Source organism: Variovorax sp., from assembly GCF_035634955.1.
Classification (GTDB): Bacteria; Pseudomonadota; Gammaproteobacteria; order Burkholderiales; family Burkholderiaceae_C; genus Variovorax.
In genome coordinates this window covers 1-56,494 of sequence record NZ_DASQBZ010000010.1, presented here as the reverse complement: position 1 = coordinate 56,494, position 56,494 = coordinate 1, and the positions used below count along the sequence as shown (strand labels likewise).

Genomic DNA, 56,494 nt, shown 5'->3' with positions numbered 1-56,494 from the left:
CGGCCCTTCGTAGTGAGACGCATCGCAAGCTCCTTATGTGCTTACCGTTGAAAACACCAGGACTCGTGACCCCGGTGACCTCGTCTCCGCCCTAACTGGCTGCCGTGGCCCTGGATCTCGTCCAATGGTTTGGAGCCAGCCCTTCATCGCGAAGTTTCTGCTGTTGTTGAGTAATTGAGTCAAGTATACCAGATTCCTGGATGGCGCCCGGGTTAATACCGATCCGGGCGGCTATCGCCCGGGCGAAAGCCCTGGATTGCGCCCGACCTCAGGCTGCCACATGGTCCTCGCCCGACGCGCCGAACGCCTGCTCACGCAGCAAGGCCAGTTGGTCCCGCACCCGGGCGGCCTTCTCGAACTCCAGGTTCCGGGCATGCTCGAGCATCTGCTTTTCGAGGCGCTTGATCTCGCGCGCCACATCCTTTTCGCTCATGTCTTCGACGCGGGCGCGCTCGACCTCGCGCTGGGCCTGCTCCTTGCCGCTCTTTTCGCTGTAGACCCCGTCGATCAGGTCGCGCACCCGCTTGACGATGCTGCGCGGCGTGATCCCGTGCTCCTCGTTGTAGGCGATCTGCCTGGCGCGTCGCCGCTCCGTCTCGCTCATGGCCTTCTTCATCGAGTCCGTGATGCGATCGGCATAGAGGATGGCGGTCCCGTTCAGGTTGCGGGCCGCCCGCCCGATGGTCTGGATCAGGGACCGCTCCGCCCGCAGGAAGCCCTCCTTGTCGGCGTCGAGGATGGCCACCAGGGACACCTCGGGGATGTCCAGGCCTTCACGCAGCAAGTTGATGCCCACCAGCACGTCGAAGGCGCCCAGGCGCAGGTCGCGGATGATCTCCACCCGCTCGACGGTGTCGACGTCGCTGTGCAGGTAGCGCACCTTCACGCCGTTGTCGCTCAGGTAGTCGGTCAGCTGCTCGGCCATGCGCTTGGTCAGCGTCGTGATGAGCACCCGCTCGCCGCGCTCGACGCGCAGGCGGATCTCCTGGAGCACGTCATCCACCTGGTGCGTGGCCGGCCGGACCTCCACCAGCGGATCGATCAGGCCCGTCGGCCGCACCAGTTGCTCCACCACCTGGCCGGCATGCTGCTTCTCATAGTCCGCGGGCGTGGCCGAGACGAAGATGCACTGGCGCATGCGCCGCTCGAATTCCTCGAACTTCAGCGGCCGGTTGTCCAGCGCCGACGGCAGCCGAAATCCGTATTCCACCAGCGTGGTCTTGCGGGCGCGGTCGCCGTTGTACATGGCGTTGAGCTGCCCGATCATCTGGTGGCTTTCGTCCAGGAACATCAAGGCGTCCTTGGGCAGGTAGTCGGTCAGTGTCGCCGGCGGGTCGCCCGGGGCACCACCAGACAAGTGCCGGCTGTAGTTCTCGATGCCCTTGCAATGGCCGATCTCGGCCAGCATTTCGAGGTCGAAGCGCGTGCGCTGTTCCAGGCGCTGGGCTTCCACCAGCTTGCCGCCGGCCAGCAGTTCCTTGAGCCGCTCGGCCAGTTCCAGCTTGATCGTCTCGACGGCGCGCAGCACTTTGTCCCGCGGCGTCACGTAGTGGCTGGATGGGTAGATGGTGAAGCGCGGAATCTTCTGCCGGATGCGCCCGGTGAGCGGGTCGAACAGTTGCAACGACTCGACCTCGTCGTCGAACAGCTCGATGCGGATGGCCAGTTCGCTGTGCTCGGCCGGGAACACGTCGATGGTGTCGCCGCGCACGCGGAACGTGCCCCGCACGAAATCGGATTCGTTGCGGGTGTACTGCATGCGGATCAACCGGCCGATCACGTCGCGCTGATCGATCTTGTCGCCCGTGCGCAGGATGAAACGCATCTGCGTGTAGTCCTCCGGGGCGCCGATGCCGTAGATGGCGCTCACGGTGGCGACGATCACCGTGTCGCGCCGCTCCAGCACGCTCTTGGTGGCCGACAAGCGCATCTGCTCGATGTGCTCGTTGATCGAGCTGTCCTTCTCAATGAACAGATCGCGCTGGGGCACGTAGGCCTCCGGCTGGTAGTAGTCGTAGTAGCTGACGAAGTACTCCACGGCGTTCTTGGGGAAGAACTCGCGGAACTCGCTGTACAGCTGCGCCGCCAGGGTCTTGTTCGGCGCGAAGACGATGGCCGGGCGCCCTGTCCGGGCGATCACGTTGGCCATGGTGAAGGTCTTGCCGGAGCCGGTCACGCCCAGCAGGGTCTGGTAGACCTCGCCGTCGCGCACCCCATCGACCAGCTGGGCGATGGCGGTCGGCTGGTCGCCGGCCGGCGGATAGGGCTGGAACAACTGGAACGGCGAATCCGGGAACGAGATGAATTCACCGGTGTCGCTGGGCGTGTCGGCGCCGGCCTCGGCCAGGGGAGAAACGGTTTCGGGAGATGCAGACATAGGGTGTACCCCGATCAGGTGCGTCGCAAACGCTAAAATTCAAGCGAACTGGATAGGTTAAACCCTGGCGCCAGTTCGTGAAAAAGCCCGACCTTCCTGCCAACGGGCGAACCGACCGACTTCTAAGGACGCTTCCAACATGTCTATCTTCACCGCCGTCGAGATGGCGCCGCGCGACCCGATCCTGGGCCTGAACGAGCAGTACGCTGCCGACACCAACCCGAACAAGGTCAACCTGGGCGTGGGCGTCTACTACGACGACAACGGCAAGCTGCCGCTGCTCGAGTGCGTCAAGGCAGCCGAGGCGGACATGATGAAGGCCCCCACCGCACGCGGCTATCTGCCCATTGACGGCATCGCCGCCTACGACAAGGCCGTCAAGGGCCTCGTCTTCGGCGCGGAAAGCGAGCCGGTGCAGTCCGGCCGGGTGGCGACCATCCAGGCGATCGGCGGCACCGGCGGCCTCAAGGTGGGCGCCGATTTCCTCAAGAAGATCAACCCGGACGCGAAGGTCCTGATCAGCGATCCGAGCTGGGAAAACCACCGCGCCCTGTTCACCAACGCGGGCTTCCCCGTCGAAACCTATGCCTACTACGACGCCGAAAAGCGGGGCGTGAACTTCGACGGGATGCTCGAAGCCCTGGGCTCGGCGCCCGCCGGCACCATCGTGGTACTGCATGCCTGCTGCCACAACCCCACCGGCTACGACCTGACGACCGACCAATGGGATCAGGTCATCGGCGTGGTCCGCGCCAAGCACCTGGTGCCATTCCTGGACATGGCTTACCAGGGCTTCGGTTACGGCATTGCCGAGGACGGCGCAGTGATCGGCAAGTTCGTCGCCGCCGGCCTGAGCTTCTTCGTCTCTACCTCCTTCTCGAAGAGCTTCAGCCTGTACGGCGAGCGGGTCGGTGCGCTGTCGGTGCTGTGCGCCACCAAGGAAGAAGCCGATCGCGTGCTGTCGCAGCTCAAGATCGCCATTCGCACCAACTACAGCAATCCGCCCATCCATGGCGGCGCCGTGGTGGCCGCCGTGCTCGGCGACCCGCAGCGACGCGCGGTGTGGGAAAAGGAACTGGCGGAAATGCGTGACCGCATCAAGGCCATGCGCCACAAGCTGGTGGACGGCCTCAAGGCCGCGGGCGTCAAGCGCGACATGTCGTTCATCACCCAGCAGATCGGCATGTTCAGCTACTCGGGCCTGACCAAGGACCAGATGGTCACCCTGCGCAACGAGTACGGCGTCTACGGCACCGATACCGGCCGCATGTGCGTCGCCGCGCTCAACAGCAAGAACATCGGATACGTCTGCCAGAGCATCGCCAAAGTATTGAGCTGATTCGTGACAAAAGTGGGCGCTCAGGCGCTCCACTGACATGTTGGAGACATTTCTGACGGTCGTGTAGGGATTCGACGCCTGCCGGGCGACGTATCCCGCTGCTATATTGCACTGCAACACAAAAGACTACAGAAAGCTTCCGCGATGCTCTACCAACTCTACGAAGCGCAGCGCTCTCTCATGGAGCCGTTCGCCGACTTCGCCCAGGCAGCCTCCAAGCTGTTTGGCAGCGGCACGGGCTTCAGCCAGTTGCCCATGGCGCAGCGCCTTTCCGCCAGCTACGACCTGCTCTATCGCCTCGGCAAGGACTACGAGAAGCCCGAGTTCAACATCAAGACCGTCTCCGTGGGCGACGCGGAAGTCGTCATCCAGGAGTTCGTCGAGCTCGAAAAGCCATTCTGCGAGTTGCGCCGATTCAAGCGCTACACGGACGATCCGCACACGCTGACGCTGCTCAAGGCGCAACCGGTTGTATTGATCGTGGCTCCCCTGTCCGGGCACTACGCCACCTTGCTGCGCGACACGGTGCGCACCATGCTGCAGGACCACAAGGTCTACATCACCGACTGGAAGAACGCACGTACGGTGCCGTTGTCCGAAGGCGAATTCGGCCTCGACGACTACATCAACAACGTGCAGCAGTTCATCCGCCACCTGCAGCACACCTATGGCCATTGCCACGTCATGAGCGTGTGCCAGCCCACGGTGCCGGTGCTGGCCGCGGTGTCGCTCATGGCCAGCCGTGGTGAGGCGCTACCACTGTCGCTGACGATGATGGGCGGGCCCATCGACGCGCGCAAGTCGCCTACCGCGGTGAACAACCTGGCGATGAACAAGAGCTACGAATGGTTCGAGAACAACGTCATCTACCGGGTGCCGCAGGGTTTCCCCGGCGAGGGGCGGCGGGTGTACCCGGGCTTCCTGCAGCACACCGGCTTCGTGGCCATGAACCCAGACCGGCACGCCAAGAGCCATTACGACTACTTCAAGGATCTGGTCAAGGGCGACGACGCCAGTGCCGAGACGCACCGCAAGTTCTACGACGAGTACAACGCCGTGCTCGACATGGACGCCGACTACTACCTCGACACGATTCGCACGGTGTTCCAGGAATTCCGGCTGGTGCATGGCAACTGGGACGTGCGCAATGAAAAGGGCCAACTCGAGCGCGTGCGCCCGCAGGACATCCGCACCAGCGGCCTTCTGACGATCGAAGGCGAGCTCGACGACATCTCGGGCTCGGGCCAGACCAAGGCTGCGCACGACCTGTGCACCGGCATTGCGCAGGATCACCGGCATCACCTCGAGGTCAAGGGCGCCGGCCACTACGGCATCTTCAGCGGTCGCCGCTGGCGTGACATCGTCTACCCGCAGGTCAAGGCCTTCATTGCCGCGCAGGACCAGCCCCAGACGCACCGCGTCACGCGTGCGCCCGTGAGCTCGGAGGATGCGGTCAGCGCACGCCTCACGCGCGCACGCGCCAGTTCGGGCGCTTCGCAAGATCGAACCGCCGCCAAGGCCGCGCCTGGTCGGAAGACCGCCGGGTTTGCCCGGCGCACGGGCTCGCCAGTCGCGCGCAAGAAGGCCGCCTAGGCCCGTTCCATGATTTCGCTGGCCGCGCGCATCGAGAACGCATTGCCGCAGACGCAGTGCACGCGTTGCGGCTACCCCGATTGCGCCGGCTATGCGCAGGCCATTGCCAGCGGCGACGCCGACGTCCACCAATGCCCGCCAGGCGGCGCCGCGGGCATCGAGGCATTGGCGCGCATCACCGGCCGCCCCGTCCGCCCGCTGGGCGCCGAGTTCGGCATCGAGGGGCCGCGCTCGCTGGCGGTGATCGACGAGCACTGGTGCATCGGCTGCACGCTGTGCCTGGACGCCTGTCCGACGGACGCGATCGTCGGCATCAACAAGCGCATGCACACGGTGATCGAACCCCATTGCACCGGCTGCGAGCGCTGCATCCCGGTGTGCCCGGTCGACTGCATTTCGCTCGAAGTCGTCACGCCGGGACGCAGCGGCTGGCAAGCCTGGTCGGCCACGCAGGCCGACGCGGCGCGCCGGCGCTACGCCGCGCACAAGGAACGACTTGCGCAGGCAGAAGGTTCGGCGTCGGCCACTCTCACGGGTGAGCCGGGCGGCCACGAGCCCGCGACGTCCACCGAAGCCGCACTCGCCGACGACGCCCAGGCACGCAAGCGCGCCTTGATCGAGGCGGCACTTGCCAAGGCACGCGCCCGAAAGCCCGCCGACACGTCCAAGCTGCCCCGATGAAAACCGACACCCTTCTCATCTACACCGCCGCCTCGCTCGTGCTGGCGGCGACCCCCGGCCCGACCATGCTGCTGGCCATGTCCAACGGCATCACCGGCGGGATGCGACGGGCGCGATGGGGCATGGCCGGCGCCATCCTGGGCAGCAGCATCATCATCGCCGTGGTGGCGCTCGGGCTGGGCTCGCTGCTTGCCGCTTCCGAATGGCTGTTCAACGCGCTGCGGGCGGCCGGGGTGGCATACCTGGTCTGGTTGGGCATCCGCCTGTGGCGCAGCCCGGTCGACGACGTGGACGCCATGCTGGCGCGTCCGAACCTCGCGCCGCAAGGCCCCCAGGCGCTGGTCCGCAGCCTGACGGTGGCGCTGTCGAACCCCAAGACCGTGCTCTTCTTCGGCGCATTTCTGCCCCAGTTCATCGACACGGGCGCGCCGCAGGCGCCGCAGTACCTTCTACTGGGCGTCATCTTCATCGCGCTCGACACGGTCATCATGCTGGCGTATGCCGGTGCCGGCACGCAGGCTGTGCGCTGGCTGTCCCGGCGCAACCTGCGGCGGATGAATCGCGGCTGCGCTGCCGGCATGTGGGCGCTGGCAGCCACACTGGCCTTCTGGCGACGGCCGGGCGCCTGACCGGCCCGCGACGAGCGAGGCGCACTGTCAGGCGTCGCGGCTCGCCTTGGCGAAGGCGCTCCGGATCTTGCGTGCCAACTTGTCCTGCGTATATGGCTTGCTGATCAGTTCCACGCCTGCGTCCAGCCGGCCTTCGTGGACGATGGCGTCCTGGGTATAGCCCGAGGTGAAGAGCACCGCGATATTCGGCAGGCGTTCGCGCGCACGGGCGGCAAGTTCGGGGCTGCGCAGCGATCCGGGCATGACCACGTCAGTGAACAGCATGTCCACCTGCACGCCACTGTCGATGATGGCCAGCGCCGACGTGGCGTCGCGTGCCTTCAGCACCCGATAACCCAGTTGGGTGAGCAGTTCGACGACCGTGGCGCGCACGTCATCGTCGTCTTCCGCCACGAGGATGGTCTCGGCGCCGCCGACCATTTCGTCCCCCGCTGGCGCCAGGACCATGTCCTCGTCCGCGGCAACGCGCGGCAGAAGCATGCGAACCGTCGTGCCCTGTCCAGGCCGGCTATGGATCTTCACATGCCCGCCGGACTGCTTGACGAATCCGTAGACCATCGACAGGCCCAGCCCGCTACCCTTGCCATCGACCTTGGTCGAAAAGAACGGCTCGAATACCTTTTCGAGCAGCTCGGGCCCCATGCCGCAGCCGGTATCCGCCACGGCCAGCATCACGTACTCGCCGGCGCTCATGTCGGGGTCGCCGGTGACGCTCGTGTCGTCCGGGTAGATGTTGGCTGTCTCGATCGTCAGCCGGCCGACGCCTTCCATCGCATCGCGTGCATTGATGGCCAGGTTGAGCACAGCGTTCTCGAGCTGCGCAGCGTCGACGAAGCAGTTCCACAGTGCGCCCGAGATCGTTGCTTCGATCTCGATGCCTTCGCCGATCGTGCGGCGCAGCATGTCCTCGATGCCGGGCAGAAGCCTGCCGATGTTGACCACTCTCGGTTCGAGCGGCTGTCGCCTGGCAAAGGCCAGCAACTGGCTGGCCAGCTTGGCGCCGCGCTGAACACTGTTCAGGGCATTGTCGAGATAGCGCTCGGCTCTCTCGTCGACGCCGACGACGCGCGAAAGCAACTGCAGGTTGCCCGAGATGACGTGCAGCAGGTTGTTGAAATCGTGGGCGACCCCGCCCGTGAGCTGGCCGACGCTTTCCATCTTCTGCGCCTGGTGAAGCGCCGCTTCGGTTCGCTTCAAGGCTGCGGCGGCGACACGCTCGTCGGTAACGTCGCGCCCCACCAGAAACAGGAGATCCTCGTCCGGCACGGTGCTCCAGACGAGGGTGCGATGACCGCCGGCTGCCCGCAGGCATCGGCATTCGAGCTGGAAGGACGTGCCCAGCCTCGGCAAGCCGGCCATGAAGTCGCGCGTCTCCTGGCGATCGTCCGGATGCACGTGCTCGACGAAGCTGTGCCCCGGGGGCTCGGCATTGCTGCCGCCGACCAGTGCCGACCAGGCGGGGTTCGTCGACACCAGCGTTGAATCACGACGGCACACGACCATCGGGTCTTGCGCCAGCTGCCAGATCCTGTCGCGGTCCTCCGTGCGCGCACGCACTTCCTGCGCCAGGGACGCCGCTTGTTCGTTCAGGCGCCGCAGGGCATTGAACTTGGCAGTCGTCTCCATGACCGTGTCCATCATGCCGACCACCCGACCGTGCTCGTCGCGCACGGGGCTGTAGCAGAAGGTGAAATAGGCCTGCTCGATGTAGCCGTGCCGATTGATGGCCAGGGGAAAGTCCTCGATGAACGTGGCCTCCCCGGCGAATGCACGCGCGGCGATCGGCCCGATCTGCGGCCAGGCCTCGCTCCAGACCTCCGAAAACGGTCGTCCCAGCGCTTCGGCCTTGTCGCCGAGGATCAGGCGAAACGCGTCGTTGTAGATGGTCGTCAACTCCCTGCCCCAGACCAGGCACTTCGGGAAATAGGACGACAGCACCATGTCCGCGGCGAATCGCAGCGCCAGCGGCCACCCCTGCGGCGGCCCGAGCACGTGATTGGCCCAGTCGAATTCGCGCACCTTGCGGCTCATGATGCTTGACGACGCGGGTGGCCAGGGCGCGCGGTGTTCCGCAGAGATGGGATGCTGGCTCGATGTCATGGATGGCACGTGTGGGCGCGCAGGGCACGCACCTGCGCTTTGGACCGAGCATCGCGTATCGGCCGGCGCAAGGCAATTGGGGCTGGCGCCACCCGGGCGGCGGCGCCGGCCGGCGGCACGGGCGGCGCGGCGCCCGTTCCCGTCAGGCTGCGCCTTGCGCCAGGGCCGCAAAGGCGCCGACCACTTCAGGCGGAGCCTGCACCAGCTCGATCAGCACGCCCTCGCCCGCGATCGGGAACTCGTCGCTTGCCTTCGGGTGCAGAAAGCAGATGTCGAACCCGGCCGCGCCCTTGCGGATGCCCCCGGGCGCAAATCGCACGCCCTGTCCGGCCAGCCATTCCACCGCCGCCGGAAGGTCGTCGATCCACAGGCCGATGTGGTTCAGCGGCGTGGCGTGAACAGCCGGTTTCTTGTCAGGATCGAGCGGCTGCATCAGGTCGACCTCGACCTTGAAAGGGCCATCGCCGATCGCGCAGATGTCCTCGTCGACGTTCTCCCGCTCGCTGCGGAAGGTGCCGGTGACCGTCAGTCCGAGCATCTCCACCCAGAGCTTCTGCAGGCGCAGCTTGTCGGTGCCGCCGATGGCGATCTGCTGGACGCCCAGCACCTTGAAGGGGCGTTGTGTTGCTTGAATCATGATCGGGAAGTGCCTTGACCGGGTTCGGACGAGATGACGGCCGTGGACGGCAGGCCGAGCCGGGAGAGCAGCCTGGCATCCGCCTCCAGGTCCGGGTTGCCGGTCACCAGCAGCTTGTCCCCATAGAAGATCGAATTGGCGCCAGCGAGAAAGCACAGCGCCTGCACCGGCTCGCCCAGTTGCTGCCGGCCGGCCGACAGTCGCACCCGCGCCGTCGGCATGGTGATGCGCGCGACAGCGATCACGCGTACGAAATCCAGCGGATCGATCGGATCGCTGTCGGCCAGCGGCGTGCCGGGCACGCGCACCAGGCTGTTGATGGGCACCGATTCCGGGTACGGATCCATGTTGGCCAGTTGGGCGATCAGGCCGGCACGGTGGACGGGCGCTTCGCCCATGCCCACGATGCCGCCGCAACACACGCTTATGCCGGCGCCGCGCACATGCGCCAGCGTGTCCAGGCGATCCTGGTAGGTGCGGGTGTCGACGATGTCGCCGTAGTACTCGGGCGCCGTGTCCAGGTTGTGGTTGTAGTAGTCCAGGCCCGCGTCCTTGAGCGATCGCGCCTGGTGCGCCTCGAGCATGCCCAGGGTGGCGCAGGTCTGCAGGCCCAGCCCCTTCACGGCGGACACCAGCCGCGCCACTTTCTCGATGTCGCGGTCCTTCGGTGCGCGCCAGGCGGCGCCCATGCAAAAGCGCGACGCGCCGGCGTCCTTGGCGGCCTGGGCGGCGCGCACCACCTCGTCCACCTCCATGAGCTTCTGCGCCTTGACGCCGGTGTCGAACTCCGCCGCCTGCGGGCAATAGCCGCAGTTCTCCGGGCAGCCACCCGTCTTGACCGACAGCAGCGTCGCCAACTCGATGTCCCCGGCGGGCCAGTGCTTCCGATGGACGGTCTGGGCCTGGAACAACAGGTCCATCAACGGCTTGTCGAGCAAGGCCTGGACATCCGGGACGGACCAGCGGGGCGCCGCGGCCGGCGCCGGCGCTGCCGAGCGACGGCGCAACTCGACAGGCGCTTCGTGTACAGGCGCTGCGCTCATGCGAACTCCATGATGACCTGGTCCACCGCCAGCGATTCGCCCTTGCCGGCACGCACCTGCGCGACGACGCCGTCCTGCGATGCGAACAGCACGTTCTCCATCTTCATTGCCTCGATCACGGCCAGCTTCTCGCCCGCGCGCACCTGTTGTCCCGGCTCGACCGCCACCTCGACCAGCAGACCCGGCATCGGCGACATCAGGAACTTGCTCAGGTCCGGCGGCGCCTTGTAGGGCATCAGCTTGAGCAGCCCCGCGCCGCGCGGCGACAGCACCATCGCCTCGATCTGGGCGCCGTCGTGCGAGATGCGCAGCGCCAGTGGGTTCTTGCCGCTGCCGCGCTCGACCTGCGCCGTGAAAGGCTGGCCGTTGACGGTGCCCTGCACGCAGACCGCGCCGAGCGGTGCGCGCGTGACCATCTGGTAGGTCTTGCCTTCGACGGTCACTGCGCTGGCGCCCGTGCTGCCTTCGAAGTCGGTAACCGATACCGCGCTGTGATGCTGCGTGCCGTTGGCCTCCTGAGTGACGACGACGAACTGCTCGCCGATCTTCACGCCGTGGCCTTCGAGCTGGCCGCTGATGCGCGATGCGCGTGCCCGGTAACGGCGATTCATGAACGCCGCCAACGCGATCAGGAAGCCCGGCTCGCGGTGCGGCACGTCTTCGGCGTGGAACCCCTCGGCGTAGTGCTCGGCGATGAAGCCGGTGTTGAAGTCGCCGGCCATGAACTTCGGGTGCGCCAGCAATGCAGCCTGGAACGGTATGTTGCTCGACACACCGCGGATCACGAATCCGTTGAGCGCCTCGCGCATGCGCGCGATGGCATGGGCCCGGTCCCGCCCGTGCACGATCAGCTTGGCGATCATCGAGTCGTAGTACATCGGGATCTCGCCGCCGTCGTACACGCCGGTGTCCACCCGCACGCCGTAGAGATGCTCCGTGTCGGCGGCGAACATGCTTTCCCTGGGCGGCTCGAAGCGCACCAGGCGGCCGGTGGACGGCAGGAAGTTGCGGAACGGGTCTTCCGCGTTGATGCGGCATTCGATTGCCCATCCGTTGCGCTGGACGTCCGCCTGTGCCAGCGGCAGCTGCTCGCCCGCGGCGACGCGGATCATCAGTTCCACCAGGTCCAGGCCGGTGATGCATTCGGTCACCGGGTGCTCCACCTGCAGGCGGGTGTTCATCTCCAGGAAGTAGAAGCTCTGGTCCTTGCCGACCACGAACTCCACCGTGCCCGCGCTCTGGTACTTCACCGCCTTGGCAAGCGCCACCGCCTGCTCGCCCATGGCCCGGCGCGTTTCCTCGCTGATGAAGGGCGACGGCGCCTCCTCGATCACCTTCTGGTGCCGCCGCTGGATCGAGCACTCACGCTCGTTCAGGTAGATCACATTGCCGTGCGCGTCGCCCAGGACCTGGATCTCGATGTGACGCGGCTCTTCGACGAACTTCTCGATGAAGACGCGGTCGTCCCCGAAGGAATTGCGTGCCTCGTTGCGGCACGACGAGAATCCCTCGAACGCCTCCTTGTCGTTGAACGCCACCCGCAGGCCCTTGCCGCCGCCGCCGGCGCTGGCCTTGATCATCACCGGGTAGCCGATGTCCTTGGCAATCTGCACCGCCGCCTCCGGCGTCTCGATCGCGTCGTTCCAGCCGGGTATGGTGTTCACCTTCGCTTCGTTCGCCAGCTTCTTGGACGCGATCTTGTCGCCCATCGCGGCGATCGAATAGTGCTTCGGCCCGATGAAGACGATGCCCTCTTCTTCCACCTTCCTGGCGAAGCCCTCGTTCTCCGACAGGAAGCCGTAGCCCGGATGCACCGCCTCGGCACCAGTCTTCTTGCACGCGGCGATGATGCGGTCCGCCTGCAGGTAGCTCTCGCGCGAGGGCGCCGCGCCGATGTGCACCGCCTCATCAGCCAGTTCGACATGGCGCGACTCCTTGTCCGCATCCGAATACACGGCCACGGTCTGGATGCCCATCTTGCGGGCCGTCGCGATCACCCGGCATGCGATCTCGCCGCGGTTGGCAATCAGGATCTTCTTGAACATTTGCTATTTCTCCGTACCGGACTACTTGAGCCCGAGTTCCTTGCGCATCGCCATGTTGCGCGCTTCGGCGCGCTGGAAGGCCGGACGGGCATCGAGGCGATCGACATAGGCCGAGAACGCCGCTGTCGGCTCGATCTGCTTGAATCCCATCAGGAAGCGCAGCAAGCCGCCGAACACGACGTCCGCCATCGAGAACGTATCGCCCAGCAGGAAGTCCCTGCCGGCAATGGCGGTCTGCGCCGTGGCGAGCATGGCCGCGTAGTTGCCCCAGCCCGCCGCGATCTCCTTGACTTCCCAGCCCGCACCACGCGCCATCACCGCCGGCTCGATCACGCTGGGCGCGAAGAAGGCCCAGCGCAGATAGGTGCCGCGCTCGGGCGCGTCCAGCGCCGGCGCCAGCCGGCCGGCTGCATAGCGGTCCGCCAGGTACAGCGCAATGGCAGCCGACTCCGTGACCACGACGTCGCCATCGACGAGCGTCGGCAGCTTGCCCATCGGATTCTTTGCGACGAGCTCCGACTCCTTCTGCTCCCCTTTCATGATGTCGACGACCTTCAGGTCGTAGGGAACGCCGGCTTCCTCGAGCGCCCAGATCGTGCCGGCGGCGCGCGAGTAGGGGTGGTAATAGAGGCTGATGGACATCGTTGTTCCTTCCTTGGCGACGCTCACAGCGGGATGTTCCCGTGCTTGCGCCACGGGTTGTCGAGCTTCTTGTCGCGCAGCATGACCAGCGAACGGCAGATGCGCTTGCGCGTCTCGCTCGGAAGGATCACGTCGTCGATGTAGCCGCGCGCGCTGGCCACGAAGGGATTGGCGAAGCGCTTCTTGTATTCGGCCTCGCGGGCGGCGAGCTTGGCCGGATCGTTCTTGTCTTCGCGGAAGATGATCTCGACGGCACCCTTGGCACCCATCACAGCGATCTCGGCACGGGGCCACGCAAGGTTGACGTCGCCGCGCAGGTGCTTGGAAGCCATCACGTCGTACGCGCCGCCGTAGGCCTTGCGGGTGATGACGGTGATCTTGGGCACGGTGGCCTCGGCGTATGCATACAGCAGCTTGGCGCCGTGCTTGATGATGCCGCCGTACTCCTGGCTAGTGCCAGGCATGAAGCCGGGCACGTCGACGAAGGTCACCACCGGGATATTGAAGGCATCGCAGAAGCGCACGAAGCGCGCCGCCTTGATGGAACTCTTGATGTCCAGGCAGCCAGCCAGCACCAGCGGCTGGTTGGCGACGATGCCTACCGACTGCCCGTCCATGCGGCCGAAGCCGATCACGATGTTCTTTGCATAGTCGGGCTGCAGTTCGAAGAACTCGCCATCGTCCACCACCTTGCCGATCAGCTCCTTCATGTCGTAGGGCTTGTTCGGGTTCTCCGGCACCAGCGTGTCGAGCGACAGTTCCATGCGATCTGCCGGGTCGCCGCTCGGGCGCACGGGCGGCTTCTCGCGGTTGTTCAGCGGCAGGTAGTTGAACAGGCGGCGCAGCATCATCAGCGCTTCGACGTCGTTCTCGAATGCCATGTCTGCCACGCCGCTCTTGGTGGTGTGGGTGGAAGCTCCGCCCAGTTCCTCGGCCGTGACCTCCTCGTGCGTCACCGTCTTGACCACGTCGGGGCCGGTGACGAACATGTAGGAGCTGTCCTTGACCATGAAGATGAAGTCGGTCATGGCCGGCGAGTACACGGCGCCGCCGGCGCAAGGGCCCATGACCATGCTGATCTGCGGCACCACGCCCGAGGCCATCACATTGCGCTGGAACACTTCGGCGTAGCCGCCGAGCGAGGCCACGCCTTCCTGGATGCGGGCGCCGCCGGAGTCGTTCAGGCCGATCACCGGCGCGCCGACCTTCATGGCCTGGTCCATCACCTTGCAGATCTTCTCGGCATGCGCCTCGGACAGTGCGCCGCCGAACACGGTGAAGTCCTGGCTGAACACGAACACGAGGCGGCCGTTGATCATGCCGTAGCCGGTCACGACGCCGTCGCCGGGGATCCTGGTGTCCTCCATGCCGAAATCGGTGCACCGGTGCTCGACGAACATGTCCCACTCTTCGAAGGTGTTGTCGTCCAGCAGCAGTTCGATGCGCTCGCGGGCAGTGAGCTTGCCCTTCCTGTGCTGGGCCTCGATGCGCTTTTCGCCACCGCCCAGGCGGGCCTGCGCGCGCCGCCTTTCGAGTTCGTCGATGAGATCTTGCATGATGTTCTTTCTTGCGAAGGGAATGTGCTTGGTCGTGCTTTGATTGAATTCAGTCGCCCAGCCCGGCCGCCGTGGCCAGCAGGCGGCGGGCTGCGGCGGACGCTGGCAGTTGCCCGCCGGCCACCTGCTGTGTGATCTGCGGCAGCAGCAGGCGCACCTGCGGATGCTGGCGGAAGGCCTGCTTGAGGCCGGCGTCGATGCGCTCCCACATCCAGGCCAGCGCCTGCTTCTCGCGCCGCGTGGCGATCTTGCCGTTGGCGTCCTGCGTTTCGCGAAACCGCGAGACGGCGGCCCAGAAGCCGTCGATGTTCGTCCCGGCCAGTGCGCTGATCTGCAGCACCTGCGGCACCCATTGCGCCAGCACGGCGCCGTGCGCGTCGCGTGCGGCCGAGGCATGGTCCGGATGACCCTGCTGGCCGAACAGCCGCAGCGCCGAGGTGATCTGGGCCTGGGCACGAGTCGCAGCGTCGCGGTCGATGTCGGCCTTGTTGATCACCACCAGGTCGGCCAGCTCCATCACGCCTTTCTTGATGGCCTGCAGGTCGTCGCCGGCGTTGGGCAGCTGCAGCAGCACGAACATGTCGGTCATGCCGGCGACCGCCGTCTCGGACTGGCCGACGCCGACGGTCTCGACGATGACGATGTCGTAGCCGGCGGCCTCGCACACCAGCATGCTCTCGCGCGTCTTCTCGGCCACGCCGCCCAGCGTGCCGCTCGACGGGCTGGGCCGGATGTACGCGCGCTCGTGCACCGACAGCCTCTCCATGCGCGTCTTGTCGCCCAGGATCGAGCCGCCCGAGACCGTCGACGATGGGTCGATCGTGAGCACCGCCACACGGTGGCCGCGCTCGATCAGGAACAGGCCCAGCGTCTCGATGAACGTCGACTTGCCGACGCCCGGTACCCCGGAGATGCCGAGGCGGAAGGACTGGCCGGTGTGCGGCAACAGGGCGGTGAGCAGTTCGTCCGCCTGCGCACGGTGGTCGGCGCGGGTGGATTCGAGCAGCGTGATCGCCTTGGCGATGGCGCGGCGCTGCACCAGCCCTTCCGCGCCGCACACCGACTCGGCGGTAACCGGAGGTCGCGCCACTTCAGGCTGCCGTCGCGGCCCGGATCTGCTCGAGCACATCCTTCGCGCTGGCCGGGATCGGCGTACCGGGGCCATAGATGCCTTTGACCCCCGCCTCGTACAGGAAGTCGTAGTCCTGGCGCGGAATGACGCCGCCGACGAATACGATGATGTCGTCCGCGCCCTGCTTCTTCAGCTCGGCGATGATCGCCGGCACCAGCGTCTTGTGGCCGGCCGCGAGCGTCGAGACGCCCACGGCATGCACGTCGTTCTCGATGGCCTGGCGGGCGCATTCCTCCGGCGTCTGGAACAGTGGGCCCATGTCGACGTCGAAGCCCAGGTCGGCGAACGCGGTGGCCACCACCTTGGCGCCACGGTCGTGCCCGTCCTGGCCGAGCTTCGAGATCATCACGCGCGGACGGCGCCCTTGCGCCTCGGCGAAGGTGTCGATCTCTTGCTTGAGTTGTTCCCAGCCTTCGGCCGAATCGTAAGCAGCAGCGTACACGCCGGTCACCTTTTGCGTATCGGCCCGATGGCGGCCGAAAACCTTCTCCAGGGCGTCCGAGACCTCGCCCACCGTGGCGCGCAGGCGCACCGCGTCGATGGCGAGGGCCAGCAGGTTGCCCTGTCCGCTCTCGGCGGCCTGGGTCAAGGCCGCCAGCGCCGCCCGCGCCCTGGCATCGTCGCGCGCGGCGCGAACCTTCTCCAGGCGGGCGACCTGCTGGTCGCGCACCTTCATGTTGTCCACCTCGAGCGTGTCGACGGCGTCTTCGCTCTTGAGCTTGTACTTGTTCACGCCGACGATCACGTCCTGGCCGGAGTCGATGCGGGCCTGCTTTTCCGCCGCAGCCGCCTCGATCTTGAGCTTGGCCCAGCCGGAGTCCACGGCTTTCGTCATGCCGCCCATGGCCTCGACTTCCTCGATGATCTCCCAGGCCTTGTCCGCCATGTCCTGGGTGAGCTTTTCCATCATGTAGCTGCCGGCCCAGGGATCGATCACGTTGGTGATGTGGGTCTCTTCCTGGATGATCAGCTGCGTGTTGCGGGCGATGCGGGCCGAGAACTCCGAAGGCAGCGCGATCGCCTCGTCCAGCGCATTGGTGTGCAGGCTCTGCGTGCCGCCGAACACGGCCGCCATCGCCTCGATGGTGGTGCGCACCACGTTGTTGTAGGGATCCTGCTCGGTGAGCGACCAGCCAGACGTCTGGCAGTGCGTGCGCAGCATCAGGCTCTTGGGCTTCTTCGCGTCGAAGCCCTTCATGATCCGGCACCACAGCAGGCGCGCGGCCCGCATCTTGGCCACTTCGAGATAGAAGTTCATGCCGATGGCCCAGAAGAACGACAGCCGCCCGGCGAAATCGTCCACGTCCAGCCCCTTGGCCAACGCGGTCTTGACGTACTCCTTGCCGTCGGCCAGCGTAAAGGCGAGTTCCAGGGCCTGGTTCGCTCCGGCCTCCTGCATGTGGTAGCCGGAGATGGAGATCGAGTTGAACTTCGGCATGTGGCGCGACGTGTACTCGATGATGTCGCCCACGATCCGCATGCTCGGCTCGGGCGGGTAGATGTACGTGTTGCGGACCATGAACTCCTTGAGGATGTCGTTCTGGATGGTCCCGGACAGCTTGTCCTGCGACACGCCCTGCTCCTCGGCGGCCACGACGTAGCCGGCCAGCACGGGCAGCACGGCGCCGTTCATGGTCATGGACACACTCACCTTGTCGAGTGGGATGCCGTCGAACAGGATCTTCATGTCCTCCACGCTGTCGATCGCCACGCCGGCCTTGCCGACGTCGCCGGTCACCCGCGGGTGATCGCTGTCATAGCCGCGGTGCGTCGCCAGGTCGAAGGCGACCGAGACGCCCTGCCCCCCCGCCGCCAGTGCCTGGCGATAGAACGCATTCGATTCCTCGGCCGTCGAGAAGCCGGCGTATTGGCGGATGGTCCAGGGCCGCACCGCGTACATCGTGGCCTGCGGCCCGCGCAGGTAGGGCTCGAAGCCGGGCAAGGTGTCGGCATGCGCCAGCCCTTGCACGTCGGCTGCGGTGTAGAGCGGCTTGACCGCTATGCCGTCCGGCGTCATCCAGTTCAACGCCTCCACGTTGCCGCCCGGCGCGGACTTGGCGGCGGCCTTGGACCAGTCTGCAAGGCTGGCGGATTGGAATTGCGGTTCGGATTTGCTCATGGACGCGGCTCGCTCACAGGCGGCTGACAGTTGGTTCGGGGTTTGCCCGGAGTTTGACGATTCGGACGACGAACGGGAGTTTACTCCAACATAATTATGAATTCATAGTTCCGAATAACGCTACACTCACGCCATGTCCGCCGCCCTGCCCATCGCCCCGCGCGCCCTCTACGAGGAGGTTGCCGAGCTGCTGCGCCAGCGCATCTTCCGGCGCGAACTGGAGCCCGGCAGCTGGATCGACGAACTCAAGCTGGCCGAGGAATACGGCATCAGCCGCACGCCCCTGCGTGAGGCCCTGAAAGTCCTGGCCGCTGAAGGACTCGTCACCATGAAAGTGCGGCGCGGCGCCTATGTCACGGAAGTGTCGGACAAGGACCTGTCGGACGTCTACCACCTGCTCAGCCTGCTCGAAAGCGACGCCGCCGCCGTGGTGGCCGAGCGCGCCGACCCGGGGCAGTTGGCCGAGCTCGAAGGCCTGCATGCCGAGCTGGAGGCGGCAGCACGCCCCGGTCAAGTGGACCGGGACCAGTTCTTCGCCGTCAACGAACGCTTCCATATGAAGCTCCTGGCGCTGGCCGACAACCGCTGGCGCGACCAGATGGTGGCTGACTTGCGCAAGGTCATGAAGCTCAACCGGCACAACTCGCTGCTCAAAAGCGGCCGCATCGAGGAATCGCTGGCCGAGCACCGCGCACTGATGGCCGCGCTCAAGGCACGCGACGCCCAGCGCGCCGCCCGGCAGATGCGCCTGCACTTCGACAACGGGCTCGAAGCGGCAGCCTGACAGCGCTTCGCCCGCCCAGCAGTTGGGGGAAGCGTCAGCCCGCCGGCACGGCCTCGCGCGCGCGCTGCATCACTTCGTGCGCAGGCAACTGCTTGAGGCGGTGGTCGCTCCACACCTGCCGCCAACGGCGCGCGCCGGGCAGGCCGTTGCGCAACCCCAGCATGTGGCGTGCAATCGCATACCAGGGCGTTCCATGTTCCGAAGCCTCGCGCGCCATGTAGTCGCACATGGCCGCCTCCACGTCCTCGCGTGACAGCTCGCGCGGGTCGTCGCCGAAGAACTCGGCGTCCCATTGGGCCAGCCACCAGGGGTTGTGATAGGCCTCGCGCCCCACCATCACGCCGTCGAGCAGGCGCAACTGCGCATGCACGGCCGCGTTGTCGACGAAGCCGCCGTTGATGGAGATGGTGAGCTGCGGAAACTCGTGCTTGAGCCGGTGCACGAGTTCATATCGCAATGGCGGGATCTCGCGGTTTTCCTTGGGCGACAGCCCCTTGAGCCAGGCATTGCGGGCATGCACGATGAAGGTGGCGCAGCCCGCATCGGCCACCCGGGCGACGAAATCGCGCACGAATTCGTAGCGCTCGATCTTGTCGATGCCGATCCGGTGCTTGACGGTGACCGGCAGCGACGTGGCGCCGACCATGGCCCTAACGCAGTCGGCGACGAGTGCGGGCTCGGCCATCAGGCAGGCGCCGAACGCACCTCGCTGCACCCGCTCGCTGGGACAGCCGCAGTTGAGGTTGACCTCGTCGTAGCCCCACTGCTCGGCCAGGCCCGCGCATCGCGCCAGGTCCTGCGGCTCGCTGCCGCCGAGTTGAAGAGCCACCGGGTGCTCCTCGGCGTTGAAGCGCAAATGGCGCGGCACATCGCCATGCAGCAAGGCGCCCGTGGTCACCATCTCGGTGTAGAGCAACGCACGGCGGCTGAGCAGGCGATGGAAATAGCGGCAATGCCTGTCCGTCCAGTCCATCATGGGTGCAACACTCACCCGGGACGGATTCGGCGATTGATTCGGTTGATTGATGTGCAAAGTATCCAGCCAGAAGTCGGCGCGCGCGGCACGGCCGCGCGCGAAGCCCGCATTTTCCCAGGTGGCGGGTCTCGGCGGGCGAGGCAACCGATCCGCGCCGCCGCTGCCCGGCATCCGCGCGTCAGAGCGGGCCGAGCTGGCTGAACGAGGTTCGCAGTCCGCGGTAGTCGGTCGGGCCGTTGGCGTCCGGCGGATTCCCGGTGGCCGACAGCCAGGCAGCGATGTTGGGCAACCGCTTCTCGAAGTAACTCTGCATGTTTCGCCAGTTGCCCTCGGGCGTGTGCGGCAGCGTCAGCTCCAGCGCCTCCACGCCAATGGAGCGCAGGTTGCTCGCCATGGCCAGGGTGCGGCCTTCGAGCAGGGGCAGCGACACTTCTCGGCCCTGGGAAAGGATCTCGTCGAGGATGCGGCGATTGACCACGAAGTCGGTCCAGCTGCGCTTGATGCAGGCGTCGTTGAGTTCGCGAAACACCCAGTGCATGTTGCTCGCGAACACGACCGCCACGCGCTCGGCCTGACGCGCGCCGTGGCCCGCGTGCACGCCCTGTAGCCGCACCGACCAGCCGATGGCCAGCAGTACACCGACCACCTGGACCCACGCCGCCCACACTTCGATCTCTCTCGGGTCGACGAACCAGAGCACGACGCCGAGCACCAGCACGGCCGCGAGCGGCAGCCAGCGCTTCACCGCCATGACGGCACCTCTGGCGTCAGGCGACCGGCGGCCAGTCGGGCGCGAGGGGCGCGCCGTGCGCTGGAAAGGCGGCAATGGTCCTTGTGGAGACGCACTGTGGATTCGTCAATCGACGCGAAGTCTTGATTTATGAATACTAAGAGCCGACAGAAATTACGCCTAGGGCACTTTGTCACGAAATGACACAAGTGCGCGCTTTAGTATCACTTTTCGAGACGCTTCAGGATTGGAATGAGGGATCGAGCGCCGCGTTTGGTGGAGGCCAGCATGAAGCGATTTGCGATGGACAGCCACATGGTTTCGGCCATCGGCGGGGTGTTCTATCCCACCGGCCACTCCATGATCATGTTTCCCAGCGTCGAGGTTGCGAGCCAGGTCGGGCATCGGCTGATCGAAACCGACGTGGTCAATGGCGACGACGTCTGCCTGATCTCTCCCGAGGAGATTCTCGACACCATCACGCCGACCACGCGCGCGGCGGACTTCCCCCTGCCGTCTGCCGGCACCGAGGGCGCGGCAGTACGCGTCTACACCCGCCTCGCGCTCGAAGGGCACGCAGCACTGCTGGTGCGCACGCCCGACGGGCCGGCCGCGGAGAAGGTCATGGTCGTGGTTCGCCAGGCCCCCTACTCCGCCGCCGAACGTTACCGCCGCCTGGTGATCGAGGACCTCTGACGACCGCGCACCCAAAGGCGCCGTCCGCGCCGCTCAGGCGTGCGCTGCCACAGCCGCCGTGCGGCGCACCACGTCGCGCGCCATGGCCTGGGCCAGCTCGTGCTCGCCCAGGAATACCGTCGCCTCGTCCTGCGTGAGGATGCGCGCCTGCTCCTCGCTGTGGCTGCGCACCACCACCTGGATCGCCGGGTTGAGCGTGCGTGCGGTCGCGATCATCTGGTGCACGTCGATGGCGTCAGCAGTCGCGATGGCCAGCACTCTTGCCCGGGCGATGTGGGCCTGCACCAGCACGCTCGGCTCGGCGGCGTCGCCCCAGACGGCGGCCCGGCCCTCGGCGCGCAGTTTCTCGACCAGTTCGCGATTGCGATCGGCCACCACGAACGGCACCTCGTTCTGGTCGAGCACGGCGGCAATGCGGCGCCCCACCCGCCCGTAGCCCACCAGCACCACCTGGCGCGAGAGAAACCGCGCGTCGGTGGTCATCGGCAGTTCGGCCATCGGATCGACGCGCGATTCGAACTCACGCGCCAGGGCCGAATGTTGGAGCAGCCAGCGTTGCACCGGGGCGATCATGGCGAACCACAACGGGTTGGTCGCAATGGAGATCAATGCGCCGGCCAGCACCAGGTTGCGCCCCTCCGGCGGCAGCAGGCCGAGCGACACGCCGAGCCCGGCCAGGATGAACGAAAACTCGCCGATCTGCGCCAGGCTCGCGCTCACCGTGAGCGCCACGCCCAGCGGATAGCGAAACAGCAGCACGATGCTTGCCGCGGCGATCGATTTGCCCACCACGATCACCAGCACCACCGCCAGCACCTGCAACGGCCGCTCCAGGATCACCCATGGGTCGAACAGCATGCCGACCGACACGAAGAACAGCACCGCGAAGGCATCGCGCAGCGGGAGCGACTCCTGCGCCGCGCGGTGGCTGTATTCCGACTCGCGCATCACCATCCCGGCGAAGAATGCACCGAGCGCGAACGACACGCCGAACAGCGCGGCCGACGCGAAGGCGATGCTTACGCCCGCCGCCACCACGCACAGCGTGAAGAGTTCGCGCGAGCCGGTGCGCGTGACCTGCCAGAGCAGCCAGGGGAACAGGCGGCGCCCGACCACCAGCATCAGGGCCACGAACGCGCCCACCTGCAACAGCGTCAGGCCGAGCGCGCGCCACACGTCGGCGCCCGCCCCGCCCGCGCCCTGGCGGTCGAGCAGGACCTCGGCCAGGGGAGGCAGCAGCACCAGCACGAGCACCATGGCCAGGTCTTCGACCACCAGCCAGCCAACGGCGATCCGGCCGACGTAGCTGTCCAGCAGGCCCAGGCTGTCGAGCGCCCGCAGCAGAACCACCGTGCTGGCCACCGACAGCGCCAGGCCGAAGACCATCGAAGCGCCGATGCTCCAACCCCAGGCCAGTGACATCAGTCCGCCCATGACCGTTGCCGCCGCAATCTGCACCAGCGCGCCGGGCACGGCGATCTTGCGCACGGCCAGCAGGTCGTCGAGCGAGAAATGCAGGCCGACGCCGAACATCAGAAGCATCACGCCGATCTCGGCCAGCTGCGCGGCGATGTTGGCGTCGGCGACAAAGCCCGGGGTGAACGGCCCGATGATGACGCCGGCCAGCAGGTAGCCGACCAGCGCCGGCAGGCGCAGCCGCACCGCGACGAACCCGAAGATCAGCGCCAGCCCCAGTGCGGCCGCGATGGTGTTGATGAGGGAGGCGCCATGCGTCATGCGTGGAAGTATCCACGCAACCGCCGTGCCCATCGCGCCGAATGGCCTTCGCAGCCGTCGGCCGCGGCATCGCCGCGGCTTCGGGCGCACCAATGAAAAACCCGCCGGAGGGCGGGTCGTTCGTGGTGCGCAGTGCGGTCAGTGCATGTGCAGTCCGCCGTTGACGGAGAAGTCGGCGCCGGTGGAATAGCCGCCTTCGTCGCTGGCCAGCCAGGAGCACACCGATGCGATCTCGCCCGGCTCGCCCAGGCGCCGGACCGGGATGGTGGCGACGATCTTGTCGAGCACTTCCTGCCGGATCGCCCGCACCATCTCGGTGCCGATGTAGCCCGGGCTCACCGTGTTGACCGTCACGCCCTTGGCGGCAAGCTCCTGCGCCAGCGCCATCGTGAAGCCATGCATTCCGGCCTTGGCGGCCGAGTAGTTGGTCTGACCGGCCTGCCCCTTCTCGCCATTGACCGACGAGATGTTGATGATGCGGCCCCAGCCCTTCTCCACCATGTCGCCCACCACCTGCTTGGTGACGTTGAACATGCTGTTGAGGTTGGTCTCGATCACCGCGTCCCAGTCCTCGCGGGTCATCTTGAGGAACATTCGATCGCGGGTGATGCCGGCGTTGTTGACCAGCACGTCGATGCTGCCGTGCTCCGCCTTTGCCTTGGTGAAGGCGTCCACGGTGGACTGCCACTCTCCCACGTTGCCGACCGAAGCGTGGAACTCGAAGCCGAGCGCCTTCTGCTCGCCAAGCCACTTGTCAAAGTCGCGGGTCGGACCGCACCCGGCGATGACGGTGAAACCGTCCTTGTGCAGACGCTGGCAAATGGCCGTTCCGATGCCTCCCATTCCTCCGGTGACGTATGCGACTTTCTTGCTCATGATGTTTCCTTTGTATGCCGTTGCCCTCGACGGGCCGTTTCACTGTAGCCACATTCAATGACGCGCCTGTCTCAGGAAAACACCAAGCATGCACGCAACGGATTGTCACTAAAGATTTCTATACTGGCCTGATGTCTTCCATCGTGCTGAAGAGTATCCGCAAGTCCTGGGGAGACGTTGATGCCCTGCATGCCATCGACCTGCGGATCGACAGCGGCACCTTCTGCGTGCTCCTGGGGCCATCGGGCTGCGGCAAATCGACCACCCTGCGCATCATCGCCGGCCTCGAAGGCGCCAGCGGCGGGCAGGTCCTGATCGACGGCGCGGACGTGACCGACCGGCCGCCGTCGGCGCGCGGCATCTCGATGGTGTTCCAGAACTACGCCCTGTTCCCCCACCTGAGCGTGGCCGAGAACATCGGGTTCGGCCTGTCGGTGCGCAAGGTGCCGGCGGCCGAGGCGCGCGCACGGGTGCAGGAAGCCGCCGCGCTGCTCGGGCTGCAGGCACTGCTCGAGCGCAAGCCGTCGCAGTTGTCCGGCGGGCAGCAGCAGCGCGTGGCGCTGGGCCGGGCCCTGGTGGCGCGCGCCAAGGTCTGCCTGATGGACGAGCCGCTGTCCAATCTCGACGCCCAGCTGCGCCAGGAAATGCGGCGCGAACTGCGCGAACTGCAGCGCGCACTCGGCCTGACGGTGGTCTACGTCACCCACGACCAGGCCGAGGCGATGAGCATGGCCGACCAGGTGGTGCTGCTCAACCGCGGCCGCATCGAGCAGGCCGGCACGGCGCAAGCGCTGTACCTGCGCCCTGCGACCACTTTCGCGGCCCGGTTCGTCGGAACGCCGCCGATGAACCTGCTGCGCCTCGACGAGGGCCGCATTGCCGGCAGCAACTACGACACCGGGCTCGCCGCGGCCACCCTGGGCATCCGGCCCGAATCGATCGTGCTCGACCCGTCGGGCATCCCCGCACTGGTCGACAGCACCGAATACCTGGGCGCCGACCGGGTCCTGCATTGCCGCATCGGCAGCGAATCGCTGCTGGTGCGCACCGACGGCCGGCAGCCGGCCGAAGCCGGCCAGCAGCTCGGCCTGCGCTGGTCGCCGCAAGACGCCCACGGCTTCGACGCCCAGGGCGCGCGTATCGACTGAAAGTTTCCCTGTTCCCATCCGAATCGGAGAAGAGTCCATGCAACGCAAATCCTTTCTCAAGATCTGTGCCATGCCGCTGCTGGCCGCAGCAAGCGGCCTGTATGGCGCCATGCCGGCAATGGCGCAGGCGCCAGTCGAGGTCTCGTTCTATTACCCGGTCGCCGTCGGCGGACCGATCGCGAAGACCATCGACGGCTTCGCCGAGGGCTTCATGAAGGAGAACCCCGGCATCAAGGTCTCGCCGATCTATGCCGGCACCTACCAGGAGACCATCGTCAAGGCGCTGACGGCGCACAAGTCCGGCACCCCGCCGGTGACGTCGGTGCTGCTGTCGACCGACATGTTCACGCTGATCGACGAAGACGCGGTCGTGCCCATCGACAACTTCGTCAAGACGCCAGAGGACAAGGCGTGGATGGACAGCTTCTATCCCGCGTTCATGCAGAACAGCCGCACCGGCGGCAAGACGTGGGGCATCCCCTTCCAGCGGTCCACGGTGGTGATGTACTGGAACAAGGACGCCTTCAAGGAGGCAGGGCTCGACCCCGACAAGGCGCCGGCCACCTGGGCAGAACTGAAAGCAGCCGCCACCCGGCTCACGAAGAAGGATGCGGACGGCAAGGTCAGCCAGTGGGGCGTGCAGATTCCGGCCAGCGGCTTCCCCTACTGGCTGTTCCAGACGCTGACCACGCCCAATGGCGCCATCCTGGCCAACGAGGCCGGCACTGCCGTCAAGTTCGACGACCCGAAGGTGATCGAGGCCCTGCAGTTCTGGGTCGACCTCGGCAAGGCCGGCGTGCATCCGCCCGGCGTGGTCGAGTGGGGCACCACGCCGAAGGACTTCTTCGAGAAGAAGGCCGCGATCATCTACACGACAACCGGGAACCTGACCAACATCCGCAAGAACGCCGGTTTTCCGTTCGGTGTGGGCATGATCCCCGGCAACACGCGCAAGGGCTCACCCACCGGCGGCGGCAACTTCTACATCTTCAAGAAATCCACGCCCGAGCAGCAGCAGGCGGCATTCAAGTTCATCAAGTGGATCACCCAGCCCGAGCGCGCGGCCACCTGGAGCATGGACACCGGCTACGTCGCCGTCTCGCCGGCCGCGTACGACACGCCGGCCCTCAAGAAGTATGGCGCCGAGTTTCCGCCTGCCCTGGTTGCGCGCGACCAGCTGCCGGTCTCGGTCGCCGAGTTCTCGACGCATGAGAACCAGCGCGTGACCAAGGCACTCAACGATGGCCTGCAGGCAGCGCTGACCGGCACCAAGACGCCCGCGCAGGCGATGAAGGACGCCCAGCAGGAAGCCGACCGCATCCTGCGCGCCTACAAGTGACCAGACCGGGCCGGGGTCAGAGGCAATGAAGCAGCGTAGCGTCCATGCCTGGCTGATGCTGCTGCCGGCCATGCTGCTGCTCGTGGCCTTCACGCACTGGCCCGCGGTGTCGACCTTCATCGACAGCTTCCACTCCACGCCGCGCGGCGCCCGGCCCAGCGTCTGGGTCGGGCTCGAGAACTACCAGGTGATGACCCAGGACCCGGTGTTCTGGAAGGCCGTGCGCAACAACCTGATCTTCGCCGCCGCCACCATCCCCGCCTCGATCGGGCTGGCGCTGGCCATGGCGCTGTGGGTGAACGAGCGCATGGCCGGGCGCGCGTTCCTTCGCATGGCGTACTTCACGCCCACGGTTCTGCCGATGATCGCGGTAGCCAACATCTGGCTGTTCTTCTACACGCCGCAGTACGGACTGCTCGAGCGGTTCACCGGCATGCTCGGCCTGCCGGCGCACAACTGGCTCGGCAGTCCGTCGACCGCGCTGGGCGCCGTGACCGCGGTGGCGATCTGGAAGGAAGCCGGCTTCTTCATGATCTTCTACCTCGCGGCGCTGCAATCGCTCAATCCGAGCCTGCGCGAGGCCGCAGCCATCGAAGGGGCGTCGCGCGGTTACTTCTTCCGGCGCGTGTTGTGGCCGCTGCTGATGCCCACCACGCTGTTCGTGCTGATCAACGCCTGCATCAACGCCTTCCGCATGGTCGACCACCTGTTCGTGCTCACCCGCGGCGGCCCGGACAATGCCTCCATCCTGCTGCTCTACCACCTGTACGAGGTCGGCTTCAGCTTCTGGGACACGGCCTACGCATCGGCCATCACCGTCGTGCTGGTGCTGGTGCTGGCGGCCATCGCGCTGTTCCAGTTCTTCGTACTCGACCGACGGGTGCACTACAAATGAGTACGGCCGAGACCCGCACGCGCCGCCTCGTCTACAACGAGCCCACGCTGCTCGACACGCTGGCGGCCTGGCTGCTCGCCCTGCTGTGGATACTGCCGCTGGCCTACGCGGTGTGGACTGCCTTTCACCCGTCCGAATATTCCACCCGTTTCGAACTGCTGGCCCCGCTGACGCTGTCGAACTTCAGCCGCGCCTGGGAAGCGGCGCCCTTCGCGCGCTACTTCCTCAACACCGCTGCGCTGGTGGTGATGATCCTGGCGGTGCAGCTGGTGCTGGCCACGTTGGCGGCCTATGCCTTCGCCCGCTACGAGTTCCGTGGCCGCAACATTGCCTTCGCCCTGGTGCTGGTCCAGCTGATGGTCATGCCGGACATCCTGGTGGTCGAGAACTACAAGACGATGGCGCGGCTGGGCCTGGTCGACACGCTCCTGGCCATCGGCCTTCCCTACTTCGCATCGGCGTTCGCCATATTCCTGTTGCGCCAGACCTTCCTGGGCGTGCCCAAGGAGCTCGACGAGGCGGCGCGCGTCGAAGGCGCCGGCCCACTGCAGATCCTCTGGCGCGTCTACATGCCGCTGGCCCGGCCGGTCTACACCGCATTCGCCCTGGTCTCGGTCAGCTACCACTGGAACAACTTCCTGTGGCCGCTCATCGTCACAAACAGCGTCAACGCGCGCCCGCTCACCGTGGGGCTGCAGGTATTCTCGTCGGTGGACCAGGGGGTGGACTGGTCGATCATCACCGCGGCCACGCTGATGACTTCGGCGCCGCTCCTGATCGCCTTCCTGCTTTTTCAGCGGCAGTTCGTCCAAAGCTTCATGCGCGCGGGAATCAAATGAAACTCATCACCTGGAACACGCAGTGGTGCTGCGGCCTCGACGGCATCGTCAGCCCCGATCGGATCGTCGACGGCGCGCGCGCCATGGCCGACTTCGACGTGCTGTGCCTGCAGGAGATCGCCCAGGGCTTCGACGAGCTGCCCGGCGGCCCCGGCGACCAACCTGCGCAGTTGCAAGGGTTGCTGCCCGGCTTCGCCCTGTTCTTCGGCGCCGCGGTGGACGAGGTCGACGCCCGAGGGCGCCGCCAGCGCTTCGGCAATGTCATTGCCACGCGGTTGCCGGTGGCGCGCATCCAGCATCATCCATTGCCATGGCCCGCCGATCCGGCCCAGCCGAGCATGCCGCGCATGTGCACCAGCCTGACGCTGGTCACCCCCGAACTGGGCCCCGTGCGCGTGATGACGACCCACCTGGAGTACTACTCGGCGCCGCAGCGCATGGCGCAGGCACAGGCGCTGCGCGCCCTGCATGCCGAAGCCAGCGCCCAGGCGCTGGCACCGCCGAAGCGAGAGGAGCCCGGCTCGCCGTTCCAGCCCAAGGTGCACACGGAGCAGGCCGTGCTGTGCGGCGACTTCAACATGTCCGCGGCCGACCCGGCCTACGCCGCACTGCTCGAAGCGTTCGAGCCCATGCCCGGCACACCGCGCCGGTTGCAGGACGCCTGGCGCATCGCGCACGGCGACCTGCCGCACCCGCCCACCTTCCGCCTGTACGACCAGCGCTACGGGCCCGATCCGGTCAGCTGCGATTTCGTGTTCCTCAGCGATGCGCTGGCGCCGCGCCTGCGCCGCATCGAGGTGGACACGGCCACCCAGGTCTCGGACCACCAGCCGGTGATGGTCGAGCTGGGCTGAACGGCAGGCGGCGCGCGCGCGGCGCCGGCGCGGCGCTATTCGAGCGTGAAGCCGACCTTGACCGTCACCTGCCAGTGCGCGACCTTGCCGTCCGTCACGTGGCCACGCGTTTCCAGCACCTCGAACCACTGGATGTTGCGCACGGTCTCGCCTGCCTTGGCAATGGCGCGGCGCACCGCGTCGTCGCTGCCCTCGGTGGATGATCCGGTCAGCTCCAGGATCTTGTAGACGTGGTTGCTCATGGGAGGATCTCCTTGCAGGCGCGGTCGGTATTCAGCGCTCGATGGTCAGCGCCACGCCCATGCCGCCGCCGATGCACAGCGAGGCGATGCCGCGCTTGGCGTTCTGGCGCTGCATTTCGTGCAGCAGCGTCACCAGGATGCGGCAGCCCGACGCGCCGATGGGGTGTCCGAGCGCGATGGCGCCGCCATTGACGTTGACCTTGTTGATGTCCCAGCCCATTTCCTTGTGCACGGCACAGGCCTGGGCAGCGAACGCCTCGTTGATCTCCAGCAGGTCCAAATCCGACGGCTTCCAGCCGGCGCGCTGCAGCGCCTTCTGCGAAGCCGGGACCGGCCCCATGCCCATGTACGCCGGGTCCAGGCCGGTGGTGGCATAGCTGGCAATGCGTCCGAGCGGCTTGAGGCCCAGCGCCTCGGCCTTCTTGGCGCTCATCACCACCACGGCGGCGGCACCGTCGTTCAGGCCCGAGGCATTGCCGGCCGTCACGCCGCCGGCCTTGTCGAAGGCCGGGCGCAGGCCCGCCAGGCCTTCGGCGCTGGTCTTGCGGTTGATGAATTCGTCCTTGTCGAAGACGACCGGGTCGCCCTTCTTCTGCGGGATGTCCACCGGAACGATCTCGTCCTTGAACTTGCCCGCGTCCTGCGCGGCGGCCGCCTTGGTCTGGCTGGCCAGGGCAAGCTCGTCCTGGGCGGAACGGTCGATGCCGTACTTCTTGGCCACGTTCTCGGCGGTGATGCCCATGTGGTACTGGTTGTAGACGTCCCACAGGCCGTCCACGATCATCGTGTCGACCAGCTTCCAGTCGCCCATGCGCTGGCCGTTGCGGGAGTTGGGCAGCACGTGCGGCGCCAGGCTCATGCTTTCCTGGCCGCCTGCAACCACGATCTCGCTGTCGCCGCAGGCCACCGCCTGCGCTGCCAGCATCACGGCCTTGAGGCCCGAGCCGCACACCGCGTTGATGGTCAGTGCCGGCGTCGCGTTGGTGATGCCGCTCTTGATCAGCGCCTGCCGCGCCGGATTCTGGCCGCAGCCCGCCGCCAGCACCTGCCCCATGATCACCTCGCCCACCTGGTCGTTCGACAGCTTGGCGCGCGAGAGGACTTCCTTGATCACGATGGCGCCCAGCTCCGTGGCTGCGATGCCGGCGAGCGAGCCGCCGAACTTTCCGATCGGGGTGCGAGCCGCCGAAACGATGACGATGTCTTCCATGTGCTGTTCTCCTGGGGGGTAGGGATGTTCTTGGCGTCAGGCCTTGGCTTTCACGTAGCGGCCCGGCGCCGGCTCGATGGCCTGGAATTTTCGTCCACGGCCATAGGTCTTGGGTGCAGCCACCTTGCGGCCGCTGTGCGAGGTCAGCCAGCGCGACCAGTCGGTCCACCAGCTGCCGGGATGCTCGGTGGCGCCGGCGATCCACTCCTCGTGCGAAGGCGGCAGCTTGCCGTCCTCGCGGATCCAGTGGCTGCGCTTGTTCTTGGCCGGCGGATTGATCACGCCAGCGATGTGGCCCGAGGCCCCCGTCACGAAACGGCGCTTGCCCTTGAGCAGCTGCGTCGACGCATAGGCGCCGCCGATCGGCACGATGTGGTCCTCGCGCGAGCCGTAGATGTACGCCGGCGCCTTGATGCGGCCGAGATCGACCTTCTCGCCGCACACGGTCAACGCATCCGGCACGGCCAGCTTGTTCTCGAGATAGGTGTTGCGCAGGTACCAGGCGTAGAACGGGCCGGGCAGGTTGGTGGCGTCGCAGTTCCAGTACAGCAGGTCGAACGGCGGCGGTGTCTCGCCCTTCAGATAATTGCCGACCACGTAGTTCCAGACCAGGTCGTTGGGGCGCAGGAAGCTGAAGGTCGATGCCAGGTCGCCGCCGGCGAGCAGCCCGCCGCTGCCCATCTGCATCTCGCGGAACTGCACGCTGGGCTCGTCGATGAACACGTCGAGGATGCCGGTGTCGGAGAAGTCGAGCAGCGTGGTCAGCAGCGTGACCGAGGCCACCGGGTCCTCGCCGCGCGCAGCCAGAACGGCCAGCGCGGTGCTCAGGATGGTGCCGCCGACACAGAAGCCCAGCGCGTTGATCTGCGGGCTGCCGCTGATTTCCTGCACCGTGTGGATCGCCTCGATCGCGGCGCTTTCGATGTAGTCGTCCCAGGTGGCTTCGCGCAGCGATTCGTCCGGGTTGCGCCAGCTCACCACGAACACCCGGTGACCCTGGTCGACCGCATAGCGGATCAGCGAATTCTCGGGCTGCAGGTCGAGGATGTAGAACTTGTTGATGCACGGCGGCACCAGCAGGAAGGGCCGCTCGAACACCTTGGCCCCGGCCGGCTTGTACTCGAGCAACTGGAACAGCTCGTTCTCGTAGACGACCGCGCCTTCGGTGACGGCGACGTTGCGCCCCACCTCGAAGGCACTTTCGTCCGTCATGCTCAAGTGGCCCTGGCGAACGTCGGCCAGCAGGTTGCGAATGCCGCGGGCAATGCTCTCGCCTTGTGTCTCGATCGCCTTGCGCTGGGCCTCGGCATTGAAGGCCAGGAAGTTGCTCGGCGCGCTGGCGGCCATCCATTGCTCGACCGCGAACCGCAGCCGGCTGCGCGTCTTGGCATCCCCTTCGGCGCATTCGGCCAGCGCCATCAGGGTGCGGGCATTGAGCAGGTACATGGCGGCGCCGAAGGAAGCCACCGGATTCTGGCTCCAGGCCTCGGCCGAGAAGCGCCGGTCGGCGCAGGCGTGGGCGGCAAAGCCGTCCTGCCACAGCCGGGTGGCCTGCGCGATGTATTCCTGCTGGATGCCCTGGAGCTTGTCCGGATCGAAGCCGACCGGAGCATGGTCCCGGCCGCCCTCGTTGCCGCCGGCGAAGGCCCGCATCGATGCCAGCGCCTGGTTCCAACCGTTCTGCAGAAGACCCGTCGGGTCTGCCGTGTTCGAGGCGCGCTGGCTCATGCTGACTTTCTCCCTATTCGCTGGTCGATATTGCTGGCACGGGATTGAGTATGCTGCATTCGACCTACCCTGCCAACGCGCTGCGAAGTCCGCGGACGCGCCCGCCCTGCCCATGCATCTCGTGATCATCGCCTGGCTCTACGTCGCCGTCATGATGGCCGTGGCCGAAGCCACCAACACCAACGGCACCGTCCTGGGCGCCATCATCACTTTCGTCCTGTATGGGCTGGTGCCGATGGCGCTGGTGGCCTACCTTGGCGGGACACCGGCGCGGCGGCGCAGGCAGCGCGCCCGGGAGGCGGCGCGCCAGGCAGCCTCAGCTGCGCCAGACCAGGGCGGCGAAGCGCCCGCAAACCCCGTCGCGCCGATACGAGAAGAACCTTGATGCCTGGGCCACCGTGCACCAGGCGTCGCTGCCGTCGTTGCCCCAGACTTCGCGCACCCCCAGCGACTCCAGGCGCCGGCGGGCCAGCGCCGGCAGATCGGCCAGCCATTTTCCGGGCGCTGCGCCCGGCCTGAAATGCGCGGCCGCCCCGCCATCCACCGCCTCGAAGGCCGCCTTGACCTCGCTGCCCACCTCGAACGCACGCGGCCCGATGCAGGGCCCCAGCCAGGCCATCAACTGCCCGTGGCGACCGCGGTCGTCGTCGAACCCCTGCACCGCGCGCGCCAGCACGCCCGCGGCCAGGCCGCGCCAGCCGGCATGCGCGGCCGCCACGCGCCGCCCCTGGGCATCGGTGAGCAGCACCGGCAGGCAGTCGGCCACCATCACCGTGCAGGCGACCCGTTCGTGCGTCGTGCACGCGGCATCGGCCTTGGTGCCATCCGGCGTGCCGTCGTCGAGCACCGACACGCCGGTGCCATGCACCTGGCTCAGGAACACCGGCCGGGCGCCGATGGCCCGTGCGACGCGCTCGCGGTTGGCCGCCACGGCAGCTGGCGTGTCCCCGACGTGGTCGCCGAGGTTGAGGCTGGCGTAGGGGCCTTGCGAGACGCCGCCGGCCCGGGTGGTGCACACGGCGCGCACGCCTGCGGGCGCCGGCCAGTCGGGCACGATCCAGCGGGGATCGAGGTCGCCCGCGATCACGCCTCGGCGTCCGGACAGCGCGACGGCTGCGTGCTGTCGAAGGCGTCCAGTTTCATGCAGGCCTCGTACGCCGCCATGGTGCGGGGCAGGCCGCTCATGTCGCAGCCGAAGCGCTGGCCGTTGAATATCTGCGGCACCAGGCAGCAATCGGCCAGCGTGGGCGATTCTCCGTAGCAATAGGTCGAGGCGGGCAGCCGGGCGAGTTGGCGTTCGAAGGCCAGCAGGCCTTCCCGCACCCAGTGCCGGTACCAGGTGTTCTTGGCCTCGTCCTCCACCTTCAGTTCACGCACCAGGTATTTGAGAACGCGCAGGTTGTTCAGCGGATGGATCTCGCAGGCGACCGTCTCGGCCAGCGCCCGCACCCGCGCCCGGCCCAGCGGATCGGCCGGCAGCAGCGCCGGCTCGGGATGCGTCTCGTCGAGGAATTCGATGATCGCCATCGATTGCGACAGGCGCTGGCCGTCGTCCAGTTCCAGCATCGGGACCAGCATGTCGGCGGACTTGTCGGCAAAAGGCGGCTTCTTGTGGTCGCCGCGCGCGATGTGCACGGCCTCGTAGTCGTAGGGCAGGCCCTTGAGCGCCAGGGCAATGCGGACACGGTAGGAGGCGGACGATCGGAAGTAGTTGTAGAGCTTCATGGTCAGGCGAGCATAGGCGCCCGGCAGTGGCCGCACAAGCAAGCCCCGGCCTGCTCTGGCACACTGCCGGGCTGTGTCCGGCTGAGCCCCCATGCGGGTGCGGCCCGGTGCGCTTTTCGCAATCTAAAGGAATACTTACGTCATGGCTTCCGAGTACGTCGTTTCACCCCCTCCCATGGTTTCGATCCCCGTCGTGGGCGAAACCGGACGCTTTCCGGTGCACCGCATCTATTGCGTCGGGCGAAACTACGAGGAGCACGCCAAGGAAATGGGCTTCACCGGCCGCGAGCCGCCCTTCTTCTTCCTCAAGCCGGCCAGCGCCGCCGTGGTGGTGGAGGCCGGCCAGACCGGCACCATCGCCTACCCCACGCTGACCAAGAACCTGCACCACGAGATCGAGCTGGTCGTGGCCATCGGCAAGGCCGGCAGGAACATCAAGGCGGCGGACGCCATGCAGTACATCTACGGCTACGCGGTCGGCCTGGACATGACCCGCCGCGACTTGCAGAACGACATGAAGAAGCAGGGACGCCCCTGGTGCATCGGCAAGGCATTCGAACAATCGGCGCCGGTCGGCCCGATCGTGCCGGCCGCCCGCGCCGGCGACGTGGCCAGCGCCGAGATCTGGCTCCAGGTCAACGGCCAGGACCGCCAGCGCAGCCATGTGTCCAAGCTGATCTGGAACATCGCCGAAACCATCGAGCACCTGTCCGCCGCCTGGGACCTGCAGCCGGGCGACCTCATCTATACCGGCACGCCCGAAGGCGTCGCCGCAGTGGTGGCCGGCGACACGCTGGTGGGCGGCGTAGCCGGCCTGCCGGAGCTGAGCGTCAAGGTCGCCTGACGACCCGATGTTCCAGCGCGCCCCGATCAGGCACTGCAAGAACTGCGGCAGCGCGGTCGCCTACCGGATCCCGGACGACGGCGACACGCGCGAGCGCGCCGTCTGCCCCAACTGCGACACCATCCACTACGAGAACCCGCTCAACGTGGTCGGCACGATCCCGGTTCTGGACGACCGGGTGCTGCTGTGCAAGCGCAACATCGAGCCGCGCTGGGGCAAGTGGACACTGCCGGCAGGCTTCATGGAGCTCGAGGAAACCGTTGCCCAGGGCGCGGCCCGCGAAACCACCGAGGAAGCCGGCGCCAATTTCCGCATGGGCGACCTGTTCGCGGTGATGAGCGTCATGCGGGTCGGCCAGGTGCACCTGTTCTACCGCGCCGAACTGCTCGACGACCGCTTCGACCCTGGCCACGAAACGATCGAGGCGCGCCTGTTCCACGAAGAGGAAATTCCGTGGGACGACATCGCCTTCCGCACCGTGCGCGAAGCCTTGCGCCTGTACTTCGAAGACCGCCGCAGCGGCAACTTCGGCCGCATCCACACGGTGGACATCACCTGACCCGGGCGCGCTTGCCCACCGGGCGCGCCGGCTGTGCAGGACGCTTCCTATGGCCGCTGCGACCGGTGTGTGGGAACATCGCCGCTCGAACGCACATCCAGAAAGCCATGCCACAAGACCAAGATCGCAGCCTCGACACCCGCCATCTTCGCCGCTCACCCTGGCCGTCCAGGCTCTGGCGCGGCGCCCATGTCCTGCCCCTGGCCGCCTGCGCCGTCCTGCTCAGCGCCTGCAACACGGTCCCGCTGCCGCCCATGACGCCCTATCCGGCGACGGGCGCGGCCGGCGGGACGGTACCGCCGGGAACGGTGCCTCCCGGCACGCCGCCCGGGACCATGCCGCCCGGCATGACGCAGCCGGTCCAACCCGGCGCCGCCGTGCCCGGCAGCGCCGTGGCCCCGCAAGCCGCGCGCTTCATCCGACCGGCCAATGGTCCGGTGCTGACCCGCTTCGACGGCCAGGACAACAAGGGCATCGACATCGGCGGCCGCCTGGGCGATCCCGTGCTCGCCTCCGCCAGCGGCCGCGTGGTGTACGTGGGCGACGAACTTCGCAACTACGGCAACCTGATCATCGTGGACCATGGCGACGAGTTCCTCACCGCCTACGCCTACAACCGGGTGGTGCTGGTGCAGGAGCGCCAGAGCGTGACCCAGGGCCAGAAGATCGGCGAGATCGGCCGCAACCCCGAAGGCACCAGCATGCTGCACTTCGAGATCCGCAAAAGCGGCCAGCCGGTCGATCCGGAGCCCTACCTGGCCGGCATGCAGCCCTGATTCACCCCGGCGCCGCCGACTGCAGATTGGCACGGTAGCGCCGGCTGCAGGGCACCTGCCCGCCGCCGTGCATGTGCAGGCGGGCGTCGCCGCCTTCGAGCGGCTCGATCTCCGCGATCCGGTCCAGGTGCACCACCCAGCTGCGGTGCACCCGCACATGCCGCGCCGGGTCGAGCTGCCGCAGGAAATCCGCGAGCGTGGCGCGTAGCAGGTAGTCGTGGCCGTTCACGTGCAACCCGACGTAGTTGCCTTGCGCCTGGACCCATTCGATGTCGGCGGCGGCGATGAGGAACTCGCGCCTGAGCTTGCGCACCAGGAAGCGCTCCGGCCGCGCGGCCACCGCGGGGCTTGCCGGCGTGGAAGGCGCATCGTCCGGCGCGCCGGCACCCGACCCGCCCGCCGGATCCGGCCGCACGCCTTCGGGGTCGTCCAGCACCCGCGCCTCGCCCTGCAGCCGCAGCATGAAAAGCCGGTAGCCCGCCAGCAGCAGCAGGATCAGCGCGTAGGTGCGCACGTCCTTGAAATACTCGTATGGCCAGTGGCTCGACCATTCGCCGAATTCATAGCGGTCGCCGGCCCACGCATAGGCCAAGCGCCGCAGCGCCACCATCCCCGCCACATGCAGCAGGCTGAACAGGACGCTGCCCGCGGCATGCCAGGGCAGATGGCGCCAGAAGCGGCCGCCGTCCAGCGGAAAGCGGCGCTCGAAGGCAAGCACCGCCGGCACCAGCGCGAGGATGACGAGGTGGCTGCTGAGCTCCCAGACCAGAACCTGCCAGAACGCCACGACGCGGCCGCCGCTGCGCGCATCCACCAACGCAACGGCCACGCTGGCCGCGACCTGCAACCCCAGCAGCCCCAGCCAGAAGCCGACCTCGGCCCGGCGGCGGTACGGCCGGAAACGCTCGAACAGATTGGGCGCAGTGGCCTGCATGCGCGCGATTTTGCGGCCCGCGCCGGCTCGTGCGGCCGAATTTCGTCCCCGCGGCGCACCGCCCGTCACGCGGCGCACCCCGGGCATCCCGCGCACGGCCCCGTGCGGACGCGGCCGGCGCAGCATGCCCACTCCATTGCCGCCGGAGTACCGCGCCATGCCTTCCACCGACCGCCGCCATGACATCGACGCCTTGCGCGCCCTCGCCTTCGCGCTGCTCATCCTCTATCACGTGGGCATGTACTACGTGGCCGCCTGGCCCTGGCACCTGAAAAGCGCCCACCCGGCCAGCTGGCTGCAATGGCCGATGCTGGCCCTGAACATCTGGCGCATGGACCTGGTGTTCCTGCTCTCCGGCGTGGCCTTCGCCCTGCTGGCGCGCCGCGCGCCGCCGCTGCGGCTGCTCGGCCGCCGCGCGTGGCGCCTGCTCGTGCCGCTGGTGTTCGGCATGTGGGTGGTGGTCGCCTGGCAGGCCTATGCCGAGGCGGTCACCCGAGGCGCCGTGGCACCGGGACCCGGCGCCTTCGTGTTGCGCTACTGGGCAATGGGTCCCTGGCCCGAAGGTGCCTTTTCCGGCTCCGCCTTCGGCATCACCTGGAACCACCTGTGGTACCTGCCCTACCTGTTCGCCTACACGGCGGCCATGTGCCTGCTGCTGCCGCTGTGGCGACACCCGGCGGGCCAGCGGCTGCGCGCCGCATGCTGTGCGTTGCGCGGCTGGTGGATGCTCCTGCTGCCCGCGCTGCCGCTGGCCGCGTACGGCCTGCTGCTGGCGCCGCGCTTCCCGGCCACGCACGACCTGCTGCACGACGGCTACCTGCACCCGCTGTATTTCACCGTCTTCGCCTACGGATTTCTCCTGGGAACCGATGCGGGCGCCTGGGCCGAACTGATGCGCCTGCGCCGCCGCGCGCTGGTCCTGGCGCTGGTGGCGCTGGCTGCGTACATGGCCGCGCGCAGTCTGGCGCCCGACTGGAGCGAAGCGCGCCAGGCGCTGCGCGCGCTGTACGCCTGGAGCGCACTGGCCGCCATCCTGGGTTTCGGCCACCGCTGGCTGAACCGCCCCTGGCCCTGGCTGGCCTGGGCCAACGAGTCTGTCTATCCGTGGTACGTGCTGCACCAGACGCTGATCGTCGCCACCGCATTCATGCTGGCGCCGCTGCACCTTGGTCCGGCGGCCGAGCCGCTGCTGCTGCTGGCCGCGACCCTGCTGGGCTGCTGGCTGCTCACCGACGGCCTGATCCGCCGGGTGCCCTGGCTGCGCCCGCTGTTCGGCCTGAAGTTCAGACGCCCAGCAACTGCGACACCTGCGCCGGTTCGGCCAGCAGCGGAGCCGATTCCCCGGTGAGCACGATGCGGCCCTTCTCCATGACCACCGCGCGGTCGGTGTGGCCAAGCACCTTGCGCCAGTCGCGGTCCACGATCAGGGTCGAGATGCCCGTGCCCCGGATTTCGCCGATGACGCGCCAGATCTCGGCCACCACCAGCGGCGCCAGGCCTTCGGTGGCCTCGTCCAGGATCATCAGGCGCGGATTGGTCATCAGCGCGCGCCCGATCGACAGCATCTGCTGCTCGCCGCCGGACAACTGCTGGCCACCGTGCGCCAGCCGCTCCGCCAGCCGGGGAAAGGTGCTCATCACGCGGTCGAAGGTCCAGTCGCGCTGGCCGCCCGGGCCGGGGCGCGCGCTCATCACCAGGTTCTCGCGCACCGACAGGTTGGGGAAGATGCCCCGTCCTTCGGGAACGTAGCCGATGCCCAGGCGGGCCATCTTCTCGGGCGCCCAGCCCGTCACGTCGCGGTCGTCGGCCATCACGCGGCCCGAGGCCGGCCGCACGTAGCCCATCAGGCTGCGGATCAGCGTGGTCTTTCCCATGCCGTTGCGGCCCAGCAGCCCGACGGACGTGCCCGTCGGCAAGGCAACGTCGACGCCGCGCAGGATGTGGCTGTCGCCGTAGTAGGTGTTGAGGCCCTTGATATCGAGCATCAGTGCTCCTCGCCCAGGTAGGCGGTACGGACTTCGGAGTTCTCGCGGATCGACGCCGGGTCGCCACTGGCGATGACCGCGCCGTTGACCATCACCGTGATGCGGTCGGCAATGCGGAACACCGCGTCCATGTCGTGCTCGACCAGCAAGATGGCATGGTTGGCCCGCAGGCGCTCGAGCAGCGCGAGCATGCGGTCGGTTTCCTCGGCCCCCATGCCGGCCAGCGGCTCGTCCAGCAGCAGCACCCGCGGCCGGGTGGCCAGGCACATCGCCACCTCCAGTTGCCGCTTGGCGCCGTGGCTCAGCGTGCCGGCGACGCGCTGCGCCACCTCGGCCAAGCCGGCCGCGGCCAGCGCCTCCGCGGCCGCCGCGTTGCTGCCGCTGCAGCCGCTCGCGCTCTGCCAGATCGCCCAGGGACGCGGCGTCGCTGCCTGCGCGGCCAGCCGGCAGTTCTCGTGCACGGTGAACTCCGGGAAAATGGTGGTGCGCTGGTAGCTGCGACCGACGCCGGAGCGGGCCCGCAGCGCCTGCGACCGGCGCGTGATGTCCTGCCCGTCGAGCCGGATCTGGCCGGCCGACACGCCGATCTCGCCCGACAGCATGTTGATCAGCGTGGACTTGCCGGCGCCGTTGGTGCCGATCACCGCATGCACCTCGCCCCGGTGCAGGTCCAGCGTGATCTCGTTGACCGCCACCAGCCCACCGAAGCGGCGGGTGAGCGAATTGACTGAAAGCAGTGCGTTCATGACTCGGGCGCCTTCATGCGCGGGGAGAAAGCCGCTCGGCCAGGCCGATGATGCCCTTGGGCAGGAGCGCGACGAAGACGATGATGGCCAGGCCCAGCGTAAGCTGCCAGTGGTCCGCCAGCGGCCCGACGAAGGATTGCGTGGCCAGCACCTCCTTGAGGACGGTAAAGCATGCGGCGCCGATCACCGCCCCGCGCAACCGCCCCAGCCCGCCCAGAATGATCATCAGCAGCACGTCGCCCGAGTTGTGCCAGGACAGCAGCTCCGGATTGACCACGCCGTCGCGCGCGGCCAGCAGGAAGCCCGCCAACCCGGCCAGCGCCCCGGCGATGACGAACGCCGCCAGCTTGTAGCCGTAGACCGGAAAGCCCGCCGCGCGCATGCGCTGCTCGTTGACCCGGATGCCCGCCAGCGCAGCGCCGAAGCGCGACCGCCCGATCAGCACCAGCAGCGCGTAGGTGAAGACCAGCGCCGCCAGCACCACGTAGAACTGCGTCAGCCGGTTCTCCATGTCGAGCGCGCCGAGCACGGGCCGCACGTACAGGTAGATGCCGTCGCTGCCGCCGCCCACGTCGGTATCGTGGAAGACGAAGAACGCCATCTGCGCGAACGCCAGCGTCACCATGATGAAGTACACGCCGCGGGTGCGCAGGCTCAGCGCGCCCACCACCAGCGCATAGCCGGCCGCGCACGCCATGGCCAGCGGCAGCAGCCAGGCGATGGAGCCGCCGTCCTTGCCCGAGGCCAGCACCGTGGCATATGCGCCGATGCCGTAAAACGCGGCATGGCCCAGGCTCACCAGGCCGGTCATGCCGACCAGCAACTGCAGGCTCAGCGCGAAGATCGACAGGATCATCACCTTGACCACGAAGTCGCCCGCGTAGGGGCTCAGCAGCGGGCCGGCAATCGCCAGCACCACGGCGCAGGCGAGCGGCAGGAAACTGGAGAGCCGGTTCACGCCTTCTTCCCCATGAGCCCTTCGGGGCGCCAGATGAGAATGACGGCCATCAGCACGTAGATGCCGACCCCGCTCAATTCGGCGAAGAACACCTTGCCGAAGGTGTCCACGAAGCCGACCAGCAGCGCCGCCACCAGCGCGCCGGTGATGGAGCCGATGCCGCCGATCACCACCACCACGAAGCAGATGATCAGCACGCTCGCGCCCATGTTCGGATAGACCGAACTCATGGGCGCGGCGATCATGCCGGCCAGCGCCGCCAGCGCCACACCGGCGGCGAACACGATGCGGTAGAGGCGCCGGATGTCGATGCCCAGGCCGCGCACCATGTCGCGATTGGATGCGCCGGCACGAACCATCATCCCGAGCCGGGTGCGGTTGACCACGTAGTACAGCGCGACCGCCACCACGATGCAGGCGACCGAGGCGAAGATCCGGTACCAGGGGTAGCTCATCAGGTCGCCGAGCGCGAAGCTTCCGCCCAGCCAGGCCGGCAGCGGCACGCCATGCACGTCATTGCCGATCAGGATCGATCGCAGTTCCTCGAACACGAGGATCAGCCCGTAGGTCATGAGCACCTGCTGAAGATGGTCGCGCTGATACAGGTAGCTGAAGAAGGCCCATTCGAGCACGTAGCCCAGCGCGGCGGTGAGCACCACGCCGGCCAGCAGCATGAGGATGAAGTTGTCGCCGAACAGCGGCGCCAGCGAGAACGCCAGGTAGGCGCCGATCATGTAGAAGCTGCCGTGCGCCAGGTTGATGACGCCCATGATCCCGAAGATCAGCGTCAGGCCAGAGGCCACCAGGAACAGCAGCAGCCCGTACTGGACGGCGTTCAGGCATTGAACGAGAAAGGTACCGAAGTCCACCGACGAGTCTCAATAAGCAAAGGGCCCGCCGCTGGAAAGCGGCAGGTGCATGCGCCCCGGCAACGCAAGATCGAGGCCAAGGGCCGGATCGAAGGCCGCCGCGCGCCAGCGCCGTGCCGGCACGCGGCCGGCGCCTGCGGACATCGTTGGCCGGCCCGCGCAGCGGGCCAGCCATGCAGCGGAACTTACATCCTGCAGCCGCGGCCCGGATCGGCCAGGCCCTTGACGGCGATGTTCACCACCTTGTTCTCGACGCCTTCGACCTTGCGCAGGTAGAAGTCCTGCACCGGGTTGTGCGACTTGCCCATGGTGAAGGCGCCGCGCGGGCTGTCGATCTTGGCCTGCTCGATGGCTGCCGCGAACTCGGCCTTCTTGCCGATGTCGCCCTTCACCGCCGCCATGCCGGCCGCCAGCATCTGCGCCGCGTCGTAGCCCTGCACGGCGTACACGTCCGGCTGCAGCTTGAACTGGGTCGCGTAGGCGGTGCGGAAGGCGTTGTCGCGCGGCGTGTTCAGGCCGTCGGCATAGTGCAGCGTGGTCAGCATGCCTTGCGCCGAGTCGCCCTGTGCCTGGAGCGTGCCATCGGTCAGGAAGCCCGGGCCGTACAGCGGAATCGTCTTGTTCAGTCCCGCGGCCGCGTAGTCCTTGACGAACTTGACCGCGCCGCCGCCGGCGAAGAAGGAGTACACCGCGTCCGGCTTGGCCGCCGCGATCTCGGTCAGCAGCGCCTGGAACTCCACGTTCGGGAACGGCACCGTCAGGTTCTTGACGACCTTGCCGCCGCCCTTCTCGAAAGCCTCCTTGAAGCCGGCCACCGATTCGTCGCCAGCGGCGTACTTCCAGGTGATCGTCATGGCCGTCTTCTTACCTTCCTTGGCCGCCACCACGCCCATAGCGTACGCCGGCTGCCAATTGCTGAAGGAGCTGCGGAAGATGTTCTGGGCGCACATCGGCCCGGTCACGGCGTCGGCACCCGCGTTCGGCACGATCAGGACCGTGCCGCTTTCCTTGGCCGCCTTGGCCATGGCCATTGCCACGCCGGAGTGCACCGTGCCGATGATCACGTCGACGTTGTCGCGCTTGATCAGCTTGTTGACGTTGTCGGTCGCCTTGGCCGGATCGGACTCGTCGTCCACCTTGACGTACTCGATCTCGCGGCCGCCCACCTTGCCGCCCAGTTCCTGCACGCGCAGCCGGAAGCCGTTCTCGATCGCGACGCCCAGCGCCGAGTAGGTGCCGCTGAACGGCAGCATCAGGCCCACCTTGAGCGGAGGTTGCTGCTGCGCCTGCGCCACGGTGGCCAGGCTGGCCAGCGCCAGGCAAGACAGGGCGACGCGGGTGAAGGAATGACTCATCGAGAACTCCATTGTTGGATGTAAGAAAGTGTCGTAACTATTACCGTTTCCGGCTGATCCCGATGCGGGGAATGCCCGCACTCCGACAATTCCGCCAGCTGCACCCCGCCGGCGGCGTGGCTGGCTCCGGTTGCGATCCGGCGGATCTGCGCGAGTGTGCCGTACTCGTCGTCGATGCCCTGGATGGCCAGCACCGGGCAGCGGATCGCCGGCAGCGCGTCCTCGATGTTCCATTGCCGGAAGGGCGGATGGAGCCAGATGCGGTTCCAGCCCCAGAAGGCCGAATCGGCGCTGTCGTGGTAGCGGCCCAGGCGTTGCGGCAGGTCGGTCTGCAGGTAGGCCTCGCGCGCCTTCTCGATGTTCTCCACCGTCACGTCCTCGACGAAGACGTGCGGCGCCATCAGCACCAGCCCGGCCACGCGGTCCGGGAAGCGGGACGCGTACAGCAGCGCGATGGAGCCGCCGTCACTGTGCCCGAGCAGCCAGGGCAGGTCGCCGCCCTGCCCCACGCCCACCGCCTCGAAGAAGGCCGGCAGCACCTCGTGCGCCTGGCGGTGCATGAAGTCGACGTCCCACACCTCGTCCTCGGCGCGCGGCGTGGAACGCCCATAGGCCGGACGCGAGAAGACCAGCCCGCGATAGCCGCCGGCATCGCACAGGCGCTGCGGGAAGTCCTTCCACATCGCCACCGAGCCCAGGCCCTCGTGCAGGAACACCACCAGCGGCGCAGCTGCCCGCTCCGGCGCAATGCGCTGGTACTCGATGCGCAGGTCGCGCCCGCGCCACTCGATCTCGGCGAACTCGGTCACCGGAGACGGCCTCATGCTCCGGCCCGCTGTTCGCGCTCGCGCAGGCGGAAGCGCTGGATCTTGCCGGTCGCGGTCTTCGGCAGCTCGTCCACGAACTCGATGAGGCGCGGATACTTGTAGGCGGCCAGCCGTTCCTTGACGAAAGCCTTGAGCGTCTCGGCATCCACCGACTGGCCGCTCTTGCACACCACGAACGCCTTGGTCTTGGTCAGGCCGTCGGCATCCGGCGTGCCGATCACCGCGGCCTCCAAGACCGCCGGGTGCTGCATCAATGTGGCTTCCACCTCGAACGGCGAAACGTAGATGCCGCTGACCTTGAGCATGTCGTCGCTGCGGCCGGCGTAGGTGTAGTAGCCGTCGGCATCGCGGCTGTACTTGTCGCCGCTGCGCGTCCAGCCGTCCTGGAAGGTCTGGGCGGTCTTTTCCGGATTGGCCCAGTACATGAGCGCGGCGCTCGGCCCCTTGATGTAGAGGTCGCCCACCTCGCCGACCGGCACGGCCTGGCCGTCCTCGCCGCGCAGCTCGATCTCGTAGCCGGACACCGGCTTGCCGGTGGTGCCGTACCGGATGTCGCCCAACCGGTTGGAGATGAAGACGTGCAGCATCTCGGTCGAGCCGATGCCGTCGACGATGTCGCATCCGAAATGCTGCTTGAATCGCTGCGCCAGTTCCGCCGGCAGCGCCTCGCCTGCCGACGAGCACATGCGCAGCGCCACCGCCTCGCGCGCCGGCAATTGCGGCGATGCCAGCATGCCGGCGAAGCCGGTGGGCGCGCCGAAGAAGACGGTCGGCCGCGGCGCCGCCCCCGCCCCGGTCCAGCGCGCGAACACCGCGTCCGGCGTGGGCCGCCCGGCCATCAGCACCACGGTGGCGCCGACCGACAGCGGAAAGGTCAGTGCATTGCCCAGGCCATAGGCGAAGTACAGCTTGGCAGCGGAAAAACACACGTCCTGCTCGGTCAGGCCGAGCACCGGCTTGCCGAACAGTTCGGCCGTCCACCACGGATTGCCGTGCGAGTGCACCGTGCCCTTGGGCTTTCCGGTCGAGCCGGAGGAATACAGCCAGAACGCATGGTCCTGCGGCCCCGTAGCCGCCGGCTGCGCCAACGGCGCCTGGGCGGCGATGGCGCTCCCCATGTCCTGCGCGCCGGTGTCGGGCTCGCCCTCGGGCTGCGACACGAACATCGTGCGGACGCGATGGCCGGGCGCCTTTTCCATGGCCTCCTGCAGGATCGGCAGCAGCGCGCCGGACACCAGCGCCACGCTCGCCTCGCTGTGCGCCAGCATGTAGGCGTAGTCGTCGCTGGTGAGCAGCGTGTTGACCGCCACCGGCACCACGCCTGCGTACAGGCTGCCGAGGAAGCTCACCGGCCAGTCGTTGCCGTCGAGCATCAGCAGCAGCGCCCGCTCGCCCGGCTCGACGCCGGCGGCCAGCAGCGCGGCGCCCAGGCGGCGCGCGCGGTCTTCCAGTTCGCCGTAGGTCAGGGCGCCGCGGTCGTCGACGTAGGCCGCCTTGCCCGCCCGGCCGCGATTGAGCGCGAACAGGTGCTCGGCGAAGTTGAATTGTTCGGGCAGGTTCACTTGGCCGCTCCCTTGGTGAATTCGATCTGCCCTTCCGGCAGGAGATACAGCACCAGCGCGCGCCCCTGCGTCACGGTGGGCCGATGCGCCGTTGCCGGCCCGTAGACGCACCAGCCGGCCGACCGGCCGTCGAACTGCGCCGCGCCTTCGAGCGGCATGATCAGATCGATCTCGCCTTGCGGATGCGCATGGTGCGGCCCCGCGATGTCCCGCATGTCGACCACGTCCACCGAGAACCGACGCAACGCATCGTCGGCCTTGAACACCCGCCCGTAGCGGATGCCGCCGCCCTCGCGCTCGCACGCCCAGCCTTCGGCCACGCCGGCCAGGCAATCGGCCTTGATCTGCTCGTAGGTGGCGCTGCCGGGTCCATGGTTGGCGTTGAGCCATTGGTCGAGCCCGGCGTCGAGCGGCCGGCCGGCGATCTGCGCGGTCAGCGCGGCAATGTGTTCGTGAAAAGCTTGCTTGGACATGGCGTGGGGCGCTTCGTGGGGTGTGGCACTGGCTTGCAGCTTCGGGTCGCGTGCAGTATCTTGCTTGTGGAAACATTAAACATCGACATGTTCACTGTCAAGCAATATAGTGCATGGTCAGTGTTAACCCCGAGCCGGTCCGCCGGCCGCCCCCGCCGCCTGTTGAGCCCCTATGAACGAACGAACGGACGAAGCATTGCTGCTGGCCACCCAGACCGCCCAGGCGCCAGGCGCCGAAGAAGGCAAGAGCCCGCTGCTGGCCGCGCTGGGCGAACGCGTGCGCAACCTGCGCGCCCGGCGCGGACTGACGCGCAAGGCAGTGGCGCAGGCGGCCGACGTGTCGGAGCGGCACCTGGCCAACCTGGAATACGGCATCGGCAATGCGTCGATCCTGGTGCTGCAGCAGGTCGCCGGCGCGCTCCAGTGCCCGGTGGCGGAACTGGTCGGCGACGTGACGACGACCTCTCCCGAGTGGCTGCTCATCCGCGAGTTGCTGCAGGACCGCGATGAATCCGACCTGCGCCGGGTGCGCATGGCCATCGGCGAGCTGCTGGGGAACGCCACCAGCGACCCGGCACGGGGACGCCGCATCGCGCTGGTCGGCCTGCGGGGCGCGGGCAAGTCCACGCTGGGCCAGATGCTGGCCGACGACCTGGACGTTCCGTTCATCGAGCTCAGCCGCGAGATCGAGAAATTTGCGGGCTGCAGCGTGCGCGAGATCCACGACCTGTACGGCACCAACGCCTACCGACGCTACGAGCGCCGGGCGCTGGAGGAAACCGTGCAGATCTACAGCGAGGTGGTCATCGCCACGCCCGGCGGCATCGTGTCCGACCCGGCCACCTTCAACGAACTGCTGGCGCATTGCACCACCGTCTGGTTGCAGGCCGCGCCGGAAGAACACATGGGCCGCGTGGCCGCCCAGGGCGACACCCGGCCGATGGCGGCCAGCAAGGAAGCCATGGACGACCTGCGACGCATCCTCCAGGGCCGTGCCGCCTTCTATTCGAAGGCGGACCTGAAGGTGGACACGAGCGGACGGGACCTGGCGTCCTCCTTTGCGCTGCTGCGCCAGGCCGTGCGCGACTCGATCACGCGGGCCGCCTGAGCGGCGCGAGATGTAAGAAACACATTCAGGGCTTGACGCGCGACAAAACATGCATAATGATGCATGCATCGCTCGCCAGAACTTGCATTATTTTGCTCATTAGGAGAATCCCGCATGACCGACTCCGCCTCCACGTCATCGCCTCGCGTCGACTACCGCGTCGAGCCCTCGCAGTACCGTCACTGGTCGCTTGAGGTCGACGGCAACGTCGCTCGCATGTCGCTCGACATCGCCGAGGACGGCGGCATCCGTCCCGGCTACAAGCTCAAGCTCAACAGCTACGACCTGGGCGTGGACATCGAACTGGCCGACGCCCTCAACCGCGTCCGCTTCGAGCATCCGCAGGTGCAGACGGTGGTGGTCACCAGCGGCAAGGACCGCATCTTCTGCTCGGGCGCCAACATCTTCATGCTGGGCGTGTCGAGCCACGCCTGGAAGGTGAACTTCTGCAAGTTCACGAACGAGACGCGCAATGGCATCGAGGACAGCTCCGAGCATTCCGGGCTGAAGTTCCTGGCCGCCGTCAACGGCGCCTGCGCCGGCGGCGGCTACGAGCTTGCGCTGGCCTGCGACGAGATCCTGCTGGTGGACGACCGCTCGTCTTCCGTGTCGCTGCCCGAGGTGCCGCTGCTGGGCGTGCTGCCCGGCACCGGCGGCCTGACCCGGGTGACCGACAAGCGCCGCGTGCGCCACGACCTGGCCGACATCTTCTGCACCAGCGTCGAGGGCGTTCGCGGCCAGCGCGCGGTCGACTGGCGCCTGGTGGACGCCGTGGCCAAGCCGGCGCAGTTCGCCGACGCGGTGGCCGCGCGCGCGCAGAAGCTGGCGTCGTCGAGCAAGCGCCCGGCCGACGCCAAGGGCATCAAGCTGCCGCGCCTGGAGCGCGAGGATGGCCCCGACAGCCTCACCTACGAATACGTGAAGGTCGAGATCGACCGCGGCCGCCGCACCGCCACTTTCACCGTCAAGTCGCCGTCCGGCAAGCAGCCGGGCGACATCGCCGGCATCGAGGCGGCCGGTGCATCCTGGTGGCCGCTTGCCATGGCGCGCCAGCTGGACGACGCCATCCTTTCGATGCGCACCAACGAGCTCGACATCGGCACCTGGCTGCTCAAGACCGAAGGAGACGCGCAGGCAGTGCTGGCAAGCGACGCCGCCTTGCTGGCCAACCAGGACCATTGGCTGGTGCGCGAGACGATCGGCATGCTGCGCCGTACGCTGGCACGCCTGGACGTATCCTCGCGCAGCCTGTTCGCGTTGATCGGGCCGGGCTCGTGCTTCGCCGGCACGCTCGCCGAACTGGCCTTCGCCGCCGACCGCGCCTACATGCTGGTGCTGCCCGACGAGCCCGAGCGCGCGCCGCGCATCGCCTTGAGCGAACTCAACTTCGGCACCTGGCCGATGGTCAACGGCCAGAGCCGCCTGGCACGCCGCTTCTACGAGGAAGCCGCCCCGATGGATGCCGCCCGTGCGGCCATCGGGCAGGCGCTGGACGGCGACGCCGCCCTCGGGCTGGGCCTGGTCACCGCCGCGCCGGACGACATCGACTGGGACGACGAGATCCGCATCGCGATCGAGGAACGTGCCGCCATGTCGCCCGATGCGCTCACCGGCCTGGAGGCGAACCTGCGCTTCGCCAGCCGCGAGAACATGCTCACTCGCGTGTTCGGCCGCCTGTCGGCCTGGCAGAACTGGATCTTCAACCGGCCCAACGCAGTCGGCGAGAAGGGCGCGCTGAAGGTCTACGGCACCGGCCAGAAGGCGGGCTTCGACATGAACCGCGTCTGAGCCGCAGACGCCCCCCGGAATTCAAACCATCTCGATGAAAGACCTGTCATGAGCTCGATCAACTACAGCGAGAAGATCCCCAACAACGTCAACCTGTCGGAAGACCGCACGCTGCAGCGCGCGCTCGAAGGCTGGCAGCCCAACTTCATCAACTGGTGGGACGACGTCGGCCCGGAAGGCTCGACCAACCACGAGGTCTACCTGCGCACGGCCGTCAGCGTCGACCCGCAGGGCTGGGCCCAGTTCGGCCACGTGAAGATGCGCGACTACCGCTGGGGCATCTTCCTGAACCCGGGCGACGCCAACCGCGAAGTCCACTTCGGCGACCACAAGGGCGAGAAGGCCTGGCAGGACGTCCCGGGCGAGCACCGCGCCAACCTGCGGCGCATCATCGTCACGCAGGGCGACACCGAGCCGGCGTCGGTCGAGCAGCAGCGCCACCTGGGCCTGACGGCGCCGAGCATGTACGATCTGCGCAACCTGTTCCAGATCAACGTGGAGGAAGGCCGCCACCTGTGGGCGATGGTCTACCTGCTGCACAAGCACTTCGGCCGCGACGGCCGCGAAGAGGCCGAGGCCCTGCTGCAGCGCCAGTCTGGAAACGAAGACAACCCACGCATCCTGGGTGCCTTCAACGAGAAGACGCCGGACTGGCTGGCCTTCTTCATGTTCACCTACTTCACCGACCGCGACGGCAAGTTCCAGCTGTCGGCGCTGGCCGAATCCGCCTTCGACCCCCTGGCGCGCACCACCAAGTTCATGCTGACCGAGGAAGCGCACCACATGTTCGTGGGCGAATCGGGCGTCTCGCGCGTGCTGCAGCGCACCGCGCAAGTCATGAACGAGCTCAAGACCGATGACCCGCAGAAGGTGCGGGCGGCCGGCGCCATCGACCTGGCGACCATCCAGCGCTACCTGAACTTCCACTACTCGGTGACCATCGACCTGTTCGGCGCCGACCAGTCGAGCAATGCCGCCACCTTCTACAGCTCCGGCCTGAAAGGCCGCTACGAGGAAGGCAAGCGCGACGACGACCACGTCCTCAAGGGCCAGACCTACAAGGTGCTCGAGGTTCAGAATGGCCAGCTGGTCGAGAAGGACGTGCCGATGCTCAACGCCCTCAACGAGGTGCTGCGCGACGACTTCATCAAGGACTCGGTGGCCGGCGTCAACCGCTGGAACAAGGTGCTGGAGAAGGCTGGCATCCCCACCCGCCTGACGGTGCCGCACAAGGCCTTCAACCGGCAGATCGGCGCGCTCGCGGGCATCAAGATGTCGCCCGACGGCCGCGTGGTCAACGAGCAGGAATGGTCGGCCCGCAAGGACGAGTGGCTGCCGACGGCGGAAGACTTTGCCTTCGTCGCCTCGCTCATGGGCCGCGTGGTCGATCCCGGCAAGTTCGCCGGCTGGATCGCGCCGCCGGTGATGGGCATCAACCGCCAGCCGGTCGATTTCGAATACGTCCGCTTCGGCTGAACGAGCGGCAGGCGACGAGGGAGGCACAAGGAGACCCACGATGGACATGGCCGTTGTCAACACCGGCGTGATCAAGCAGCACTTGATCGACCCCGAGATCTGCATCCGCTGCAATACTTGCGAAGCCACCTGCCCGGTCGGCGCGATCACGCACGACGATCGCAACTACGTGGTACGGGCCGACGTGTGCAATGGCTGCATGGCCTGCATCTCGCCCTGCCCCACCGGCTCGATCGACAACTGGCGCACCATGCCGGCGGTCAAGGCCTATTCCATCGAGGAGCAGCTGACCTGGGACGAACTGCCGGCCGAACTCACGCCCGAGCAGCTCGAGGCCGAGGGCGTGGACGACGGCGCTGCCGAGGCAGTGCAGCAGACGCTCGCCGCAGCCGAACCGGCCGCCGCGGCCGAGCCGGGCACCGTGGCCTTCAACTCCGCGCAGTACAACGCCGCCACGCCGCCTTGGTCGGCCGCACACGCCTACACCAACCTCTATCCGCCCAAGAGCCCGACCACCGCCACCGTGGTGGGCAACTTCAACTGCACCGAGGCCGGTTTCGAGAACCAGACGCACCACATCGTGCTGGATTTCGGGACCATGCCGTTCCCGGTGCTCGAAGGCCAGTCGATCGGCATCGTCCCGCCCGGGACGGATGCCGCCGGCAAGCCGCACCATGCGCGCCAGTACTCGATCGCCAGCCCGCGCAACGGCGAGCGCCCCGGCTACAACAACGTCTCGCTGACGGTCAAGCGGGTGCTGCAGGACCATCAGGGCCAGCCCGTGCGCGGCGTCGCCTCCAACTACGTGTGCGACCTCAAGGTCGGCGACACGGTGCAGGTGATCGGCCCGTTCGGCAACACCTTCCTGATGCCGAACCACCCGAAGTCGCACATCGTCATGATCTGCACCGGCACCGGCAGCGCGCCGATGCGCGCCATGACCGAATGGCGCCGGCGCCTGCGCAAGAGCGGCAAGTTCGAGGGCGGCAAGCTGATGCTCTTCTTCGGCGCCCGCACGCAGCAGGAACTGCCCTACTTCGGGCCGTTGCAGAACCTGCCCAAGGACTTCATCGACATCAACTTCGCCTTCTCGCGCACGCCCGGCCAGCCCAAGCGCTATGTGCAGGACCGCATGCGCGAACGCGCCGCCGACCTGGCAGAACTGCTCCAGGACGGGCAGACGCACTTCTACGTGTGCGGCCTCAAGAGCATGGAAGAAGGCGTGATGCTGGCGCTGCGCGACGTGGCCGCCGACGCCGGCCTCGACTGGGACACCGTCGGCGCCGCGCTCAAGCGCGAAGGCCGGCTGCACCTCGAGACCTACTGAGCCGGCGCCCGGTCAGCACGCGCATGAAGTTCGCCGACTTCCATCCGGGCCAGGTGATCGAGGCCGGCCCGCACGTGGTCACGGCCGATGCCGTCGTGGGCTTCGCGAGCCAGTGGGATCCGCAGTGGTTCCATGTCGACGCGGCGCGGGCCGAGGCCGGCACCTTCGGCGGCCTGATCGCCAGCGGCTGGCACACCTGCGCCATCGCCATGCGGCTGGTGGCCGATGCCGCGCTGGCCGGCTCCGAATCCTTCGCCTCGCCCGGTCTGGAATACGTCAAGTGGCCCAATCCAGTGCGGCCGGGCGACGCGCTTCGGCTGCATGCGGAGGTGCTCGAAGTACGCCGATCGGCCTCGCGCGCGGACCTGGGCATCCTGCGCTGGCGCTGGCGCCTGCTCAACCAGGTGGGCGGCGAGGTGCTGGACCTGGTGGCGACCAGCCTGTTCAGGCTGGCGGACTGAGCTTCAACGGCGCTGCGCGGCTCACGTCCCGTAGCCGGTTGCAATCGATTGCAACTGGATCGCGTCTCCGACCGGCAGCATGGCCAAGATCTCGGTCCAATCCAGGCTCCTTCTCAGTCGCACCGCCAAAGCCCGCCGTCCCCACCCAACTATGAAGAATCGACTATTGCTTGTTGTTGCCGGTCCTCTTGTTGCGGCTCTGGGTGCCATCGCAGCTTCTGTCATAGAGCATTCGAACGAACCCCGCATCAACCCGTCCGGCGTCGTCAATATCCACGGAAGCAACAATCAGCTGCATGGCGGCACCATCGTCGGTGGCTCCCACAACTCGATTGTCATCCAAGGATCGCAGACGCACAGTGATGCGACTGCCACATCTTCGCTGGTCGGCGCCTGGAAGGGGCGAATGCGGGCGAAGACGCCGAAGGGGGAGTTTGTATTCAGTGGCATCTCAGCACTTCGCAAGGATGGCTCCTACGCCTTCAGCGGCGAACTGAAAACAGACGTCACGCCCTTCAGCACCGTCTCAAGCGTCGTCGGAGCCGGAACATGGCGGCCCACACATGGCGGCTACAGCATTCGCCTGACCGACGCCAAGACGGTGAAAGCGGTCCTGCAGCAACAAGGAGAGGCCGACGTCGATCTGACCCTACTCCTCTCGCGGACTGGGTTGCAGCCCATCTTTCGATACGAAGATTTCACACCTCGAGGCACGGTCAACGAGTTCTCTGTTGTCGAGTTGACTGAGACAACTCTGCGCTCGACAGGAAAAGACTTTCGAGGAGTGGCCTGGGCGTATGAAGGAACGCGGTTGCAGTAGCGCAATCCGGTCGATGGCATATGCGGCCTCGCGTTGATGCCTGATCGCGACATCAACGTGTCACCATGGCAGCACCTCTCCCAGTCCTGACACCTACGCCGCAGCCTTCATCGGCCCGAGCCGCCGCATCTTGTCGTAGAGCGTCTTGCGCGGCACGCCAAGCCGTTCTGCTGCGGCGGCGGCGCTGCCGTCGCAGGCATCCAGCGCTTCCTGGATCAGGTAGCGCTCGAACTGCGCCATCTGCTCCTCCAGCGTGCGTTCGCCGCGCGGCCTGTCGCGCATGGCGGCGTCGCCATCCCACAGGCCGAGCACGAACCGGTCGGCAATGTTGCGCAGCTCGCGCACGTTGCCCGGCCAGGCATGCGCCATCAGGGCTTCCAGGTGGCGGGCCTGCACGGCCGGCAACTCGCGCTCGTGGCGCAGCGCCGCCTGCATGGCGAAGTGGGTGAACAGCAGCGGGATGTCGTCGCGCCGGTCGCGTAGCGGCGGCAGCTCCAGCACCACCACGCCCAGCCGGTAGTACAGGTCGTCGCGAAACCGGCCCTCGCGCGCGGCCGCCAGCAGATCCGCCTTGGTGGCGGCAATCACCCGGCTGTTCATGGGCCGCAGCTCGTTGGAGCCGAGTCGCTCGAACTGGCGCTCCTGCAGGGCGCGCAGCATCTTCACCTGCAGGTTCATGGGCATGGTCTCGATCTCGTCGAGGAACAGCGTGCCGCCATGCGCATGCTCGATCTTGCCGATGCGCCGCTTCGCCGCGCCGGTGAAGGCGCCCGCCTCGTGGCCGAACACTTCGCTCTCGAACAGCGCCTCGGGCATGCCGCCGCAGTTGATGGCGGCGAAGTTGCCGTCGCGCCGGCGGCTGCCCTCATGCAGGCAGCGCGCCACCAGTTCCTTGCCGGTGCCGGTCTCGCCCAGGATGAGCACGTCGGCGTCGGAGCGGGCGACGTCGCGCACCAGGCGGCGCAGCTTCTGCATTGCCGCCGAGCGGCCGATCAGGCGGGCCTCGATGGTCTCGTAGCTCGCCAGCTGGCCGCGCAGGCGATCCACTTCCAGGCTCAACGCGCGCTTGTCCAGGGCGCGCTGCACCACCTCGGTCAGCTGCTCGGGCGAGAACGGCTTCTCGAGGAAATCGTAGGCACCCAGGCGCATCGCCTGCACCGCCATGGTGATGTCGCCGTGCCCGGTCACCAGGATCACCGGCAGCGCGGGGTCCACCTTGAGCGCATGCGAGAGCAGCGCCAGCCCGTCCATGCCCGGCAGCTTGACGTCGGTGACCAGTACGCCGCCCAGGCCGGGCGCCAGATGGTCGAGCACCTTCTCGGCCGAGCCGAAGCCCGACACGCGCAGGCCGGCGAGCTGCAGCGCCTGCGTGCTGCCCAGGCGCACAGCCGGGTCGTCCTCGACGAACAGCACTTCAAGTTCTCGCGATTCGTTCATGTCTTGTCTCTTGTTGTCCGTTGCGCAGGGAAACGATGAAGGCGGCGCCACCGAGGCTGCTGCTGCGGCCGGCACGCAGCAGGCCGCCGAAGTCGCGCACGATGCCGGCGGAGATGGCCAGGCCCAGGCCGAGCCCCAGTCCCTGCTCCTTGGTCGTGAAGAAAGGTTCGAACAGGCGCGGCATGACCTCGGGCGCGATGCCGGGTCCGTTGTCATGCACCTGCAGCGCCACGCCGCCTGCGGTCCGGCAGGCGACGATGCGCACCCGCCGCGCCCCCTGCACGCCGGCGGTCGCGTCGAAGGCATTGACCAGCAGGTTGACCACCACCTGCTCCAGGCGGTTGCCCTCGCACAGCGCGCACAGCGCGGGCTCGAGCTGGTGCTCGAGTTCGATGTGCTCCTGGCGGATGCGCTGTCCGAGGAGGAAGACCGCGTCGGCGATCACGTCCTCCAGCGGGACCGATTGCAACTCCACGCCCGAGCGCCGCGCGAACTTCTTGAGCTGCGCCGTGATCTGGCCCATGCGATCGGTCAGCTGGCAGATCGTGCGCAGGTTCAGGTCGACCTGGTCGGACTGGCCACGTTCGTGGAACACCACCGCGTTGGCCGACAGCGTGCGCAGTGCCGCCAGCGGCTGGTTGAGCTCATGCGTGATGCCGGCCGACATCTGGCCGAGCACCGCCATCTTGCCGGTCTGGACGAGGTCGTCGAGCGTGTTCTTGAGGATCTCCTCGGCGCGCTTGCGCTCGGCCACCTCGGTCTGCAGATGGAGGTTGGCCTCGCTCAGGGCCTCGGTGCGCAGCTGCACCTTGTGCTCCAGCTCGTCGTGGGCCCGCTGCAGCGCCTCGCGCGCGGCCAGACGGTGGCGCACGATGCGGCGGCGCTGCTGGAAGAACATCACCAGCAGCGTCAGGAAGACCAGCGCAAACATCGTCACCAGCGCACTGGTGCGCGCCAGCGCGTGCACCGGTGCCATGTCCGACAGCATGATCAGCTTCCAGTCGGTGCCTTCGACCGGCCGGCTGTCCAGGAGATAGTCCGGGCCGAACGGCTGGCGCGTGCCGCCTCCCGCGGCACCGGTCGCGCTCAGCTGCACGACCGTTCCCGAGCCGCCGGACCAGGGCATGTGCTCGCGCATGTCCAGCGGCGTGAGGGCGCCGGCCTCGGTGTACTGGCGCGTCTGCGCCAGCCGCTGCAGCGTCTGGCTCGACAGCGGGCGCAGGGTCCGGAACTTCCACGAAGCCTCGGATGACAGCACGATCACGCCGTTGCCGTCGATGGCCAGCACCTGGTCGGCAGAATGCGCCCACGGGGCGTCCAGCTTGTCCAGGTTGACCTTGACCGTGGCCACGCCCACCTGCCGCCCGCCGTCGACCACGCCGAACGAGAAGTAGTAGCCCGCCTCGCGACTGACCGTGCCGATGCCGTAGAAGCGCCCCGGCACCCCGCGCAGCGCATCGCGGAAGTACGGACGGTACGAGAAATTCATGTCCACGAAGCTGCCCGGCTGGTTCCAGTTGCTGGCCGCAAGAGTCAGCCCGTTGACGTCCATGACATAGGCGGCCGAAGCCTGGGCATGGGCATTGACCGTCTCGAGGTAGGCGTTGGCCGCCAGTTGCAGGTTGCGGTCCGCCGGCGTGCGCAGCAGGTCGAGGATGTCCGGGCTGAGGGACAGCACCTGCGGCAGGTACTCGAAGCGGCTGAGCTCGCTTCGCAAGCCGGTGGCGTAGATGTCGAGCCGATGCAGCGTGCCCTGCTGCAGCGAGCGGATCGCGGCGCGCTCTCCCATGAAGTAGGCCAACGCGCCGCCGGCGGCGATCAGGCACGCCCAGAGCGCCATTGCCACGGCCCGACGCCAGCGCCGGGACGCGGCATGGTCGCGCGGATCATCGAAGGTGCCGGCCAGGCCGGCGCGATACGGCTCGGCCAACTTCAGCATGGCGCGTCCGGCCGAAAGAAGAAGTGACACGAAAACGGCGAGCGGCGCTCTGCAGGTGGGCGGGAGGGGGAATCGATCATAGTGACACCCTCGCGCCCTGCCGGGCCGGAATTACCCTGGCCCGCCTGCTTCGCAGCCGCCCGGCGCCCGCGCATCAGTCCACGTAGATGCCGGCGGCCTTGATGACCGGGCCGAAGCGCGCCACCTCGGACTGGACGAACTTCTTGTGCTCTGCCGGCTCGACCCGCTTGTCGTTGACCACCACCGCGCCCAGGCCCTCTTCCTTCTTGATGAAGTCCGGGTCCTTGAGCGCCAGCTTCAGCGCGTCGTTGATCTTCTTTAGCACCGGCGCCGGCGTGCCCTTGGGCGCGTACAGCCCGTGCCAGATCGTCACCTGGAAGTCCTTCAGCCCCGCCTCGTCCAGCGTCGGAATGTCTTTGAGCGCCGGCGTCGTCAGCCGCTTGAGCGAGGCCACGCCGTAGGCCTTGACCTTCTTGGCCTCGATCTGCCCGGTGGTGTTGGTGGTCTGGTCGCACAGCAGGTCGATCTGCCCGCCCATCAGGTCGGCAATGGCCGGC

General features: G+C 67.4%; 53 protein-coding genes (1 of these 53 cut by a window edge). 22 read left to right on the top strand and 31 right to left on the bottom strand.

Features of this window, described 5'->3' with window-relative positions; all coding sequences use genetic code 11:
* Positions 1-23: the 5' portion of a Fe-S cluster assembly transcriptional regulator IscR gene (gene iscR, locus VES41_RS04235; RefSeq protein WP_324813410.1), read on the bottom strand. It extends 514 nt beyond the left edge of the window; the window shows 23 of its 537 coding nt (coding positions 1-23); its start codon is at positions 21-23; its stop codon lies off the left edge, out of view.
* 245 nt (positions 24-268) lie between these two features.
* On the bottom strand, positions 269-2,377 hold the full coding sequence (gene uvrB / locus VES41_RS04230) for an excinuclease ABC subunit UvrB (protein ID WP_324813408.1): 2,109 nt from the start codon (positions 2,375-2,377) through the stop codon (positions 269-271).
* 139 nt (positions 2,378-2,516) lie between these two features.
* On the opposite strand from uvrB, the gene VES41_RS04225 reads away from it, so the two are divergent.
* The 4 genes from VES41_RS04225 (at position 2,517) to VES41_RS04210 (ending at position 6,619) form a co-directional block, all read left to right on the top strand.
* The gene (locus tag VES41_RS04225; RefSeq protein WP_324813405.1) at positions 2,517-3,716 is read left to right on the top strand and encodes an amino acid aminotransferase; all 1,200 of its coding nucleotides are present in this window, start codon (positions 2,517-2,519) and stop codon (positions 3,714-3,716) included.
* A 144-nt stretch (positions 3,717-3,860) separates the two neighbouring features.
* A complete protein-coding gene (locus VES41_RS04220; protein ID WP_324813402.1) occupies positions 3,861-5,309 on the top strand; it encodes a polyhydroxyalkanoate depolymerase in 1,449 nt (482 codons plus the stop codon).
* Between the two features lie 9 nt (positions 5,310-5,318).
* Positions 5,319-5,990, top strand: coding sequence for an electron transport complex subunit RsxB (gene rsxB / locus VES41_RS04215; RefSeq protein WP_324813400.1), 672 nt, complete (start codon positions 5,319-5,321; stop codon positions 5,988-5,990).
* Positions 5,987-6,619 carry a LysE family translocator gene (locus VES41_RS04210; protein WP_324813397.1) on the top strand — a complete coding sequence of 211 codons (633 nt, stop codon included), beginning with the start codon at positions 5,987-5,989 and terminating at the stop codon, positions 6,617-6,619. Before rsxB ends, VES41_RS04210 begins: the two co-directional genes overlap by 4 nt.
* A gap of 27 nt (positions 6,620-6,646) precedes the next feature.
* On the opposite strand, the gene VES41_RS04205 is transcribed toward VES41_RS04210, so the two are convergent.
* From VES41_RS04205 to scpA, 8 genes are all read right to left on the bottom strand, one after another.
* A complete protein-coding gene (locus tag VES41_RS04205) occupies positions 6,647-8,650 on the bottom strand; it encodes a hybrid sensor histidine kinase/response regulator (protein WP_324813394.1) in 2,004 nt (667 codons plus the stop codon).
* A 211-nt stretch (positions 8,651-8,861) separates the two neighbouring features.
* On the bottom strand, positions 8,862-9,356 hold the full coding sequence (locus VES41_RS04200) for a VOC family protein (RefSeq protein WP_324813391.1): 495 nt from the start codon (positions 9,354-9,356) through the stop codon (positions 8,862-8,864).
* Positions 9,353-10,399 carry a biotin synthase BioB gene (bioB, locus tag VES41_RS04195; protein WP_414719022.1) on the bottom strand — a complete coding sequence of 349 codons (1,047 nt, stop codon included), beginning with the start codon at positions 10,397-10,399 and terminating at the stop codon, positions 9,353-9,355. Before bioB ends, VES41_RS04200 begins: the two co-directional genes overlap by 4 nt.
* Positions 10,396-12,444 (bottom strand): acetyl/propionyl/methylcrotonyl-CoA carboxylase subunit alpha, encoded by a 2,049-nt coding sequence (locus VES41_RS04190; protein WP_324813389.1) that lies wholly within the window; start codon positions 12,442-12,444, stop codon positions 10,396-10,398. The genes bioB and VES41_RS04190 overlap by 4 nt, the downstream gene beginning before the upstream one ends.
* 21 nt (positions 12,445-12,465) lie before the next feature.
* Positions 12,466-13,086 carry a glutathione S-transferase family protein gene (locus VES41_RS04185; RefSeq protein WP_324813386.1) on the bottom strand — a complete coding sequence of 207 codons (621 nt, stop codon included), beginning with the start codon at positions 13,084-13,086 and terminating at the stop codon, positions 12,466-12,468.
* A 23-nt stretch (positions 13,087-13,109) separates the two neighbouring features.
* The gene (locus VES41_RS04180; RefSeq protein WP_324813384.1) at positions 13,110-14,642 is read right to left on the bottom strand and encodes an acyl-CoA carboxylase subunit beta; all 1,533 of its coding nucleotides are present in this window, start codon (positions 14,640-14,642) and stop codon (positions 13,110-13,112) included.
* A gap of 49 nt (positions 14,643-14,691) precedes the next feature.
* Positions 14,692-15,771, bottom strand: coding sequence for a methylmalonyl Co-A mutase-associated GTPase MeaB (meaB, locus tag VES41_RS04175; protein ID WP_414719021.1), 1,080 nt, complete (start codon positions 15,769-15,771; stop codon positions 14,692-14,694).
* Positions 15,734-17,893: a methylmalonyl-CoA mutase gene (scpA, locus tag VES41_RS04170; protein ID WP_324813378.1), complete on the bottom strand. Its 2,160-nt coding sequence runs from the start codon at positions 17,891-17,893 to the stop codon at positions 15,734-15,736. The genes meaB and scpA overlap by 38 nt, the downstream gene beginning before the upstream one ends.
* A gap of 133 nt (positions 17,894-18,026) precedes the next feature.
* Here scpA and VES41_RS04165 point away from each other — a divergent pair, with 133 nt between their 5' ends.
* Entirely contained in the window at positions 18,027-18,677 is a 651-nt protein-coding gene (locus tag VES41_RS04165) for a GntR family transcriptional regulator (protein WP_324813376.1), read from the top strand.
* Positions 18,678-18,711: 34 nt separating this feature from the next.
* Here VES41_RS04165 and dusA read toward each other — a convergent pair whose 3' ends face one another.
* Together dusA and VES41_RS04155 are read right to left on the bottom strand one after the other, a co-directional pair.
* The gene (dusA, locus tag VES41_RS04160; protein ID WP_324813608.1) at positions 18,712-19,704 is read right to left on the bottom strand and encodes a tRNA dihydrouridine(20/20a) synthase DusA; all 993 of its coding nucleotides are present in this window, start codon (positions 19,702-19,704) and stop codon (positions 18,712-18,714) included.
* 127 nt (positions 19,705-19,831) lie between these two features.
* Positions 19,832-20,404, bottom strand: a complete 573-nt coding sequence (locus VES41_RS04155) for a hypothetical protein (RefSeq protein WP_324813375.1) — start codon at positions 20,402-20,404, stop codon at positions 19,832-19,834.
* A gap of 267 nt (positions 20,405-20,671) precedes the next feature.
* Between VES41_RS04155 and VES41_RS04150 the strand changes: the two genes are divergently transcribed.
* The gene (locus VES41_RS04150; RefSeq protein WP_324813372.1) at positions 20,672-21,079 is read left to right on the top strand and encodes a hypothetical protein; all 408 of its coding nucleotides are present in this window, start codon (positions 20,672-20,674) and stop codon (positions 21,077-21,079) included.
* A gap of 33 nt (positions 21,080-21,112) precedes the next feature.
* Here the strand turns inward: VES41_RS04150 and ybaL are convergent, their stop codons facing one another.
* Both ybaL and phbB read right to left on the bottom strand, forming a co-directional pair.
* Positions 21,113-22,816 carry a YbaL family putative K(+) efflux transporter gene (ybaL, locus tag VES41_RS04145; protein ID WP_324813370.1) on the bottom strand — a complete coding sequence of 568 codons (1,704 nt, stop codon included), beginning with the start codon at positions 22,814-22,816 and terminating at the stop codon, positions 21,113-21,115.
* A 138-nt stretch (positions 22,817-22,954) separates the two neighbouring features.
* Positions 22,955-23,692: an acetoacetyl-CoA reductase gene (phbB, locus tag VES41_RS04140; RefSeq protein WP_324813369.1), complete on the bottom strand. Its 738-nt coding sequence runs from the start codon at positions 23,690-23,692 to the stop codon at positions 22,955-22,957.
* Between the two features lie 131 nt (positions 23,693-23,823).
* Here phbB and VES41_RS04135 point away from each other — a divergent pair, with 131 nt between their 5' ends.
* The 5 genes from VES41_RS04135 to VES41_RS04115 are packed head-to-tail and all read left to right on the top strand — an operon-like array spanning position 23,824 to position 28,767.
* Positions 23,824-24,840 (top strand): ABC transporter ATP-binding protein, encoded by a 1,017-nt coding sequence (locus tag VES41_RS04135; RefSeq protein ID WP_324813367.1) that lies wholly within the window; start codon positions 23,824-23,826, stop codon positions 24,838-24,840.
* 37 nt (positions 24,841-24,877) lie between these two features.
* Entirely contained in the window at positions 24,878-26,179 is a 1,302-nt protein-coding gene (locus VES41_RS04130) for an ABC transporter substrate-binding protein (RefSeq protein ID WP_324813365.1), read from the top strand.
* A gap of 25 nt (positions 26,180-26,204) precedes the next feature.
* Positions 26,205-27,074, top strand: coding sequence for a sugar ABC transporter permease (locus tag VES41_RS04125; RefSeq protein WP_324813363.1), 870 nt, complete (start codon positions 26,205-26,207; stop codon positions 27,072-27,074).
* Positions 27,071-27,913 (top strand): carbohydrate ABC transporter permease, encoded by an 843-nt coding sequence (locus tag VES41_RS04120; protein WP_324813360.1) that lies wholly within the window; start codon positions 27,071-27,073, stop codon positions 27,911-27,913. The genes VES41_RS04125 and VES41_RS04120 overlap by 4 nt, the downstream gene beginning before the upstream one ends.
* Positions 27,910-28,767, top strand: coding sequence for an endonuclease/exonuclease/phosphatase family protein (locus VES41_RS04115; RefSeq protein ID WP_324813358.1), 858 nt, complete (start codon positions 27,910-27,912; stop codon positions 28,765-28,767). Before VES41_RS04120 ends, VES41_RS04115 begins: the two co-directional genes overlap by 4 nt.
* Positions 28,768-28,802: 35 nt before the next feature.
* On the opposite strand, the gene VES41_RS04110 is transcribed toward VES41_RS04115, so the two are convergent.
* Genes VES41_RS04110 through VES41_RS04100 form a run of 3 tightly spaced genes read right to left on the bottom strand, consistent with a single transcriptional unit; the run spans position 28,803 to position 31,947 of the window.
* On the bottom strand, positions 28,803-29,009 hold the full coding sequence (locus tag VES41_RS04110) for a dodecin (RefSeq protein WP_324813356.1): 207 nt from the start codon (positions 29,007-29,009) through the stop codon (positions 28,803-28,805).
* 31 nt (positions 29,010-29,040) lie between these two features.
* Positions 29,041-30,219, bottom strand: a complete 1,179-nt coding sequence (locus VES41_RS04105) for an acetyl-CoA C-acetyltransferase (protein WP_324813354.1) — start codon at positions 30,217-30,219, stop codon at positions 29,041-29,043.
* A 36-nt stretch (positions 30,220-30,255) separates the two neighbouring features.
* On the bottom strand, positions 30,256-31,947 hold the full coding sequence (locus tag VES41_RS04100) for a class I poly(R)-hydroxyalkanoic acid synthase (RefSeq protein ID WP_324813352.1): 1,692 nt from the start codon (positions 31,945-31,947) through the stop codon (positions 30,256-30,258).
* Between the two features lie 112 nt (positions 31,948-32,059).
* Between VES41_RS04100 and VES41_RS04095 the strand changes: the two genes are divergently transcribed.
* A complete protein-coding gene (locus VES41_RS04095) occupies positions 32,060-32,332 on the top strand; it encodes a hypothetical protein (protein WP_324813605.1) in 273 nt (90 codons plus the stop codon).
* Here VES41_RS04095 and pgeF read toward each other — a convergent pair.
* A complete protein-coding gene (gene pgeF / locus VES41_RS04090; RefSeq protein WP_324813350.1) occupies positions 32,264-33,034 on the bottom strand; it encodes a peptidoglycan editing factor PgeF in 771 nt (256 codons plus the stop codon). The two genes, VES41_RS04095 and pgeF, sit on opposite strands and share 69 nt — an antisense overlap.
* On the bottom strand, positions 33,031-33,672 hold the full coding sequence (gene maiA, locus VES41_RS04085; RefSeq protein WP_324813349.1) for a maleylacetoacetate isomerase: 642 nt from the start codon (positions 33,670-33,672) through the stop codon (positions 33,031-33,033). Before maiA ends, pgeF begins: the two co-directional genes overlap by 4 nt.
* Positions 33,673-33,814: 142 nt before the next feature.
* Between maiA and VES41_RS04080 the strand changes: the two genes are divergently transcribed.
* The 3 genes from VES41_RS04080 (at position 33,815) to VES41_RS04070 (ending at position 35,851) form a co-directional block, all read left to right on the top strand.
* Positions 33,815-34,516, top strand: coding sequence for a fumarylacetoacetate hydrolase family protein (locus VES41_RS04080; protein WP_324813346.1), 702 nt, complete (start codon positions 33,815-33,817; stop codon positions 34,514-34,516).
* Between the two features lie 7 nt (positions 34,517-34,523).
* Positions 34,524-35,075, top strand: a complete 552-nt coding sequence (locus VES41_RS04075; RefSeq protein ID WP_324813344.1) for an NUDIX hydrolase — start codon at positions 34,524-34,526, stop codon at positions 35,073-35,075.
* A 107-nt stretch (positions 35,076-35,182) separates the two neighbouring features.
* Entirely contained in the window at positions 35,183-35,851 is a 669-nt protein-coding gene (locus VES41_RS04070) for a murein hydrolase activator EnvC family protein (RefSeq protein WP_324813341.1), read from the top strand.
* 1 nt (position 35,852) lies between these two features.
* Here VES41_RS04070 and VES41_RS04065 read toward each other — a convergent pair whose 3' ends face one another.
* A complete protein-coding gene (locus tag VES41_RS04065; RefSeq protein WP_324813338.1) occupies positions 35,853-36,785 on the bottom strand; it encodes a LytTR family DNA-binding domain-containing protein in 933 nt (310 codons plus the stop codon).
* 157 nt (positions 36,786-36,942) lie between these two features.
* Between VES41_RS04065 and VES41_RS04060 the strand changes: the two genes are divergently transcribed.
* Positions 36,943-38,133 carry an acyltransferase family protein gene (locus tag VES41_RS04060; protein WP_324813335.1) on the top strand — a complete coding sequence of 397 codons (1,191 nt, stop codon included), beginning with the start codon at positions 36,943-36,945 and terminating at the stop codon, positions 38,131-38,133.
* Here VES41_RS04060 and VES41_RS04055 read toward each other — a convergent pair.
* The 8 genes from VES41_RS04055 to VES41_RS04020 all read right to left on the bottom strand — a co-directional run bounded on the left by VES41_RS04055 (position 38,069) and on the right by VES41_RS04020 (position 45,560).
* Positions 38,069-38,770: an ABC transporter ATP-binding protein gene (locus VES41_RS04055; protein WP_324813332.1), complete on the bottom strand. Its 702-nt coding sequence runs from the start codon at positions 38,768-38,770 to the stop codon at positions 38,069-38,071. The genes VES41_RS04060 and VES41_RS04055 overlap by 65 nt on opposite strands.
* Entirely contained in the window at positions 38,770-39,516 is a 747-nt protein-coding gene (locus VES41_RS04050) for an ABC transporter ATP-binding protein (RefSeq protein ID WP_324813330.1), read from the bottom strand. The genes VES41_RS04055 and VES41_RS04050 overlap by 1 nt, the downstream gene beginning before the upstream one ends.
* A 13-nt stretch (positions 39,517-39,529) precedes the next feature.
* The gene (locus VES41_RS04045; protein WP_324813329.1) at positions 39,530-40,474 is read right to left on the bottom strand and encodes a branched-chain amino acid ABC transporter permease; all 945 of its coding nucleotides are present in this window, start codon (positions 40,472-40,474) and stop codon (positions 39,530-39,532) included.
* Complete coding sequence (locus VES41_RS04040; RefSeq protein WP_324813326.1) at positions 40,471-41,343, bottom strand: branched-chain amino acid ABC transporter permease; 873 nt, start codon at positions 41,341-41,343, stop codon at positions 40,471-40,473. The genes VES41_RS04045 and VES41_RS04040 overlap by 4 nt, the downstream gene beginning before the upstream one ends.
* Before the next feature lie 185 nt (positions 41,344-41,528).
* Positions 41,529-42,698, bottom strand: a complete 1,170-nt coding sequence (locus tag VES41_RS04035) for an ABC transporter substrate-binding protein (protein ID WP_324813324.1) — start codon at positions 42,696-42,698, stop codon at positions 41,529-41,531.
* Entirely contained in the window at positions 42,695-43,522 is an 828-nt protein-coding gene (locus tag VES41_RS04030; protein ID WP_324813323.1) for an alpha/beta hydrolase, read from the bottom strand. Before VES41_RS04030 ends, VES41_RS04035 begins: the two co-directional genes overlap by 4 nt.
* Complete coding sequence (locus VES41_RS04025) at positions 43,519-45,087, bottom strand: benzoate-CoA ligase family protein (protein ID WP_324813321.1); 1,569 nt, start codon at positions 45,085-45,087, stop codon at positions 43,519-43,521. Before VES41_RS04025 ends, VES41_RS04030 begins: the two co-directional genes overlap by 4 nt.
* The gene (locus VES41_RS04020) at positions 45,084-45,560 is read right to left on the bottom strand and encodes a DUF4863 family protein (RefSeq protein WP_324813320.1); all 477 of its coding nucleotides are present in this window, start codon (positions 45,558-45,560) and stop codon (positions 45,084-45,086) included. Before VES41_RS04020 ends, VES41_RS04025 begins: the two co-directional genes overlap by 4 nt.
* Before the next feature lie 172 nt (positions 45,561-45,732).
* Between VES41_RS04020 and VES41_RS04015 the strand changes: the two genes are divergently transcribed.
* From VES41_RS04015 to VES41_RS03990, 6 genes are all read left to right on the top strand, one after another.
* Positions 45,733-46,668, top strand: a complete 936-nt coding sequence (locus VES41_RS04015; protein WP_324813317.1) for a helix-turn-helix transcriptional regulator — start codon at positions 45,733-45,735, stop codon at positions 46,666-46,668.
* Between the two features lie 114 nt (positions 46,669-46,782).
* A complete protein-coding gene (gene boxC / locus VES41_RS04010; RefSeq protein WP_324813314.1) occupies positions 46,783-48,456 on the top strand; it encodes a 2,3-epoxybenzoyl-CoA dihydrolase in 1,674 nt (557 codons plus the stop codon).
* Positions 48,457-48,504: 48 nt separating this feature from the next.
* Positions 48,505-49,932, top strand: a complete 1,428-nt coding sequence (gene boxB, locus VES41_RS04005) for a benzoyl-CoA 2,3-epoxidase subunit BoxB (RefSeq protein ID WP_324813311.1) — start codon at positions 48,505-48,507, stop codon at positions 49,930-49,932.
* Between the two features lie 40 nt (positions 49,933-49,972).
* On the top strand, positions 49,973-51,259 hold the full coding sequence (gene boxA / locus VES41_RS04000; protein ID WP_324813308.1) for a benzoyl-CoA 2,3-epoxidase subunit BoxA: 1,287 nt from the start codon (positions 49,973-49,975) through the stop codon (positions 51,257-51,259).
* Between the two features lie 23 nt (positions 51,260-51,282).
* Complete coding sequence (locus VES41_RS03995; protein WP_324813305.1) at positions 51,283-51,720, top strand: MaoC family dehydratase; 438 nt, start codon at positions 51,283-51,285, stop codon at positions 51,718-51,720.
* Between the two features lie 79 nt (positions 51,721-51,799).
* Entirely contained in the window at positions 51,800-52,540 is a 741-nt protein-coding gene (locus tag VES41_RS03990; RefSeq protein WP_324813304.1) for a hypothetical protein, read from the top strand.
* A gap of 93 nt (positions 52,541-52,633) precedes the next feature.
* Here VES41_RS03990 and VES41_RS03985 read toward each other — a convergent pair whose 3' ends face one another.
* The 3 genes from VES41_RS03985 to VES41_RS03975 all read right to left on the bottom strand — a co-directional run.
* On the bottom strand, positions 52,634-53,977 hold the full coding sequence (locus VES41_RS03985; protein WP_324813302.1) for a sigma-54 dependent transcriptional regulator: 1,344 nt from the start codon (positions 53,975-53,977) through the stop codon (positions 52,634-52,636).
* The gene (locus tag VES41_RS03980; protein WP_324813300.1) at positions 53,955-55,916 is read right to left on the bottom strand and encodes a sensor histidine kinase; all 1,962 of its coding nucleotides are present in this window, start codon (positions 55,914-55,916) and stop codon (positions 53,955-53,957) included. Before VES41_RS03980 ends, VES41_RS03985 begins: the two co-directional genes overlap by 23 nt.
* A gap of 154 nt (positions 55,917-56,070) precedes the next feature.
* On the bottom strand, positions 56,071-56,494 hold a 424-nt coding region (locus tag VES41_RS03975; protein WP_324813297.1), incomplete at its 5' end, for a tripartite tricarboxylate transporter substrate-binding protein.

Coding starts and splice junctions, on each gene's coding strand:
- uvrB (WP_324813408.1), bottom strand. CDS start 2,377: ATGTCTGCATCTCCCGAAACCGTTTCTCCCCTGGCCGAGGCCGGCGCC.
- VES41_RS04225 (WP_324813405.1), top strand. CDS start 2,517: ATGTCTATCTTCACCGCCGTCGAGATGGCGCCGCGCGACCCGATCCTG.
- VES41_RS04220 (WP_324813402.1), top strand. CDS start 3,861: ATGCTCTACCAACTCTACGAAGCGCAGCGCTCTCTCATGGAGCCGTTC.
- rsxB (WP_324813400.1), top strand. CDS start 5,319: ATGATTTCGCTGGCCGCGCGCATCGAGAACGCATTGCCGCAGACGCAG.
- VES41_RS04210 (WP_324813397.1), top strand. CDS start 5,987: ATGAAAACCGACACCCTTCTCATCTACACCGCCGCCTCGCTCGTGCTG.
- VES41_RS04205 (WP_324813394.1), bottom strand. CDS start 8,650: ATGAGCCGCAAGGTGCGCGAATTCGACTGGGCCAATCACGTGCTCGGG.
- VES41_RS04200 (WP_324813391.1), bottom strand. CDS start 9,356: ATGATTCAAGCAACACAACGCCCCTTCAAGGTGCTGGGCGTCCAGCAG.
- bioB (WP_414719022.1), bottom strand. CDS start 10,399: ATGAGCGCAGCGCCTGTACACGAAGCGCCTGTCGAGTTGCGCCGTCGC.
- VES41_RS04190 (WP_324813389.1), bottom strand. CDS start 12,444: ATGTTCAAGAAGATCCTGATTGCCAACCGCGGCGAGATCGCATGCCGG.
- VES41_RS04185 (WP_324813386.1), bottom strand. CDS start 13,086: ATGTCCATCAGCCTCTATTACCACCCCTACTCGCGCGCCGCCGGCACG.
- VES41_RS04180 (WP_324813384.1), bottom strand. CDS start 14,642: ATGCAAGATCTCATCGACGAACTCGAAAGGCGGCGCGCGCAGGCCCGC.
- meaB (WP_414719021.1), bottom strand. CDS start 15,771: ATGTGCTCGAGCAGATCCGGGCCGCGACGGCAGCCTGAAGTGGCGCGA.
- scpA (WP_324813378.1), bottom strand. CDS start 17,893: ATGAGCAAATCCGAACCGCAATTCCAATCCGCCAGCCTTGCAGACTGG.
- VES41_RS04165 (WP_324813376.1), top strand. CDS start 18,027: ATGTCCGCCGCCCTGCCCATCGCCCCGCGCGCCCTCTACGAGGAGGTT.
- VES41_RS04155 (WP_324813375.1), bottom strand. CDS start 20,404: ATGGCGGTGAAGCGCTGGCTGCCGCTCGCGGCCGTGCTGGTGCTCGGC.
- VES41_RS04150 (WP_324813372.1), top strand. CDS start 20,672: ATGAAGCGATTTGCGATGGACAGCCACATGGTTTCGGCCATCGGCGGG.
- ybaL (WP_324813370.1), bottom strand. CDS start 22,816: ATGACGCATGGCGCCTCCCTCATCAACACCATCGCGGCCGCACTGGGG.
- phbB (WP_324813369.1), bottom strand. CDS start 23,692: ATGAGCAAGAAAGTCGCATACGTCACCGGAGGAATGGGAGGCATCGGA.
- VES41_RS04135 (WP_324813367.1), top strand. CDS start 23,824: ATGTCTTCCATCGTGCTGAAGAGTATCCGCAAGTCCTGGGGAGACGTT.
- VES41_RS04130 (WP_324813365.1), top strand. CDS start 24,878: ATGCAACGCAAATCCTTTCTCAAGATCTGTGCCATGCCGCTGCTGGCC.
- VES41_RS04125 (WP_324813363.1), top strand. CDS start 26,205: ATGAAGCAGCGTAGCGTCCATGCCTGGCTGATGCTGCTGCCGGCCATG.
- VES41_RS04120 (WP_324813360.1), top strand. CDS start 27,071: ATGAGTACGGCCGAGACCCGCACGCGCCGCCTCGTCTACAACGAGCCC.
- VES41_RS04115 (WP_324813358.1), top strand. CDS start 27,910: ATGAAACTCATCACCTGGAACACGCAGTGGTGCTGCGGCCTCGACGGC.
- VES41_RS04110 (WP_324813356.1), bottom strand. CDS start 29,009: ATGAGCAACCACGTCTACAAGATCCTGGAGCTGACCGGATCATCCACC.
- VES41_RS04105 (WP_324813354.1), bottom strand. CDS start 30,219: ATGGAAGACATCGTCATCGTTTCGGCGGCTCGCACCCCGATCGGAAAG.
- VES41_RS04100 (WP_324813352.1), bottom strand. CDS start 31,947: ATGAGCCAGCGCGCCTCGAACACGGCAGACCCGACGGGTCTTCTGCAG.
- VES41_RS04095 (WP_324813605.1), top strand. CDS start 32,060: ATGCATCTCGTGATCATCGCCTGGCTCTACGTCGCCGTCATGATGGCC.
- maiA (WP_324813349.1), bottom strand. CDS start 33,672: ATGAAGCTCTACAACTACTTCCGATCGTCCGCCTCCTACCGTGTCCGC.
- VES41_RS04080 (WP_324813346.1), top strand. CDS start 33,815: ATGGCTTCCGAGTACGTCGTTTCACCCCCTCCCATGGTTTCGATCCCC.
- VES41_RS04075 (WP_324813344.1), top strand. CDS start 34,524: ATGTTCCAGCGCGCCCCGATCAGGCACTGCAAGAACTGCGGCAGCGCG.
- VES41_RS04070 (WP_324813341.1), top strand. CDS start 35,183: ATGCCACAAGACCAAGATCGCAGCCTCGACACCCGCCATCTTCGCCGC.
- VES41_RS04065 (WP_324813338.1), bottom strand. CDS start 36,785: ATGCAGGCCACTGCGCCCAATCTGTTCGAGCGTTTCCGGCCGTACCGC.
- VES41_RS04060 (WP_324813335.1), top strand. CDS start 36,943: ATGCCTTCCACCGACCGCCGCCATGACATCGACGCCTTGCGCGCCCTC.
- VES41_RS04055 (WP_324813332.1), bottom strand. CDS start 38,770: ATGCTCGATATCAAGGGCCTCAACACCTACTACGGCGACAGCCACATC.
- VES41_RS04050 (WP_324813330.1), bottom strand. CDS start 39,516: ATGAACGCACTGCTTTCAGTCAATTCGCTCACCCGCCGCTTCGGTGGG.
- VES41_RS04035 (WP_324813324.1), bottom strand. CDS start 42,698: ATGAGTCATTCCTTCACCCGCGTCGCCCTGTCTTGCCTGGCGCTGGCC.
- VES41_RS04030 (WP_324813323.1), bottom strand. CDS start 43,522: ATGAGGCCGTCTCCGGTGACCGAGTTCGCCGAGATCGAGTGGCGCGGG.
- VES41_RS04020 (WP_324813320.1), bottom strand. CDS start 45,560: ATGTCCAAGCAAGCTTTTCACGAACACATTGCCGCGCTGACCGCGCAG.
- VES41_RS04015 (WP_324813317.1), top strand. CDS start 45,733: ATGAACGAACGAACGGACGAAGCATTGCTGCTGGCCACCCAGACCGCC.
- boxC (WP_324813314.1), top strand. CDS start 46,783: ATGACCGACTCCGCCTCCACGTCATCGCCTCGCGTCGACTACCGCGTC.
- boxB (WP_324813311.1), top strand. CDS start 48,505: ATGAGCTCGATCAACTACAGCGAGAAGATCCCCAACAACGTCAACCTG.
- boxA (WP_324813308.1), top strand. CDS start 49,973: ATGGACATGGCCGTTGTCAACACCGGCGTGATCAAGCAGCACTTGATC.
- VES41_RS03995 (WP_324813305.1), top strand. CDS start 51,283: ATGAAGTTCGCCGACTTCCATCCGGGCCAGGTGATCGAGGCCGGCCCG.
- VES41_RS03990 (WP_324813304.1), top strand. CDS start 51,800: ATGGCCAAGATCTCGGTCCAATCCAGGCTCCTTCTCAGTCGCACCGCC.
- VES41_RS03985 (WP_324813302.1), bottom strand. CDS start 53,977: ATGAACGAATCGCGAGAACTTGAAGTGCTGTTCGTCGAGGACGACCCG.
- VES41_RS03980 (WP_324813300.1), bottom strand. CDS start 55,916: ATGCTGAAGTTGGCCGAGCCGTATCGCGCCGGCCTGGCCGGCACCTTC.